Here is a 41,769-nt window from a genome sequence, read left to right as displayed (position 1 = left end):
AAAAGAAAGCACACCCTGCCTTGCGCCCTCCGCGCTGACGCGCTCCGGGTCCGCGTCCATCCCGGGGATTCGCGGAAGGGGCATCCTGCCCCTGCCGCGAACGGCGCACATCCATGTGCGCCGCCCCTGCTGGGGTTTTTCCCCGCGATGGCCGCCGCTGCGGAAGGGAATCCGTTCAATCAAAAGCCGGAGCAACATCAACAGCAAAGGCCGAAGCAACTGCGACTGCTGCACACGCCTGGATCATTGCCGTGTCCGCCAACAAATGCGCTGCGCTTGGTGGCGCTCATTGCCTGTTGATCCTGATGGACACACAACAACGCTGATTTCCGCAACAGCGAGCGCTATTCGCGCGTGACGGAACAGCTCCTGCCGAGACTTGCGACACGTTGGCTGGGTGCACTGTGGGAGGGACTTCAGTCCCGACGCCTCAAGGTCGGGTGCCTGGCGGGCGCTCTTCGGCGCGACTGCATGACAGTTGGCTCCTACAGTGCGGCGGCATCGGGAAGGCGATCGACCCTCGCAACGCCCCGCCCCGCCTCAGTCCTGCAACCCCAGCGCCGCCAGCACCTGCGCGGCCAGCGCTTCGACGTTGTCGCCATCGGCGTGCAGGTGCAGTTCCGGCCGCTCCGGCACCTCGTACGGGGAGTCGATGCCGGTGAAGTTGGGAATCAGGCCAGCGCGCGCCTTGGCGTACAGGCCCTTGACGTCGCGCGCCTCGGCCACCGGCAGCGGCACGTCGACGAACACTTCGAGGAACTCGCCCTCGCCGAAGCGCTCGCGCGCCAGTTGCCGCTCGGCGCGGAACGGCGAGATGAAGCTGACCAGCACGATCAGGCCGGCATCGGTCATCAGCCTGGCCACCTCGGCGACGCGGCGGATGTTCTCCACGCGGTCCTCGTCGGTGAAGCCCAGATCGCGGTTCAGGCCATGGCGCACGTTGTCGCCATCGAGGATGAAGGTGTGGTAGCCCAGTGCGTGCAGGCGCTTGTCGACCAGGTTGGCGATGGTCGACTTGCCGGCGCCGGACAGGCCGGTGAACCACAGCACCTTCGGTGTCTGTCCCTTGATCCGCGCGCGCGCGGCCTTGTCCACGTCCAGGTGCTGCCAGTGCACGTTGCCGGCGCGGCGCAGCGCGAAATCCAGGGTCCCGGCGGCGACGGTGGCGTTGCTGTGGCGGTCGATCAGGATGAAGCCGCCGAGCGTGCGGTCCTGCGCGTACGGGGCGAAGGCGATGGGCTGGTCCAGCGCCAGGTTGCAGTAGCCGACCTCGTTGAGTTCCAGGCGCTTGGCCGCCAGCCGCTCCTGCGTATTGACGTCGATGCGGTGCTTGATCTCGGTGACGCTGGCGGCCACGGTGCGCGCGCCGATCTTCAGCCAGTACGGGCGACCGGGCAGCAGCGCGGCATCGTCCATCCACAGCAGGTGCGCGGCGAACTGGTCGGCCACCTCCGGCGGATCGCCGGCAGCGGCGATGACGTCGCCGCGGCTGACGTCGATCTCCTCGGTCAGGGTCAGGGTCACCGCCTGCCCGGCCACCGCGCGCGGCACCGCATCGGCGCCGATCAGCACCTGCGCCACCTGCGCGCGCCGCGCCGACGGCAGCACCACCACCGCATCGCCGGGCTGCACCGCGCCGGCCGCCACGGTGCCGGCGAAGCCGCGGAACTGCGCGTGCGGGCGGTTGACCCACTGCACCGGCAGGCGCAGACCGCCGTCGCCGCCGCGCGCGTCCAACTGCACCCCTTCCAGGTGTTCGAGCAGCGCCGGGCCGGCATACCAGGGCATGCGCGCCGAACGCTGCGACAGGTTGTCGCCCTCCAGCGCCGACAGCGGAATGCACTGCACGTCGGCGATGCCCAACTGCGCGGCGAGCGCGCGGTACTCGGCGGCGATCGCGTCGAACGTCGCCTGCGCGAAGCCGACCAGGTCCATCTTGTTGACCGCCAGCACCACGTGGCGGATGCCCAGCAGCGCGACGATGTAACTGTGCCGGCGGGTCTGGGTCAGCACGCCCTTGGACGCATCGACCAGCACCACCGCCACATCGGCGGTGGAGGCGCCGGTGGCCATGTTGCGGGTGTACTGCGCATGCCCGGGGCAGTCGGCGACGATGAACTTGCGCCGGTCGGTATCGAAATAGCGGTAGGCCACATCGATGGTGATGCCCTGCTCGCGCTCGGCGGCCAGGCCGTCCAGCAGCAGCGCATAGTCGATGGCTCCGCCGCGGGTGCCGTGGCGCTTGCTGTCGGCACCGAGCACGGCCAGTTGGTCGTCGAACAGCCGCTTGCTGTCGTACAGCAAGCGACCGATCAGCGTGCTCTTGCCGTCGTCGACGCTGCCGCAGGTGATGAAGCGCAGCAGCGGCTTGTGTTCGTGTTGCTGTAGGTAGGCGGCGACTGCGTCGCCGCCTACGGGAATAGGGAATGGGGAATGGGGAATGGAAACAGCGGTCTCCTGCGACGCGCCAGATGGCGGCGATGCTTGCTTTTGCACTTGCGATTCCCGATTCCCTGTTCCCGATTCCCAGCCCATCAGAAATACCCCTCCACCTTCTTCTGCTCCATCGAGGCGCCCGGGTCCTGGTCGATGATCCGGCCCTGGCGTTCGGAGGTGGTGGCCTGCAGCATCTCGGCGATGATCTTCTCCAGGGTGTCGGCCTGCGACTCGATCGCGCCGGTCAACGGGTAGCAGCCGAGGGTGCGGAAGCGCACGCGGCGCAGTTGCGGGGTTTCGCCGGGACGCAACGGCAGGCGTGCGTCGTCGACCATGATCAGCGCGCCGTCGCGTTCCACCACCGGGCGCTCGGCGGCGAAGTACAGCGGCACTACCGGAATCGCTTCGCGGTAGATGTACAGCCAGATGTCCAGCTCGGTCCAGTTGGACAGCGGGAAGACGCGCACGCTCTCGCCGGGATGGATGCGCGGGTTGTACAGATTCCACAGTTCCGGACGCTGCTGCTTGGGATCCCAGCGATGGTGCGCATTGCGGAACGAGAACACGCGCTCCTTGGCGCGCGCCTTCTCCTCGTCGCGGCGCGCGCCGCCGATGGCGGCATCGAACTTCCACAGGTCCAGCGCCTGCTTGAGCGCCTGGGTCTTCATCACGTCGGTGTGCACGCTGGCGCCGTGGCTGAACGGGCCGACGTCCTGGGCGACGCCGTCGGGATTGATGTGCACGCGCAGCTCCACGCCGGTCTCGGCGGCGCGGCGGTCGCGGAAGGCGATCATCTCGCGGAACTTCCAGCGCGTGTCCACGTGCAGCAGCGGGATCGGCGGCGGCGCCGGCGCGAACGCCTTGAGCAGCAGGTGCAGCAGCACCGAGCTGTCCTTGCCCACCGAATACAGCAGCACCGGATTGCGGAACTCGGCAGCGACCTCGCGCAGGATGTGGATGCTCTCGGCCTCTAGGCGGTCGAGGTGGGACAGGGGGAACGCACTCATCGAGACGGCGGCGGCAGGCAGTGGGAGACCGGACCGAAGCGTAGCAGCGGTCGTGGCAGTCGGGGCGGCAGTGTGCGTCGCGCCGGCCGCACGGCAGAAATAAGCCCCGGGCATGAGTCGATAACCCCTGTTCCTTTCTGCACCGCGCAACGCTTCCCTAACATCGGTCATCCCTTCCCAACACCCGGACCGGCCATGACCGCCGCCTCGCCCGCGTTGCCGCCCAGCCCCTTGCCCGAGGAGCGCAAGGCACTGCTGGCGCGGACCGTGGAGGGCCTGGACGCGGCCGGCCTGTGGTGGCTGTCTGGCTACGCTGCCGGCCTGGCCCAGGCGCAGGGGCCGGCAACGTCGGCGCTGGCCGTGGTCGCCGGTGCCGCCGCGTCACCCTCGCCCGCGCCGCAGTTGAGCATCGTCTACGGTAGCCAGACCGGCAACGCGCGCCGCGCCGCCGAACAGGTCGCCACCGAGGCCGAAGCCGCCGGGCTGGCGGTGCGCCTGCTGCGCGCCGACGTCTATCCCACCCGCGAACTGGGCAACGAACGCCTGCTGTACGTGGTCATCAGCACCCAGGGCGAGGGCGACCCGCCGGACGATGCGATCGGCTTCGTCGAGTTCCTGCAGAGCCGGCGCGCGCCAAAGCTGCCGCAGCTGCAGTACGCCGTGCTCGGTCTGGGCGATTCCAGCTACGCCGATTTCTGCGGCATCGCCCGGCGCCTGGACGCGCGCCTGGCCGAACTCGGCGCGCAGCGGCTGCTGCCGCTGGGCGAGGCCGACCTGGAGATCGAGACGGTCGCGGCGCCATGGCGCGTGCAGGCGCTGGCGCAGGCACGCGACGTGCTGGGCCGCCACACGCCCGCCGCGCCGTCGGCCACGGTGACCCCGCTGCGCGGCACCGCGGCCACGGCTTGGAGCCGCACTCAGCCGTTCGCCGCCGAAGTGCTGGCCAACCAGCCGATCAGCGGCCGCGACTTCAAGGGACCGCGCTACGCCGCGCACGGCCCAGCCGACAAGGACGTACGCCACCTGGAGCTGTCGCTGGCCGGCAGCGGCCTGCACTACGAACCCGGCGATGCCCTGGGCGTGCGCCATCGCAACCCGCCTGCGCTGGTCGAGGCGGTGTTGACCGCGACGCGACTGGACGGTCACGCCGAACTCACCGCCGATGGGCAGACACTGTCCCTGCACGAGTGGCTCAGCGGCCACCGCGAACTGACCCGGGCCTCGCGCCCGTTGCTCAGCGCGGTTGCCGAACGCGCCGGCGCGACCGCGCTGACCGAGCTGCTCGACCCCACCCAGACCGCCGGCCTGGCGGCGCTGCTCGCCGATCACCAAGTGATCGACGTGCTGCGGCGCTGGCCGGCGGATTGGGACCACGCCGCGCTGCTGCAGGCGCTGCGGCCGATGGTCCCGCGCCTGTACTCGATCGCCTCCAGCCGCAAGCGGGTCGGCGACGAAGCCCACCTCACCGTCGACGTGCTGGCCTACGACGCGCACGGCCATGCCCACGGCGGCGCCGCCAGCGGCTATTTGGCCGCCCTGGCCGAAGGCGACAGCGCCCCGATCTACATCGAGCCCAACGAACGCTTCCGGGTGCCGGCCGACGCCAGCCGCGACATCCTGATGATCGGCCCCGGCACCGGCGTGGCGCCGTTCCGCGGCTTCGTGCAGGAGCGCGCCGAAAGCGGCGCCAGCGGCCGCAACTGGCTGTTCTTCGGCGCCCGCCACTTCAACCGCGACTTCCTCTACCAGGCCGAATGGCAACAGGCGCTGCGCAGCGGCGAACTGCACCGGCTGGACCTGGCGTTCTCGCGCGACGTGCAACCGCTGCGCGGGAACACTGCTCCTTCCAAGGTCTACGTACAGCAGCGCCTGCGCGAACACGGCCGTGCCGTCTACGACTGGCTGCAGAACGGCGCGCACCTGTACGTATGCGGCGCCATCGCCATGGGCAAGGACGTGCACGCCACCTTGCTGGAACTCGTCGCCGAACACGGCGCCCACAGCCCCGAGGACGCCGCCGCCTACCTCAGCCAACTGCAGCGGGAGGGGCGGTATGCGCGTGATGTCTATTGAGGTGGGGAATCGGGAAACGGGAATGGGGAATGGGCAACAGCCGGCCTCGACGGGCTTTCCGTAATCCGACGCACCCGCTCTTGCCATTCCCTATTCCCTATTCTCGATTCCCTGCCCAATGTCCCACTCCGTCGAAGACATCAAGCACCACAGCCAGCGGTTGCGCGGGTCGCTGCTGCAGAGCCTGGCCGATCCGGTCACCGGGGCGCTGCGCGAGGACGATCAGACGCTGATCAAGTACCACGGCAGCTACCAGCAGGACGACCGTGACCTGCGCGAGGAGCGGCGCCGGCAGAAGCTTGAGCCGGCCTACCAGTTCATGATCCGTACGCGCACCCCGGGCGGGGTGGTGGATCCGGCGCAGTGGCTCAAGCTCGACGCCATCGCCACCACCTACGGCAACCACTCGCTGCGCATCACCACGCGCCAGGCGTTCCAGTTCCACGGGGTGATCAAGCGCGAGCTGAAGGCGACCATGCAGGCGATCAACGCCGCGCTGATCGACACCCTGGCCGCCTGCGGCGACGTCAATCGCAACGTGCAGGTCGCCGCCAATCCGCTCGCCTCGCAGGCGCACGCCACGCTCTACGCCGACGCCGCGCGCGTGTCCGAACACCTGCTGCCCAACACCCGCGCCTACTACGAGATCTGGCTGGACGAGGAACAGGTCGCCGGCAGCGGGCAGGAGGAGGAGCCGATCTACGGCAACGCCTACCTGCCGCGCAAGTTCAAGATCGGCTTCGCGCTGCCGCCGATCAACGACGTCGACGTGTTCGCCAACGACCTCGGCTTCATCGGCGTGCTCGACGCCGACGGCACGCTGGCCGGCTACAACGTCAGTCTCGGCGGCGGCATGGGCGCCAGCCACGGCGATGCGGAGACCTACCCGCGCGTGGCCAACGTGGTCGGCTTCATCGACCGCGCGCAGTTGCTCGACGTCGCCACCGCGGTGGTGACCACCCAGCGCGACCTGGGCAACCGCACCGTGCGCAAGCGCGCGCGCTTCAAGTACACCATCGACGACCACGGCCTGGACACGGTGCTGGCGGAGATCGAGCGCCGTGCCGGCGTGCGCCTGCAGCCCACGCGCGACTTCGCCTTCGAGCACAACGGCGACCGCGCCGGCTGGCAGGCCGGCGAGGACGGCCGCTGGCACCTGACCCTGTCGCTGCCGGCCGGGCGCATCGCCGACCATGCCGACGGCGCGCAGCACCTCAGCGGCCTGCGCGCGATCGCCACGCAGCTGCGCGACGCCGGCGACGGCGCACACTTCCGCATGACCTCGAACCAGAACCTGGTGATCGCCGGCATCCCCGCGGCGCAACGCGAGGCGATCGACGCGCTGGTGCGCGCGCATGCGCTGGACGCCGGCAACCGCGCACCCACCGCGCTGGCGCGCGCGGCCATGGCCTGCGTGGCCCTGCCCACCTGCGGCCTGGCGATGGCCGAGGCCGAGCGCTACCTGCCGGCCTTCGCCGCGCAGTTGCAGCCATTGCTGGCGCGCCACGGCCTGCAGGACGCGCCGATCCTGCTGCGCATCTCCGGTTGCCCGAACGGCTGCTCGCGGCCGTACCTGGCCGAGATCGCCCTGGTCGGCAAGGCGCCGGGCCGCTACAACCTGATGCTCGGCGGCGACCACCGCGGCCAGCGCCTCAACACCCTTTACCGCGAGAACATCGCCGAGCCGGAGATCCTCGCCGCGCTGGAACCGCTGTTCGCGCGCTATGCCAACGAGCGGCATGAGGACGAGCGCTTCGGCGATTTCCTGCACCGCACTGGCGTGGTCGAGTTGCCCGCCTATCCCACCCACCGTCACCTGATTCCGTCGGAACTGCACGCATGAGCGCTCTGCCCGCCGCCTCCCAAGACGCCTCCGCCAACGCACCGGTGCCGGCCCTGGATCTCGATGCCGCCAATGCGCTGCTGGCGACGCTGTCCGCGCCCGAGCGTGTGGCCTGGGCGTTGCAGCACGGCCCGGCCGAAGCGGCGCTGTCGTCCAGCTTCGGCGCGCAATCGGCCGCCACCCTGCACCTGCTGACCCGGCAGCGCCCGGACATCCCGGTGATCCTGATCGACACCGGCTACCTGTTCGCCGAGACCTACCGCTTCGCCGACGCGCTGACCGAGCGGCTCAAGCTCAACCTCAAGATCTATCGCCCGCTGGTCAGCCGCGCCTGGATGGAAGCGCGCCACGGCCGCCTGTGGGAACAGGGCATGGTCGGCATCGAGCAGTACAACAATCTGCGCAAGGTCGAGCCGATGCGCCGCGCCCTGGACGAGCTGAAGGTCGGTACCTGGTTCACCGGCCTGCGTCGCAGCCAGTCCGACAGCCGCGCGCAGACCCCGTTCGTGCAGAAGCGCGGCGAGCGCTACAAGATCAATCCGATCGCCGACTGGAGCGATCGCGACCTGTGGCAATACATGCAGCAGCACGACCTGCCCTATCACCCGCTGTGGGAACAGGGCTACGTCTCCATCGGCGATTTCCACACCACCCGCCGCTGGGAACCGGGCATGCGCGAGGAAGACACCCGCTTCTTCGGCCTCAAGCGCGAGTGCGGGATCCACGAGGATCTGTGAGACGCGCCAGCACACGTTCGGGCTTTTTGTAGGCGCGGCGTCAACTGCGACAGGCGTTACCGGCCACACCGCGTCTTTTCCTTAGGAGCGGCTTCAGCCGCGACCGGGTTTCATGGGAACGCCCGGTCGCGGCTGAAGCCGCTTCTACGGCTCAGAATCCCGGTCTCCTGCGGGTGCCGACAGCACTGGCTACGCCTTGTGGGAGGGACTTCAGTCCCGACTGCAACAAGTCGGATGCACCGATGGATCGGCTTATCGCGGCAGCATCACAGCACATTCCGAAATCGACCCGCTAAGCCCCCACCACCGGCTCCCGCCGCAGCACCAGCAGCCAGTCCAGCGCCAGCATCAGCAGCAAGGACACACCCACCAGCGGAAACAGCATCCCGCCCAGCACCAGCAGCGCAACCACGCCGCGCAGCGTGCGCCGGTCGGCCGGCAGCGGCGGCACCCCGAGTCCGCCCTGCGGGCGCCGCTTCCACCACATCACCGCTGCGCTCACGCACAGCAGCACGATGCCCAGGCAGGCCACGATCAGCACGATCTGGTTGAGCGCACCGTACTCCTGGCCCAGATGCACATTGATGCCCCACTCCAGCGTCTTGGCCAGCGGGCCGTAGTCTGCATAGCGCATATCCAGCAGCACCTGGCCGCTGTACTGGTCCAGATGGATCACCCGCTGCTGCGCCAGGTCCGGCGGATACACCGAAGCGGTATAGACCCCACGTGCGCCGCGCGGCAGCGCGACGCTGTAGCCGGGCGCGATGCCACGCGCCTGGAACCGCGCCACCGCCGCATCCAGGCCGATCGCGCCCGCCGCCGGCATGGCGTCCGGCATGTCGGCCATGCCGCCATGTTCGCCATGCTCCTCGTGTCCGCCATGCTCGCCGTGCGCCGCGTGCGGGTCCGCGGCCGGCGGCGACGACTGCGGCAGGCGCGCCTGGCGTAGCGACCACGCCGGCACCTCGCTGTCGCTCAGCCGCTGCGTCGACATCGGCAGGTCCACCCGCAGCCCGGACGGATAGCCGTAGTGATGACCATTGGCCAGGCGGTTGACCTGCGCGCCCCAGAACCACGACCACGGCATCCCGGTCAGCGCCAGGAACAGCAGCAGCACCCCGACCACGCTACCGGTAAGCGCATGCAGGTCACGCCAGAACAGCCGCTGCGCCGGCCGCCCGCGCACCGTGGTCACGCCGCCGCGGCGCCCGCGCGGCCACCACAGGTACACGCCGGTGAACACCAGCAGGATCGCCCAGCCGGCCGCCACCTCGATCAGCGCATTGGCGAACCAGCCGACATAGTCGAGGCTGTGCAGGCGGCGGATCGTCCAGGCCACGGTGCCGTGCTCGGGCAACTGCCCCAGCACCCGCGCCCGGTACGGGTCCACGTACACGACCTCGCGGCGGCCATCGGCGGTGGCGATGGTCACTTCCGCCGAGGCATCGCGCCGCGGCGGCGTGGTGTAGCGCAGTGCCTGGCCGGGTTGCGCGGCCAGCGCCGCGTCCAGCAGCCGCTGCGGCGCCAGTGTCTGCGCGTGGGCGGGTACCGGCACGGTCTTCAGCGCGCGGTGGAAGTAGCCGTCGATCGGCTGCTGATAGACGAAGGCAGCGCCCGTCAGCGCCAGCCAGACCAACAGCGGCAGCACCAGCAGGCCAGCATAGAAATGCCAGCGCCACACGGCGCGGTAGAAGCGTGCCGGCACCACAGCGGACGCGGGAGAGTGCGTCGCCATCACCAGCCCCAGCTCAGCGTGGCGTACAGCGCGCGGCCGTCGCCGGGCGAGTAGCCGGAGGACCCGCTGTCGTACCAGGCGTACACGTAGTGCCGATCGGTCAGGTTCTTCAGTTGCAGCGAGACCTCGCGCTGCGCACGCCAGCGCCAGGTCGCGCCGAGATTGGCCAGTGCGTAGCCGCCGTAGCGGCCGAGGGTGTTGCTGCGCTCCACGTAGTAATCGCCCTGTGCGTTGCCCCAGGCCGACAGTGTCAGCCGCGGCGTGGCCTGCCAGTCAATGCCGGCGTTGGCCAGGTAGTGCGGCACGTTCTCGATTTCCTTGCCGCGTGTGGCCGGCGCGCTCGGGTCGGGGGTGACGATGACCGCGCGCTGCCGCGAATACGCCAGCCACAGCGTCCAGTGCTCGTCCGGACGCAGGTTCAGTTGCGCATCCCAGCCGCGGCGCAGGGTCTTGCCGACGTTGCCGACCTCGCCGGTGCCGACGCTGCCGTTCACGCCCAGGATCGTGGCCACTTCGTCGGACGCACGCTGCTCCCAGTAAGCCACGCGTGCGTCCCAGCGCTGCTGCGCACCGGCGAACTTCAGGCCGGTCTCCCAGCCATCGTTGTAGGACGGTGCCAGGTTGCGCGCCTGGGTACGGTAGGCGCCGTTGCCGCTGCCGATCTGGAACGTGCGGCCGATGTTGGCGTAAAGACTGGCCTGCGCAGTCAGGGCGTACACCGCGCTGAACTTGGGTTGGCGGATCGTCCCATAGGCGTAGGTCGGATAGCGCGCGCCGCTGGCGAGGTCGCGGAACTGCCCGCCGACGCGATCCACCCGATAGCCCGGCACCAGTTGCAGGCGCGCGGTCGGCCGCAGCACCGCCTGCACGTAGGCGCCTTCGGTGTGCAGATCGAAATCCCAGTCGCGCAGCGGCGCGGTGCGCACGCGCGCCACCGTGCGGTAGCGCTGCGAGATATTGTCCTGCCACTGCGCGTCGATCCCACCCTCCAGCGCAAAGGCGTCGGCACGCGCCAGCGCCGGGCGCCAGCTGAACCTGGCCAGCATGCCGCGCTGGCGCTCGTCGGTGTCGCGCTCCTGCTGCGCACCGGCCGCGGTGAAGCGCACCCAGCGCTGGTTGTCGTAGCGGTTCCAGTACGCCTTGGCGCTGCCCTGCACGGTCTCGGCCAGGCGCGCATCCAGGTGCAGCGACACCTGCGTGGTGTGGCGCTGGCTGCGGTCGTCGCGCGCGTAGTCGGGGGAACTGCGTGGCGCACGCTGCGCGGTGGCGTAGTCCAGATACCCCGCCTCCAGCGCCGTGTTGCGGTAGTCGCGCGCGCTGAGTCCGGCACGCCAGCGCCCGTCCGGATCGGTGTAGAACCACTTGCCGGCGAACGCATGCTTGCGCGCGTCGGCATGGTCGCGATAGCCGTCGCTGTCGCGCCAGGCGGCGAAGTAGTTCTGGCTCCAGGCGCCGCGCTCGATGCCCTGCGTCGCCTGCACCTCGCGGGTGCCGAAGCTGCCGACGGTGACGCTGGCGCGGCCGTCGTTGCCGCCGCTGCGGGTCAGCACGTCGACGCTGCCGGCGATCGCGTTCAGGCCGTAGCGCGGGTCGTTGGTACCGCGCACGATCTCGATCGCGGCGATGTCCAGCGGGAACACCGCATCCAGGTACGGCATGGCGCCGGCATTGTCGTTGCTGGGCACGCCGTCGATCAGCAGCTTGACCGCATTGATCCGGCCTTCGCCGTTGAAGCCGCGGAAGGAGAAGCGCCCGGCGTCGGTGCCCATCTTGAACTGGGTCACCTGCACGCCGGGCGCGCGCATCAGCAACTCCCAGCTGTAGTCCACATGCTGGTCCTGCAGCAGATCGCCGCCGAGGATGTCGACGGAACTGAACACGCTGCGCGCGCTGGATCCAGCGGCGAGCGGCGAGGTGGCCTGGACCTTGCCCAGGGTCAGCACGGAATCGCCGGCGGCGCCGGGCGGCGCGTCGGCGGCATGGGCGGGCACGGCCGCGGCGAGACACACACAACAGCACGCCACCACCGGTGGCATGGCAGGAAAACGGAACATGGCGAAAACTCCATCGGCACGAGGGCGTGCCGCAGCGATGCCGCGGCACGGAAACGGCAACCCGTGGATCAGGAGAACAGCGGTGGCCCGCGCGGCGGGTGTGCGCGGCGCGCGGTGAACGTGACGACATGGCTGCGCAGCACCGCGCCCGGGGCCGGCGGGCAGCGCCAGGGCAGCAACGCCAGCAACAGGACTACCCAGGGCAGCAGCCGCGCGGCAAGCAGGCAGTAATCGCAGGCTGGCGCGTGCGCCAGGCCGGCATCGTCGTGGTGGCCGCCATGCGCCGCCGAGACGGCTCCCGCCAGCGCGGCCAGACGCAGGCCGCTACTGGTGCACAGCGCCTGGTCCTGCAACGCCGCCGCCTCGGCCTGCGCCTGCCGCCACTGGCTGATCGGCGGCGCCAGCAGCAGCAGGCCGAGCGCCAGCGCGGCGAGCGCGGCCCAACACGACGGCAGCTGGCGGAGACGGACCATCGGCGCATTCTAGAGGGTGCGACGGCCATTGAAACGCGTGCGATGCCGTGTGCGGCGAAGTGACGCATGCACGTCGTGGCGGTGCCGGACGGGCAGCGTCCTCGGTCGGTAGACCGAAGCCCCAGCGGCCGCTACCGCCCCCGGAGCACGGCCGCATCGCCATCGTCCTTCCGCCGCCCAGGCGCCCGGCAAGGTGGTCCATCCGCTGCCTGGCCGGACCATGCGCTCTGTGCAGATCGAGGACGGGCCGGCGTTTCCGACGCGGCGGCGACCATCGCGGGCGCCGCGCACCGCCGTGTCCGGCGAGCGCGGCGCTTGCATGGCGCCCCGATTGCGGCACCATCGGCCGCGGCCGCGTGCAGGATTCCGGCACGGCCGCCCTTGTTCCGTCCCACTCAGCGAGCCGCCCCATGCCCACCATCACGATCTACCACAACCCCGCCTGCGGCACCTCGCGCAACGTGCTCGGGCTGATCCGCAACAGCGGCGTCGAGCCGACCGTGATCGAATACCTGAAGACCCCGCCCGACCGCGCCACCCTGCAGACGCTGGCGGCGGCCAGCGGGCTGCCGCTGCGCGACCTGATCCGGCAGAAGGGCACGCCCTATGCCGAGCTGGGACTGGACGACCCGACGCTGGACGATGCCGCGCTGCTGGAGGCCATGCTGCAGCACCCGATCCTGCTCAACCGGCCGATCGTGGTCAGCCCACTGGGCACGCGCCTGTGCCGGCCATCGGAGACGGTGCTGGAAATCCTGCCGACGCCGCAGCGCGGCGCCTTCGCCAAGGAGGACGGGACGCCGCTGGTCGACGCGCAGGGCCGCTGGGTGGGCTGACCAGGCGACACCGCCGGCGCAGCCGATTCGCTAAGCGCAGGTGCAGCGCACGCGAGCACCATGTGAACGCCGCGTCGGCAAAAACCGTGACAGGTACCATAGACTGCGTGCCTTTCCGCCCGAGTCGCGCCGCATGTCTCCCGTCGAACCCGCCGCCGACCCGGTCTATTGCGCGGCCAAGCCCCGCAACGAAGCGCTGCGGCTGGACGCCTTGCACAGCTACGCGATCCTGGACACCCCGCGCGAGCCGGCGTTCGACGACATCACCCGGCTGGCCGGGCTGATCTGCCAGGCACCGATCGCGGTGGTCAACCTGATCGACAGCGAGCGCCAGTGGTTCAAGAGCGAGATCGGGCTGGGCACGCGCGAAACGCCGCTGGCGACCTCGCTGTGCGCGCACGCTCTGCTCGAGGACGACCTGCTTCTGGTGCCGGATACCCGCGAGGACCCGCGCTTCGCCTGCAATCCGCTGGTCACCGGCGAGATGCGCCTGCACTTCTATGCCGGCGCGCTGCTGAAGACCTCCGACGGTCTGGCCCTTGGCACCGTCTGCGTGCTGGACCGGCGCCCGCGCCAACTCAGCTACGAGCAGATCGAAGCGCTGCGCGCGCTGGCGCGGCAGGCGATGGGCCAACTGGAACTGCGCAAGGCGCTGCATCTGGCGCAGGAATCCGACCATTACCGCAGTCGCCTGATGGCCATCGCCGGCCACGACCTGAAGACCCCGCTGCGTACCGCGTCCTATGCGCTGAGCAAGCTGCAGCGCCAGCAGGACGCGGCGCAGGATGGGTCGCTGGAGACCGCACGTACCGCCTTGAACCAGGTCGCCAGCGGGCTCGACCAGCTCGCCACCAACGCCGCCGCCGGCGAGCTGCGCCTGCCGGCGCTGCAGACCCTGGCCCTGGCCGACGTGCTGGCACCGATCCTGGCCACCTGGCAGCCGCAGGCCGCGGCCAAGGGCGTGCAGCTGCGCAGCGTGCCGACGTCCTTGCGCGTGCTCAGCAGCGCGGCCTTGCTGTCCACGTTGCTCGGCAACCTGCTCGGTAACGCGGTCAAGTACACCGCGCAGGGCAAGGTGCTGATCGGCTGCCGGCGCCGCGGCGACCAGGTGGCGGTGGAGATCATCGACCGCGGCATCGGCATGGACGAAGAGGGCCTGCGCACCTTGTTCCAGGCCTTCCGCCAGGCCGACCCGCGCAGCGACGGCCTCGGCCTGGGCCTGTGGATCGTGCGCCGCGCCGCCGAGACCCTGGGTTGCACCGTGGAAGTGCGCAGCCAGCCGGGCCACGGCAGCCACTTCACCGTGCTGCTGCCGGCGGCGAGCACGGACGCCTGACGCCCGAGCCACGCTGGCGCAGGTGTACTTGCGCTGGCGACCGTCCCCTCATCCGCCCCTTCGGGTCACCTTCTCCCCGGGGGGGAGAAGGAAGATGTCAAGCGCAGCCGCGCAGCGTTGAGTCGCTAAGGCTTGGCAGGGAACAGTGAGGTTGAGGTCTTCCGGCAGCCTGCAGTCGGGACTGAAGTCCCTCCCACAATGGCCACGGCCACTCAGTGTGAGGGGCCTGAACTGCGCTGCGCTGAGCGCGGGTACTGGCACTGGCGACCGTACCCTCATCCGCCCCTTCGGGGCACCTTCTCCCGGGGGGAGAAGGAAGATGTCAAGCGCAGCCGCGCAGCGTTGAGTCGCTAAGGCTTGGCAGGGAACAGTGAGGTACTGAGGTCTTCCGGCAGCCTGCAGTCGGGACTGAAGTCCCTCCCACAATGGCCCCGGCCGCTCAGTGTGAGCGGCCGGGGAGCCGCCGCCGCGGGAATCCCGCTTTTGCGATTCCCCACTCCCGATTCCCCATTACCGGCTTCACCGCGATTCCCCAATCCCGGCCTCAAAGTCACTCCTTCAACACCATATCGATGCACAGCACCGCCGCCATGATCAGGATCCGCCGCGGATCCTCGGCCGGCAGGCTCTCGGCGATCGACAGCATGTAGTTGTCGGCGCTGGTGAACAGTTCCTTGCCCAGCCCGGCCCACTTCTTCGAGACCTGCGCCAGTTCGCGCTCGCCCTGCACGAAGCGGAAATCCCAACTGGTCCACTTGCCGCGCAGCGTGCACACCGGCGCGCCCTGGGCATCGAGCACATCGAACTTGCCGCCGATGGAGAAGAACTTCTGGCTGAAGGAACCGACCAGCCGATCGTGCTCGTCCAGCACCTCGACCTTGGACAGGAAAAGCGAGAAGCCACGCTTCACCGTCAGCACCTTCTGCCCTTCGGGAGTCCGCACTTCCACCTGGAACGGGGTCATGCGCTTGTAGTCGGAGAACCGGAAGATCTTGGTGAACAGGCCCAGGTTCGGCTCGCGGCATTCCAGCAGCTTGCGGTTGCTGTGCGGATCGAACACGTCGTAGTTGTTGGCGGCCTTGAACATGCCGACCTGTTCCTTGACGAAGAACAGGTTGTGCTGAAGAACAGGATGCATCGGGCGTCCTTGCGTTGGGAAAGTCGACGCGCCCTGGGCGGCGGCCGCACAGCGGCGGCGCGGTGCCGACAGCCGCCGGCACGTCCAGGGTCGCGGTCTGCCGGGCGGCAGCGCGGGCCGCATGATAGGGGGCGACTGCGGCCGCGGCAACGCGCACGGCAGGCAACCACGCCAGTGCGGGGTCTTCATTCCAGTGCAGGCCGCGACACCGTTGCCCTTACTTCTTTTGCCAGACGTCTGTCCGAAGCCAATCGACGTATCGATCAAAGGACGCCGCTGTCGCGATTCCCCAATCCCGACTCCCCATTCCCGGCTTCAACATTCCCGGCTTCAACTGGTAATGGTCTGGGTCAGATCTTCCCAGCTCGGCGGCGCTGGCCAATCCGGCTGCTGGTTGCCTTCCATCACCCGACGCAGGTCGCGGGTGTCGATCTGCGGCGCCAGGACATGCACCAGTTCCAGCGCGTAATCGCGCAGCACCCGGTCGCGCGGCAGCACCGCCCAGGCGATGCAGTCGGGAATCTCCGGCGGCGCCGGCCACGCGCGCAGGTCGGTGTCGTTGGCGCTCACCGCCATTTCCGCCAGCAGGCCCACGCCGAGTCCGGTGCGCACGTAGGTCTTGATCAGGTCCGCGTCGAGCGCGGTCAACGCGATCCGCGGCTCCAGTCCGAGCCGGCCGAAGGCGCGCTGCAGCGAGGAGCCGGCGCGCGTGGAGGATTCGTAGCTGATCAACGGCTGCGCCGCCAGCGCGGCCATGTCCGGCACCCGCTTGGGCACGTCCAGCGCATGCCCGCGCGGCACCAGCACCAGCCGCCGCCAGCGGTACAGCGGCACGGCGATGCCCGCCGCCGGCGCGCTACCGGCGGTGCTGACGATGGCGATGTCGGCGTCGCCCTGGCTGAGCAGGTCCAGCGCCGCGCTCTCGGCGGCCTGCTGCAGATGCACGCTGACCTGCGGATAGGCCTGTTTGATCTGCGCCACCGCCGGCGGCAGCACGAAGCGCGCCTGGGTGTGGGTGGTGGTGAGGGTCAGCTGGCCCTGGCTCTCGCGGCGCTGGTTGGCCGCGTAGGTGCGGATGTTGTTGGCCTCGGCCAGCACAGCGCGCGCGCGCTCGATCACCTCGCGCCCGGCCGGGGTCACCGTTTCCAGGCTGCGGCCCTTGCGCACGAACAACAGGAATCCCAGTTCGTCCTCCAGTTGCTTGAGCTGCTTGGACAGCCCGGGCTGGGTGGCGTGCACGCGCGCCGCCGCCAGGGTGATGTTCAGATCGGCATCGGCAATGGCGACGAGGTAGCGGAGTTGGGTCAGCGTCATCGGGACGAGGGCGAGGCGCCGCCAGGCGGGACGCTCGACTGTAGTGGAATTCGGCCTTTCACCTTATAACCGAAAGCTATCTGCCTTGGGCATGAAGTCATTTCCTGGGGCTATGAGCCGGCGCTACGGTCGTCGCTCCCTCCTGCCCTGCGTCGCGAGCCGTCCTTGTGAGTCCAGCCCCGATTGCCCTGTATCCGGACCTGCGCGACCGGGCCGTGCTGGTGATCGGCGGCGGCGCGGCCGCCGAGCGCCAGCTGCAGGCACTGCTCGCCGCCGGCGCCCTGCCACGGGTAGCCGCGCCGACCCTGACCCCGGGCTTGCATGCGCTGGCCGCGCAGGGACGGCTGGTCTGGCTGCCAGGCACCTTCAACAGCGCCTGGCTGGACAGCGTCTGGTACCTGATCGCCGCGAGCGAGGACGCCATGGCCAACCGCCAGGCGCTGCAGGCCGCGGCCGCGCGGCGGGTGCTGGCGCAAGCCGTGCCGGCCGAGCCGGCGTCCGCAGCCAATGCCGCTGCCGCCGAGACCGCCGCACAGCATGCGCTGCCGCTGCGCCCAGGCAGCGTGACCCTGGTCGGCGCCGGGCCCGGCGATCCCGGCCTGCTCACCGGCAACGCGCTGCACGCCCTGCGCCAGGCCGACGTGGTCCTGCACGACCGCCTGGTCAGCGCCGCGATCCTGCAGCTCATACCGACAGGTACCGAACGCATCGCCGTCGGCAAATCGGCCGATGGCCACAGCGTCGCACAAGAGCAGATCCACGCCCTGCTGCTGGAACACGCGCGGCGCGGACGCCGGGTGGTGCGGCTGAAGGGCGGCGACCCGTTCGTGTTCGGCCGCGGCGGCGAGGAACTGGAATACCTGCGCGCGCACGGCGTGGACTACGCGGTGGTGCCCGGCATCACCGCCGCGCTGGCCTGCGCCGCCTACGCAGGCATCCCGCTGACCCATCGCGACCACGCGCAATCGCTGCGCCTGGTCACCGCGCACTGCAAGGCCTCGCTGGACACCCTGGACTGGACCGCACTGGCACAGGAACGGCAGACCCTGGCGGTGTACATGGGCGTGGCCGGCCTGGACACGGTGCGCACGCGCCTGCTCGCCGCCGGCCGCGCCGCCGGCACGCCGTTTGCGCTGGTGGAAAACGGCTCGCGTGCCGAGCAGCGGGTGGTGCGCGGCACCCTCGCCGACCTGCCCGACGCCGCCCGCGCGCATGCGGTGCGTGCGCCGGCGCTGCTGATCCTGGGCGAGGTGGCCGCACTGGCCGACACCCTGCACTGGTTCGGCGCCGCACCGCTGCACGCACTGCCCTCACCTTCCCCGAAGCAGGCGGCGCCTACCCTGGCCCACGCCGCCTGACCCGCCCCCCATTCCCGGAGACCTTGCCCATGGCCATCTACGACAACATCCTCGACACCATCGGCCACACCCCGATCGTCAAGCTGCAGCGGCTGGCGCCGGCGCACGTGGACCTGTACGTCAAGGTCGAGGCCTTCAATCCCGGCGGCTCGGTCAAGGACCGCCTGGCGCTGGCGATCGTGCTCGATGCCGAGGCGCGCGGCCTGCTCAAGCCCGGCGACACCATCGTCGAGGCGACCTCCGGCAATACCGGCGTGGCGCTGGCGATGGTCGCCGCCGCACGCGGCTACAAGTTCGTGGCGACGATGGTGGAAACCTTCTCGATCGAGCGCCGCAAGCTGATGCGCGCCTACGGCGCCAAGGTGATCCTGACCCCCGCCGCCGAGCGCGGCAGCGGCATGGTGCGCAAGGCCGAGGAACTGGCCAGGCAGCACGGCTGGTTCCTGGCCCGGCAGTTCGCCAACCCGGCCAATCCGGCCTACCACCGCAGCACCACCGCCGCGGAGATCCTGCGCGACTTCGCCGGCCGCCGGCTCGACCATTTCGTCAGCGGCTGGGGCACTGGCGGCACCCTCACCGGCGTCGGCGAAGTGCTGCGGCTCGCGCGTCCGGAAGTGCACATCACCGCCACCGAACCGGCCGGCGCGGCCCTGCTGCAGGGCCAGGAGTGGAAGCCGCACAAGATCCAGGGCTGGACGCCGGATTTCGTGCCCGAGGTGCTCAATCGCGAGGTCTACGACGAGGTGCTGAGCGTCGAAGACACCGACGCCATCACGGTGTCGCGCCGCCTCGCCGCCGAGGAAGGCATCTTCACCGGCATCTCCGGCGGCGGCACGGTGGCCACCGCGCTGCGCGTGGCCGAGACCGCGGCGCCCGGCGCGGTGATCCTGGCGATGCTGCCGGATACCGGCGAACGCTACTTCTCCACGCCGCTGTTCGCCGACATCAACGAAGGCAGCGACGACGACTGGCTGGCCGGCCTGCCGTAAACGCGCAGCGGCAGGCATGCGCCCTGGCGCTGCCGCATCGGCGCGGCATCGCTACTGTGCGTGCGGATCGAAGTACGCCGTCCACGATATCGGCGCGGCGCGCAGGCTGGCCGCGTGCCGGAACGCGGCCATGGCTTCGGCCTGCTGGCCCACGTTGAGCAAGGCCACGCCCAGATTGAAGTAGGTACTGCGATCGTCGGACTGCAGGCGCACGGCGCGGCGCAGTGCCGCCGCTGCCCGCCGGTAGTGCCCGCGATCGCACAGCACCGCGCCCAGACAGGTGAGCGGGCGTGGATCGGCGGGTGCCGCTCTGGCCGCGGCGCGCACAAGTGCCTCGGCCTCGGCCAGCAGCGCATCGGCACGCTGCGGCTCCCGGAACGCTGCCATGACCAAGGCCTTCGCCTGCGCGAGGCGGTCGTCGGGCACGGATGCGCTCATGCCGGCACACCGCAGGCCGGCGTCCCGCCTGCCCCGCACGCGAGCGGCAGGACGACGTGGCGTGCACCGGACTGCAAATCCGCGTGCGCCATGCCTCAGACCGGCAGCGGCGCGCCCAGCGCCGGCGGCTGCGGCGCGGTCAGGCGCTCGATCAGCAACTGTTCGATCGCTTCCACGTCGACCTCGCGCACCACCTGTTGCGCCTGCTCGCCCAGGCCCGGCTGATAGCCCGGCGCCCACGACAGGATGTCGCCATAGCCGGCGCCGAACTCGGTGTTGGTGTCCACGTACAGCGTCTCGCTGACGGTGGCCAGCTCCGGGCGCAGCCACACCGCGGTGGCCAGTTCGTCCCACATCGGGAAGCCAGGCTCGCGCCGGCGCAGCGCATGGCCGATCGGCGTGTCGGCGGCGCCCATCCGCGCCAGCAGCTGCGGGGTCAGTTCGGTGGCGGTGGACGGATCCACCGGCACCATCACCATGCGCCGCCACGGCGCGCGCATCACGATGCTGGCCGCTTCCGGGTCCCAGCGGATGTTGAATTCGCGCCGCGGCGAATTGACGAACTCGCGCGCGAACTGCGCCGCCGACACGCTGTCGCGGCGCTGCCGCGGATTGAGGCTGCCGCCCATGTAGACCAACTCCTTGGCCAGCGTGGCGAAGTCGGGATCGAGCCGCTGCGCCAAGGCCAGATTGGTCAACGGCCCGGTGGCGACGATGCTGACCTCGCCGGGGAACTCGCGCACCTTGCGGATCATGAACAGCGCCGCCGGCTCGCTGGCCGCCTGCACCACGGTGGGATTGCCCAGCGGCAGGTCCGGGACCACGTCGTGGGCGTGGTAGCGCGGCGCGCTCTGCACGGTGTCGTGCTCGACCCACTGCCGGGTCCAGGCGCCCTTCCACAGCAACTTGCCGTACAGCGCTTCCCAGCGTTCGGTGGCCACCTCGCTGTTGAGCAGCGGGAACACCGGGCCGGGCAGCACCGGCACTTCGCCACGCCCGGCGATCTCGAGCAGGCGCCGGGTATGCGCCAGCGCTTCGTCGCGCCAGATGTTGCCGCTGACCACCGAGATGCCCAGCACCTCCACCTCGGGCGATTGCAGCAGCAACAGCTGCGCAGGAGTGAAGCCGTCGATGTCGTCTTCGAGGATGACCCGGCGGCGCGGGGCGGCGGTGCTGCTGGCGGAAGCGATTGGCATGAGGCGGGACAATGGTGGCGGAAGGGGAACGACCGGCGCGTCGGGTGCGATCGACGCGGAACGACGCGACACGTCGAACGCAAGCGTCTGCGACGTGCCGCACGGGCGCTAGGGTAATCGGGTTTGCGCGCACTGCCACGCACGACGAGGCACTGCCGGGTCGCGCCCGTGCCCATTCGTGACGCGCGCGCGCGCGGACGCCGTGGGCAGCCGCGTAAACTTGCGCGGCCGCAACCGAACCAGGGAAGGACTGCATGCACGACCGAACCGACCGCACCGATCCACCGCCCGCACGCGCGCAGGCGCGCGTGCCGTTGCTGGTGCGCACGACCTCGCCGGCGCATTTCCTGCTGGCGCTGCTGCTCGGCGCCAGCCTGCAGCACGCGCTGCCGTTGCCGTTGCCGCAGGGCGCTGCACTGGCCTGGCTGCAACTGGGCGGCGGCGCCGTCGCGCTCGCCGGCCTGCTGCTGGCGTGCTGGTGCTTCGTGCTGTTCGCACGCGACCGCACCACCCTGCTGCCCGAGCGCGCGCCCTCGCACCTGGTCTGCCACGGGCCCTACCGGCTGACCCGCAACCCGATGTACGTCAGCCTGACCCTGAGTTACCTCGGCCTGAGCGTGCAGATCGGCTGGCCGTGGTCGGCGCTGTTGCTGCCCTTGCCGCTGCTGGCCTTGCAGCGGGTGGTCATCCCCTACGAGGAAGCGCGCCTGCGCGAACGCTTCGGCAGTGCCTATGCGCGCTACTGCGCGCAGGTCGCGCGCTGGCTGTAGCCACTGGCCGCGTCGGCATGCCTCAGCGCGCCAGCCACCAGGCCGCCGCCGCAGCCAGCAACAGCACCAGCAGCACCCAACGCCAGGCCCCGCCGCGGTCGCCGGCGGCCACGGTCGAGGCAGCCCCCAGCGTCGGCGCCGAGCGCAGATGCCGCTGTACCATCTCCAGCGCCTCGCGCAGCGACATGTCCGGATAGTGCTCGAACACCAGCTTGGCGGCCGTGCGCCGCTCGCCGCGGCGCAGCGCCAGTTCCGCCGCCGGCGGCAGGCGCCGTTCCTCGGCCGCCACCGGCGCCTGCGCCCCGGTCGCCGACGTCGCCCCCGCTGCCGCACCGGAGGCGTGGCGGTCTAGCATCTCCGTCACCGTGCGCGCCGCGCCGGCCAGCAGCCAGGCATCGACCTGTTCCTTCGCACTGCGCAGGTCCATGCCGCTGTGCGCGCGCAGCAGCTTGATCGCCTTGATGATCTGGCCCTGCGCGAGGGCATCGGCGACCTGTGGCGGCGGCGGGTTCGGGTTCATGTCGCAAGTGCTGAGATGGGGGCGCGTCAGTCTTGCCGCTGGCCGGTTAAGCGGCCGTGGCAGCGCGCGGCGGCGGGTGGCGACACCCTCACGCATCCATCATTCGGCTCCCCTAAAGATCGGCGCATGAAGATCGAAATCTGGCAAGGCGACATCACCCAGCTCGACGTGGACGCGATCGTCAACGCCGCCAACGAGTCCCTGCTCGGTGGTGGCGGCGTGGACGGCGCCATCCACCGTGCCGCCGGCCCGGAATTGCTGGAAGAATGCCGGCGCCTGCCGGAACTCAAGCCGGGCGTACGCTGCCCGGTCGGCGAGGTGCGCGCCACCGCGGGCCACCAGCTCAAGGCGCGGCATGTGCTGCATACCGTCGGTCCGGTGTGGCGCGACGGCGCCCACAACGAACCGGCCCTGTTGGCCAACTGCTACTGGCGCGCCCTGCGCATGGCCGAACAGATGGGCCTGCACTCGGTGGCGTTCCCGGCGATCAGCTGCGGCGTCTACGGCTACCCGCTGCACCAGGCCGCGCGTATCGCGGTGGCCGAGACCGACGCCTGGCAGCGCGCGCATGCGGTGCCCAAGCGGATCATCCTGGTGGCCTACAACGACGCCACCGCCAAGGCGTACCGGCAGGCGTTGCGCGACGCGCAGTGCGCCACTGCAGCCTGAGCGGTCGACCCGGACGCTCTCAGAGATCCGGCGACTACCCGCGAATCACCACAGGGCCTGCGTTCCACCCGGGCGCAGGCACGCCCTGATTCACTGAGATGGCGGCCGCCCAGCGCCCGGCGCTGGCACAGCGTGCTGTGGGGATTATCCCGACACCGTGTCGGGGGACCGTGCAAAGAGTGATCGCGCGCTCAGATTCGCTCAGATTGATCGGCGGTGGGAAGGCTACATTGCGCGAGCCTCAACCCTAACGCCACCTTAACATCATGACGATTTCTTGCCGTCCGCGTCCGAGTACGCTGGCGAATGCCCTGTTCGTGCTTCCGTGGGCCGCCGGCCTGGCCTTGACGCTGACCTGTGCGACGGCACTGGCCCAGGAGGCCGCCCCGGCCACCGGCACCAGCACCAGCACCACCGACGCCGCGGCCCCGATCGCGGTACAGGCGATCCGCGTCACCGGGGTCGGCGACCATCCGCGCGAGCAGATCGATCCGGCGCGCCTGCAGGCGCTGGCCGACGCGCGCCTGCGCGCACTCGGCGGCGGCACGCTGCCGGCCCAGCTCAGCTTCGCGCAACTGCAGCAGATCGCCGACACGCTGACCCAGGCCTACCGCCAGGCCGGCTTCCTGGTCGCCCGGGCATATCTGCCGGTGCAGACCCTGGGGCCGGACCAGGTGGTCGAGATCCGCGTGGTCGAGGGCCGGGTCGGCAAGATCACCGTCGAGGGCACGCGCCGCTACGACGACCGCCTGATCGCCAGCCCTGCCCTGGCCCTGCAGGGCCAGATCCTGCGCCAGCAGGATCTGCAGTCGGCGCTGCTGTACACCCGCGACCTGCCGGGCGTGTCCGCCACCTCCGTGCTCAAGCCCGGCGCCAACCCCGGCGAGACCGACGTGGTGATCCAGGCCAGCGAGGAGCGCCCGCTGCAGGTCAGCGTCGGCGCCAGCAACTACGGCACCCCGAGCATCGGCCGCTACCGCGCGCAGCTCGGCGTGGACTGGAACAACCCGCTCGGTCTGGGCGACCACCTGTCGGCCAGCTATGCCTATGCGCTGGATCCGGCCAATACCTGGCAGGGCAGCCTCGCCTACCAGGTGCCGATCGCCGGCGTCGACGGCCTCAGCGCCAGCGCGTCCTACACGCGCAGCGTGGTCAACCTCGACAACGGCGCGTTCGCCGCGCTCGACATCCAGGGCCCGACCCAGCAGAGCGCGCTGGGCCTGGACTGGAAGTTCGTCAATTCCGATGCCTGGCGCGTGCAGAGCTGGCTGCACCTGGTCAAGGAAAGCTCGCGCCTGCAGGGCCTGGGCGTGCTGCTGTCCAAGCAGAAATTCGACGTGGCCGAACTCGGCACCAGCGTGCGCCACGACGACCGCCGGCTCCACGCCATCGACCTGCTGCAGCTCAGCGTGCGCGGCGCGCTCGACGACGATTCGCCGCAGACCGATTACCTGTACGCCCGCCACGACCGCCACTTCACCGTCGCGCGCCTGAGCTACACCCGGCTGCAGGGGCTGACCGCCACGCAGCGCCTGCAGTTGCGGGTCAACGGCCAGTACAGCGACGACACCCTGACCCCGCTGGAGCAGTTCTCGCTGGGCGGACCGACCAGCGTGCGCGCCTTCCCGCTCGGCGCCGCGCTCGGCGACCGCGGCTTCGACTCCGGCCTGGAGTACCAGGTGGACGCACCAGGCTTCGCCAGCGCCGCCTCGCCGTTCGGCGGCCGCGCCTGGGGTCAGCTGCTGACCGCCAGCGTGTTCTACGACTACGGCCGGGTCTACCCGAACGGCGCCAACCGCGCGGTGTACGACAGCGTCACCACCTTCGAGGGCGCCGGCGTCGGCCTCAGCTTCCGGCTGCCCGACTGGCACGGACTCTCGTTCGATCTGGCCGCGGCCAAGCCCACCGGCACCACCAAGCCGAGCGACGGCAAGGATGTGCGCTACTGGGCCCGCTTCGGCCTGACCTTCTGACCTGGGGATCTCCATGAACCGCATCTACCGCCTCGTCTTCAACCGCCACCTCGGCGTGCTCCAGGTCGCCTCCGAAGTCGCCACCGGCCACGCCGGCGCCACCGGCAACGGCGCGGCGCGCCTGGCCGCGCCGCTGCTGCCCTTCGCCCTGGCCTGTGCGCTGGCCGCGCCGGCTCACGCCAGCGGCGTGCCGTCGCTGTCCAGCGCCACCGGCGCCACCGTGTCGCAGAACGGCGGCACCCTGCAGATCGACCAGAACGCGGCCAAGGCGGTGCTGAACTGGAACAGCTTCAACGTCGGCAAGGACGCCAGCGTGGTGTTCGTGCAGCCGTCCAGCTCGGCGGTGGCGCTCAACCTGATCGATGCCAGCCGCGGCGCCAGCGTCATCGACGGCAGCCTGCGCGCCAACGGCAATGTGTTCCTGATCAACTCCGCCGGCATCCTGTTCGGCAACCACGCGCAGGTGAACGTCGGCGGCCTGGTCGCCAGTTCGCTGGGCCTGGCCGGCGACGACGACAACGGCTACCTGCTCGGGCGGGGCGACCATGGCGCCGCCAGCGTGGTCAACCAGGGCAGCATCCGCGCCGGCAACGGCGGCTCGGTCAATCTCGTCGGCAACCATGTCGCCAACCGCGGCAGCATCAGCGCCGACGGCGGCGCCATCCGCCTGCTCTCCGCCGATCAGGTCAAGGTGACCATGGACGCGGCCGGCGCGATCGGCATGCAGATGGTCGCGGCGGCCAGCCAGTCGATGGACGGCGCGGCGGCGGCGGTGGAGAACAGCGGCACGCTGCGCGCCAATGGCGGGCAGATCCTGCTGCAGGCAGGCAGCACCGGGCTGTCGCAGTTGCTGGTCAACAACACCGGCGCGCTCGAAGCCACCGGCATCGACACCTCCGGCGGCAGCGTGCGCCTGGTCGGCAGCGGCGGCGACGTGGCCAGCAGCGGCCGCATCGATGTCTCCGGCACCCACGGCGGCAGCGTGCAGGTGCTGTCCGATGGCGCGGTGAACGTCGCTGGCCGCATCGACGCCAGCGGCACCGCGGCCGGCGGCAGCGTGCGCATCGGCGGCGGCTACCAGGGCGGCGAACAGTTGCAACACGCCAGTGCGGCCACGGTCGCCGACGGCGCGCTGCTCGATGCCAGCGCGACCGGCCAGGGCAACGGCGGCTCCATCGTGGTCTGGTCCGATGGCCACACCGCGGTGCATGGCGCGCTGCGCGCCAACGCGGCCGGCAGCGGCAGCGGCGGCCTGCTCGAAACCAGCGGCCACACCGTCGACTTCTCCGGCATCGCCGTCGGCGCCAAGGGCGCCGGCCCCGGCAGCGCCGGCACCTGGCTGGTCGACCCGGAAGACCTGACCGTGGACAGCGCGGCCGCCAGCACCATCAGCGGCGCGTTGAACGGCGGCACCAACGTCACCCTGCTCACCTCCAGCACCAACGCCAGCGGCCCGGGCACCGTGAGCAACGGCAGCGGCGACATCAACGTCAATGCGGCGATCGGCTGGAGCGGCAACTCCACGCTGACCCTGGACGCCTACCACAGCATCTATCTCAATGCCGCCGTCACCGCCACCGGCAACACGGCCGGCCTGGTGCTGAACTACGGCGGCTACACCGACAACGGCACCGTCGGCGGCACGGGCGACTACTACGTCAACACCCCCGTCTCGCTCGGCGGCGCGCACGCCAGCCTGGCGATCAACGGGCAGGCGTACACGCTGATCCACTCGCTGGCCGACGCGGCTACCTATTTCAACAGCCCCGGCGCCTATGCGTTGGCCCAGGACATCGACCTGGCCGGCGTCACCCGCAGCAGCGCCCTGGTGTCCTCCTTCCAGAGCAAGCTGGCCGGCCTGGGCCACAGCATCAACAACCTGACCATCTCCGGCGCCAGCGGCTACGTCGGCCTGTTCGGCACCACCAGCAGCAACAGCCTCATCCGCGATGTGCACCTGGGCAACGTCTCCATCTCCGGCGGCTATTACGTCGGCGGCCTGGTCGGCTACAACCAGGGCGCGATCAAGAACGTCACCGTCGACGGCGTGGTGAGCGGCACCTCGGGCGGCATCGGCGGATTGGCCGGCTACAACCTGGGTTTGATCGACAACGGCGTGTTCAACGGCAGCGTCAACGGGCAAAACACCGTCGGCGGCGTGGCGGGCAACAACGTCGGCGCCACGATCCGCAATTCCCACAGCACCGGCAGCGTGACCGGCAGCTCCAGCAACACCGGCGGCCTGGTCGGCTACAACGACGGCGGCAGCCTGACCAACACGTATTCCACCAGCACCGTGAGCGGCACCAGTTCCGTCGGCGGCCTGGTCGGAACCAACCAGAACGCCGGCTCGATCAAGAACAGCTACGCCACCGGCAGCGTGATCGGCAGCAGCTCCATGGTCGGCGGGCTGGTCGGCATGAACTACCAGAGCACCATCGCCAACACCTACGCCACCGGCAGCGTCACCGCAACGGCCTCGGTGGGCGGGCTCGTGGGCGTCAATAACGCGGGTGGTGCCAGCGTCAGCTCCAGCAGCGTCAGCAACAGCTACGCCACGGGTGCCGTCATCAGCACCAACAACAACAACGTGGGCGGACTGATCGGCGCCAATTCGGGCAGCGTCAGCAATGCGTCGTGGGACGTCGACAGCACCGGCCAGGCCAATGCCATCAGCAGCGGGGGCGGCGGCAGCGCCACCAATCTGACCAGCTTCGGCAGCAACAACCGTTACAGCCACAGCACCTACGGCAATCTCGGCACCTGGGCGTTGCTCGCCGGCACCAGCAACGTCTACGTCGCCAGCGATGGCGTCGGCAGTCCGGCCTGGATCATGATCGAGGGGCAGACGCGCCCGTTCCTGGCCAGCGAGTACAGCACCACCATCGGCAACGCGCACCAGTTGCAACTGATGGCGTACAACATGGCGGCCAACTACAGCCTGTCGGCCGACATCGACGCCAGCCAGACCGCCGGCAGCAACGCCAGCGGCATGTGGAGCAGCGCCGGCTTCAGTCCGGTCGGCGACAGCAACAACGCCTTCACCGGCAGCCTCGACGGCGCGAACCGCGCGATCTCCGCGCTGACCATCGCCCGCGGCGGCACGTCCTACGTCGGCCTGTTCGGCAACACCGGCGCCGCCAGCCGGATCCTCAACCTCGCCCTGACCGGCGCCACCGTCACCGGCACTGCCTACGTGGGCGGCGTCGCCGGCTTCAATGCCGGCACGCTCAGCGGCATCCGCGTCACCGGCACCATGAGCGGCACCGGCAACTTCATCGGCGGCCTCACCGGCTACAACAACGCCGGGACGATCACCGGCGCGCAGACCAGCGGCAGCGTGGTCGGCAGCGGCGGCCCCTACAGCGGCAACTACGTCGGCGGACTGATCGGCAGCAACGCCAGCGGCACGATCAACGCGTCGTCCTCGTCGAGCACGGTCTCCGGCGGCAGCAGTGTCGGCGGCCTGGTCGGCAACGACTACCAGGGCAACTACAGCAACGTGCAGGCCAGCGGCAGCGCGACCAGCACCAGCACCGCCAGCGGCGACCATGTCGGCGGGCTGATCGGCAACGCCAATCAGAGCCAGATCCAGAACGCCTCGGCCAGCGGCAACGTCACCGCGACCACCACGCATGCGGGCGGTCTGCTAGGCCAGGCGTCCACCGCTACCCTCACCAATGTGCAGGCCAGCGGGAGCGTCTCCGGCTCGAACTACGTCGGCGGGCTGATCGGAGTGGCGAACAGGGGGACCATCACGAACGCGCACGCGACCGGTGGCGCATCGGGAGTCAGCTATGTCGGCGGACTGGTCGGTAACCTCTTCAGCACAAGCCTCAGCGACGCTTACGCCGTCGGCGATGTTTCCGGCACGTGGTACATCGGCGGGCTGGTCGGGTACAACTCTCGAGGCAGTCTGGCCCGTGTCTATGCCACTGGTTTCATCGCCGCCACCGAGTATGCGGGCGGCCTGGTCGGTTACAACCTGACCGGCACCATCAACGCGGCCTATGCCGGCGGCCGTGGCGTGATCGGCACCCAGTATCTCGGCGGTCTGGTCGGCTATAACGATGGCGGCATCATCAACGCCAGCTACGCCATCGGCGACATAGGCGGCAGCAACGCCGTCGGCGGCCTGGTCGGCACCAACAGTGGCACGATCAACGCCAGCTTCTTCGCCACCGACATCGGCGGTAATCCGATCAACGCCGGCCTGCGCTTGGCGGGCAGCAACACCGGCAGCATCGATGCGATCAGCGGCGGCAGGTCCTGGAGCGCGTTGAACACGCTGTCCACCTTCACCGATGCCGGCTGGGCGATCGACAACCGCGGCGGCACCGGCCAGACCTGGCGCCTGTACGAACACATGGGCACGCCGCTGCTGCGCAGCTTCCTGACCCCGTTGACGATCAGCACCAGCCTCTCCGGGCTCGACAAGACCTACGACGGCAACGGTGTCAGCGGCACGATCTCGTCCTATACGGCCGGCGGCGCCTTCAACCCCAGCCTGCTGTTCGGATCGTCGCTGCGCTACGCGACCGCAGGCAATGGCGTCGGCAGCTATACCACCGGCAACGGCATGCTGCAGATCGGTGGCCTGGCGTCCTCGCAGCAGGGCTACGACATCGGCTACGTGGTCTCCGGCGGCATCGCCATCACCCCGGCGACGCTGACAGTGACGGCGACCTCGGGCTCCAAGACCTACGGCGACACCCTCAACCTCAGCGGCTACCGCGTTTCCGGTCTGATCGGCAGCGACAGCGTCTCCGGGGTCGCGCTGAGCAGCGCGGGCGCCGGTAGCGGCGCCGCAGTGGGCAACTATGCCGTCACCGCCTCCGGCGCGACCGGCGCCGGGCTGTCCAACTACGTCGTCAACTACGTCGACGGCAGCCTGCGCGTCGATCCGGCGACGCTGCGCATCGTCGCCAACGACGCCAACAAGACCTACGGCGGCACCGTCACCCTCAGCGGCTACAGCGTTTCGGGCCTGCTCAACGGCGACACCGTCTCCGGCGTCGCCCTGAGCAGCGCCGGCGCCGGTGCCGGCGGCGCGGTCGGCAACTACGCCATCACCGCCTCCGGCGCGACCGGCGCAGGGCTGTCCAATTACGTCGTGACCTATGTCGATGGCAGCCTACGCGTCGATCCGGCCACCCTGCGCATCGTCGCCAACGATGCCAACAAGACCTATGGCGGCACCGTCAACCTCAGTGGCTACAGCGTTTCGGGCCTGCTCAACGGCGACACCGTCTCCGGCGTCGCCCTGGGCAGCGCCGGCGCCGGTGCCGGCGCCGCGGTCGGCAACTACGCCATCACCGCCTCCGGCGCGACCGGCGCCGGACTGTCCAACTACGTCGTCAGCTACGTCGACGGCAGCCTGCGCGTCGATCCGGCCACCTTGCGCATCGTCGCCAGCGATGCCAGCAAGACCGTCGGCAGCACCGCCACCCTCACCGGCTACCGTGTCTCCGGCCTGCTCAACCGCGACACCGTCTCCGGCGTCGCCCTGAACAGTGCCGGTGCCGGCAGCGGCGCTGCGGTCGGCAACTACGCCATCACCGCCTCCGGCGCCACCGGCGCAGGGCTGTCCAACTACACCATCAGCTACGTCGATGGCTTGTTGAACGTGGTCGCCGGCAGCGGCGATGGCGGCGGCGCCGCTGTCCAGTTGCCCACCACCACCGTGCAGGCGATCAACACCTCGGTCGCCGCCGCCACGGTGACCAGCGATGCCGGCAGCACGACAGAGACCAGTCCGCAAAAGGCTGAGGAGACGGCCAGGCAACTGGCGGCCGCGGCACATGGCGGCAGCAGCGGCACCGTGACGGCCGCCACCGACTCGATCCTGATCGTCGACGGCGGCATCCGCGCCCCGGCAGTCGCGTGCAGCCCGGGCGCGTCCAACGCCTCCGCGGACAGCTGCATCATCCGGCAGTAGCCGGGAATGACCTGACGACACCGCGCGGCGGTGTCGTCGGGTCATGGCACCGCTTTCGTCACGGCCCTCGCCGGCACACGAATCGGCACCGGGCTCTCTGCACGAACGCGCGGCGATCGATCGCCGCGCGCCCGATTGTTTTTGCTGTTGGCGCAGAGCGTGCGTCGGGATACGCACGGCCGCCTGCGATCAGGCATCCGTCGCCGGCGACACGCGCGACACTGCGAGCTGTGCATCCGGGCGGCGCGGCAGCAGCAATACGAAGCAGACCGACTCGTCGGGTGCCTGCCTGGCCAGGCCGACCCATCCCCCAAGACGCTCGGCGATGCGCCGCACCAAGTACAGACCGAGCCCCGCGCCCGGCGCATGCCGCGCGCTTTCGCCGCGGTAGTACTTCTGGAACAGCCGCTCGCGTTCGGCAGGCGCGATGCGTTCGCCCGGATTGGCGACCTCCAGCCGCAGCCCTCCGGCACTGCCGCGGACGCGCACGCGGATGGCCATGCCCGCCGGGCAATGGCGGTCGGCATTGGCGAGCAGGTTACGCACGGCCACCCGCAGCAGTCCGGTGTCGGTGAGCAGACCGTCGTCGTCGGTGAGAATCTCGCAGACCACGCGCTGCGGCGGGAAGTCACCGCACAGGTCGTCGAGCAGGACGCGCAGGGCGCACGGCTGCAGCCGCAGTTCCGAGGCCGCCTCGCCCATGCGGTCGTCGGCGAGATACTCGTCCACCAGCGCCAGCAGCCGTTGCGCCGCGTCGCGGATGTTGCCGCAGCGCACGCGATTGCGTTCCGGCGGCGCATCCAGCTTGCGCGCCAGCTGTTGCGCCGAGGTCATGATGACGGCCAGCGGCGTGCGGAACTCGTGCGACACCATCGCCACGAAATCGCGTTGCTCCTGCATGACCTTGCGCTCGGTCTGCAGCAAGCCGCGCAGGTCGTTCTCCAGCGCCTGCCGCCTGCCGATTTCGTTGCGCAGCTCTGCGGTGCGCAAGGCCACGTCACGCTCCAGCGCCAGACCGTGCCTGCGCGCGAGTGCCACCGCGGCCTCGGCATGCCGCCGTTCGCGCAATCGGCGCTGCCGCTCGTAACGACCGATGAGGAACACGCTCAGCAGCGTCATGTGCAGCATGGTGCCGAACGTGGTGGCGTACTGGGTCCACGCATTGACCGGGACGAATCCGAGGTTGCGCAGGAAGCCCAGCATCACCCCCAGATAGAACGGAAAGAACGCAAGCACGAAGAACAGCGCCGGCCGATAGCGGCGCCACAGCAGGTGCAGCCCCAGCCCCGCCAGCAGCAGGATCTCCAGCAGACCCAGCGACTGCACCGGCTGCATGCCCCAGGCGTAGTGGCCGGCGAGCACGAACACGGCGCACCCCAACGCGACCGCCCACAGCAGACGTGTGCCCCAGCGCACCAGCCGCGGATGAAAGGCGCGCAGGTTCAGTTGCCGGCTGGCGACCTGGAATCCCACCGGCAGACTGCAGGCGATGCTGATGCCCAACAGCGTGTCGCTCCACGCCATCGGCATGCCGGTGACCTGCTGCACCAGGCCGATGGACATCGCTTCGTTGAACACGCAGCCGCCGAGATAGGCCACGAACAGGCCACTCATGCGCGCGCGCGTGGCGAGCCAGAACAACACGTGCAGGCACAGCAGCAACAGGTAGAAGCCGAAATACAGGCCGAACTGCAGCCCCTCGCGCCGCGAGTGGTTATCGAAGGGCAGCCGTTGCCAGACGTCCAGACGGGTGACCAACGCGTTCTTGCTGCGCAACCGCAGCAGCACCTCGTAATCGCCCGCATGCGTTGGCGCGAACTGGAAGACCGGGCTGCGGTAGTCCACCGGCCAATCGCGCCGCGGCACGCGTTCGCCGCTGTCCCCCAGTGCGCGCCAGGCGCCGCCCTCGGGCCGCACGTAGGCCTGCACGTCGTCGAGCAAGGCATTGCTCAATCGCATCATCCAGCCGCCGGGCGGTACACTCTGGACATGAACAGGCAGGCGCAGCCACACGGCACCGTCGGCGAATCCCGCGTTGAGGCCGTCGGGCAGCCGGGTCCAGCCGGTCGCGGCGGCGGCCTGCACCACGTCCAGTCGGCCGTGCGGATCGTCCAGGCGCTGCAGATACCCGCTCGCATCCTGGTGCGCGCTGGTCAACGGCAGCGCCGCGACCGGGGATGGCGCCGCGTCGGCGGCCACGGCCACGCCCACCACAAGCCATGCGCCCACCAGCCAGCGCCACCATTGCGCCATCATTCGCCATACCGCACCCTTGCCAGCCGATGACGTTACAGCAAACCGCACTGCGCGAGGACGCGACTCCATGTCCGAGGTGATCCTGCTCGAGGACGAGCCGGTGCTGTGCGAAGAACTCGGCGAGTTCCTGCAGGATCTGGGCTACGTCGTCCTCTGCGTGGACAGCATCGCCGGCTTCCGGACGCGGTTCGATCCGGCGCGCCACACCATGGCCGTGATCGACGTCGGTCTTCCCGACGGCAGTGGCCTGGAACTGGTCAGTGAACTGCGGCGTGCCGGCCATCGGCTGGGCATCGTGGTGTTCAGTGCACGCAACACCGCCAGCGACCGCATCGCGGGACTGGAACTCGGCGTGGACCACTACCTGGGCAAGGGCGTCGATCTGGACGAACTCGCCGCCACCCTGGCGTCGCTGGGCCGGCGCCTGGCCCTGCCGCCGCCGGCGGCGCGCTGGGTTCTGGAACTGGCCGCCGCACGCCTGAACGTTCCCAACGCGCCGCCGGTGCCGCTGTCGCGCCAGGATCTGCTGGTGCTGGCCTGCCTGATGCGCCATGCCGGCGAGAGCGTGGGCCACCGCGAGATCGCCGACGCGCTGGGGGTGAACTTCCTCGAGTACGACCGGCGGCGGCTGGACACGCAGATGTACCGCCTGCGGCGCCGCGTGGAGGAAATCAGCGGACGCCCGCTGCCGGTGAAGACCTTGCGCAACAGCGGCTATCGCTTCCACGCGCCGGCGGCGTTGGCGCCCTGAGCGCCGCGGCGTGCCTCGCCGACGCGCCCTGCGGCCTGGCCACCAGTGCGCAAGCTCCGCTGCCGGCTCCCGCAACACGATGGCCCCGAAACGAAAAACGCCGGCGATGCCGGCGTTTTTCTTTCCTCGTAGGCGTTGCGGGGGTGATCAGCCCTGCCACTTGCCCAGCGCGGCCAGGCCGTTTTCCTTGGCGCGCTCGTACACCACCTGCTGCGCCTTGGCGAAATTGCCCTTCATGTCCTGCGCCCACAGCTTCAGCGCGGCCTGCTGCATGGCGCGGCCGTAGGAGAAGCTCAGCGGCCACGGCAGGTTGCCGAGCTGGTTCATCGCGTTGAGGTGCGCGGTGGACTGCTCGTCGGTCTGACCGCCGGACAGGAACACGATGCCCGGCAGGATCGCCGGCACAGTGCTCTTGAGGCACATCACGGTGGACTCGGCCACTTCCTCGACACTGGCCTGCTCGTCGCAGTCCTTGCCGGCGATGACCATCGAGGCCTTGAGGATGGTGCCTTCCAGGACCACGTTCTGCTCGTACAGCGCGCCGAACAGCGAACGCAGCGTGGCTTCGGTGACCTCGTAGCAGGTCTCGATGTCGTGGTCGCCGTCCATCAGCACTTCCGGCTCCACCATCGGCACCAGGCCCTGCTCCTGGCACAGCGCCGCGTAGCGGGCCAGCGCATGCGCGTTGGTCTCGATGCACACGCCCGACGGGATGTCCTCGCCGATGGTGATGACCGCACGCCACTTGGCGAAGCGCGCGCCGAGCTTGTAGTACTCCTCCAGGCGCGCGCGCAGACCGTCCAGGCCTTCGGTGATCAGTTCGCCCGGCATGCCGGCCAGCGGATGCGTGCCCTTGTCGACCTTGATGCCGGGGATGATGCCGTGCTCGGCCATGTACTTGGCGAACGGCACGCCGTCCTTGGTCTTCTGGCGGATCGTCTCGTCGTACAGGATCGCGCCAGAGATGTGGTCGCTCAGCTTGGGCGTGGTCAGCAGCAGCTCGCGGTAGGCACGGCGATTCTCTTCGACATTCTCGATGCCCACGCCGGCGAAGCGCTTGGCGATGGTGCTGGTGGATTCGTCGATCGCGATGATGCCCTTGCCCGGGGCGACCATTGCCTGTGCGGTTTCGGCAAGCTGTTCGATGCTCATACGGTTCCTGATGGCTGCAGCGGGGGAACGCCCATTATACCGGGCCGGCCTGCATGCATTCCGTTACCGCGGGAATTGCAAGCGGTTACAGGCGTAGACCGTGCATGTTCCCGGCACGTCAGCCAAGTGCATCCGTCATTGCGTCACACTGCGCCTCTTGTTCGGCCTGCGCGGTCTGCAGCGGCGCAGTGTCCAGGGCCGGCACCGGCGCAGGCGCGCCCTGCGCTGTCGGCAAGGCGATGTCGAGCGCATCGAGCAAGGGCTGCCAGTCGTCGGCACTGCGCGCGCGGCGGTGCGCCAGCAACGCGGCGTGGCGGCGCAGCCCCGGCAGCTGCCAGCGCAGCTCGCAGCAGACGCGATCGACTTCCTCGGCCGCTTCCGGCGCGGCGATCAGCCACGGCAGTTGCTCGACCATCTTGCCGGCGCCGGAATCGTGGATGGCCATGATGTAGCCCACGATCAACAGCAGCAGATGCTGCAAGGCCGCGCGCTCGTCCTCGCGCAGGTCGCCGCCGCGCTGCAGCCGCAACGCCTCGTCGCGCGCCCGCTCCAGGCCGTCGAGCAGGGCCGCCACCACCTCCCGCAGGTGCTGCGGATCGTGCGCCGGCGCCTGTTCCAGCGCGCAGTCGCGCAGGCGCTCGGTCAGCAGGTCGACCACGTCGCGCGGGAACTGTCCGGGCACCACGCGCAGCGCGATGCGCATCCGCGCCAGCGCCTGCGCCTGGCCCTGCTCGCGTTCGAACAACCCATCCAGCGCTTCGGCACAGGAGATCAACCGGCCCAACGGCGACAGCGCCGACGCGCCGACCGGATAGCCGGAGCCGTCGATGCGTTCGTGGTGCTCGCGTGCGGCCGCGGCCTGCTGCGCCGAGTACACGCCGGATTCGCCCAGCAGCGCGGCGCTGATCACCGGGTGCACGCAGCGCATGCGCCACTGCGCGAAGTCCTGCTGCGCCTCCGGAATCTCCAGCACCACCGGATCCACGTACATCTCGCCGAGATCGTGCAGCAGGCCGACTTCCGCGGCCTCGCGCATCGCCGCATCCGAGCGCGACAGCAGCGCCGCCAGCCAGGACACCAGCATCGCCACCCGCACCGCGTGCGAGAACGCGGCCGGCCGGGTCTGGCCGAGGGTGGTCAGCAAGGTGCCCGGCGCGCCCAGCGTGCGGGCGCGGGCCAGCATGGCCATCACCGGCTGCGCCTGCTCGCCCAGCAACTGCCGCAGATGCGGGTGTTCGTCCAGTTCGCGCTGCGCGGCCAGCTGCACTTCGCTCGGGCGCAGTTCCTCGCAGAACGCCAGCGAGGATTCCAGCGGACGCAGCAGGCGCCGCGCGATCAGGCGCTCGCGCAGGCCGGCGTTGATGCGCTGGCCCTTGGCGACGAGCAGGATGCCGCGGCGGTCGCGGATATCCTCGGTGACCACCAGCTCGCGCGTGGCCGAGGCCTGGATCAGGTGTTCAAGGCAATGCGTGCCGGGGCGCTCGGGCAGGTCCAGCCCGAGTTCGGCGTGCGCGCTTGGGGACGTCATGGGGGTGTCGCACGATCAGGGAACGGGAGGGCGCCGCGCCGTTCCATGCGCGATCGAACAGGTGTTGCCGACGGCGCGGCGGCCGGGGCCGCCGCGCCGCGTCCTTCAGAGTTCGCCCAGGCCGCTGGCACGGCCGTCCGGGCCGACCTCGAGCAGGCGCAGGGTGTTGGTCGCGCCGTGGGTTTCCATGTGCTCGCCGCTGGTGAACACCACGCGGTCGCCCGGCGCCAGCAGGCCGGCTTCGACCAGCACGCGGATCGCGCCGCGCGCGGCCTCGCGCGGAGTCAGGCCGCGGCTGTCGAAGTTGATCGGGAACACGTCGCGCATCATCGCCATGTGCCGGCGCGCGCCGTCGTGGCGGGTCACCGCGAAGATCGGCGCCTTGGCGCGGAAGCGCGACAGGTAGCGCGGGGTGCCGCCGGATTCGGTCATCGCCACGATCGCGCGCACGCCCACGTGCTGGGACAGGAACATCGTGGCCATGGCGATGGCCTGGTCGGCGCGCTCGAGGTTGCGCGGGGCCATGCCGAAGTCGGTTTCGGTCTCGAACTGGCGCTCGGCGCCCAGGCAGATGCGCGCCATCGCCTCGACCGCACGGATCGGATAGGCGCCGGCGGCGCTCTCGGCCGACAGCATCACCGCGTCGGTGCCGTCGATCACCGAGTTGGCCACGTCCAGCACTTCGGCGCGGGTCGGGATCGGGCTTTCCACCATCGACTGCAGCATCTGCGTGGCGGTGATCACCACTTTGTTCTGCGCCAGCGATTCCTTGATGATCTTCTTCTGCAGGCCGGGCAGCTCGGCGTCGCCGATTTCCACGCCCAGGTCGCCACGCGCGACCATCACCACGTCCGAGGCCTCGACGATCTCGCTCAGGTTCTCGATCGCCTCGGTGCGCTCGATCTTGGACACCAGCGCCGCATCGCAGCCGTGCGCGCGGGCGATGCGCCGCGCCTCGTTCATGTCCTCGGCGTTGCGGCAGAACGACACCGCGATGAAGTCGACGCCGATCTTGGCGACGATGCCGATCAGTTCCTTGTCGCGCTCGGTCAGCGCGCCCAGCGACAGGCCGCCGCCCTGCTTGTTGAGCCCCTTGCGATCGGACAACACGCCGTCGTTGAGCACGCTGGTGACGATGCGCTCGCCCTGCACCTCGACCACCTTCAGCTGCATCAGGCCATCGTCCAGCAGCAGCACGTCGCCCGGCGCCACGTCCTGCGGCAGGCCCAGGTAGCTGACGCCGACCTGGCTGGCGTCGCCCGGCGCGGCATTGGGGTCGGCGATGAGGTCGAAGCGGTCGCCGAGCTTGAGCGAGACCTTGCCCTGGGCAAAGCGCTCGATGCGGATCTTCGGACCGGGCAGGTCGGCGAGGATGCCGATCTCGGCACCGACGCGGGCCGCGGCGGCGCGCACTTCGGCGGCACGCTTGGCCTGGCCGGACGGATCGCCGTGACTGAAGTTCAACCGCACCACGTTGACGCCGGCGCGGAACAGATCCTCGAGCACGCCGGGCGGGTCGGTGGCCGGACCGAGGGTGGCGAGAATCTTGGTGCGGCGCTGGCGTTCGATCATGATGGCATCCTTGGAAAAAGCGCTCAAAGCTAGCACACGCGTCCATCACACAGCATGGCATTTCGGCATAGACGCACGCGCGGTCCGGCATAGCGAGCGGACAATGCGGGACAGTATGTGGTCATGCAACGCCAACAGCCGCCGGCCTGCGGACACCGCGCGGGCAGGCTCACGCCAGGCGACGCAGCATGCGCAGCCAGCGCCCTGTGCGCCGGACGCACCGGCGCAAGTGCCCATTCAGGCCGCGACGAGCGCCGGCAACTGCGCCGGCGACTGCGCCAGCACATCGGCACCGGCCTGGCGCAGTTCCTCGACATCGCCGAAGCCCCACAGCACGCCGATGCTGCGCATGCCGTGATGGCGCGCGCCGTCGATGTCCATGCGCCGGTCGCCGATCATGCGGCACTGCGCCGGCACGACAGAGAGCCGCCGCAGCGCCTCGGCGATCAGGTCCGGCTTGGCCCGGCGCGCGCCGTCGTCGCTGGCACCGACGATCTCCTCGAAGCGAGCGCCGAACGGCAACTGCTCGACGATGCGCCGCGCGAAGCGTTCGTTCTTCGAGGTCACCACCGCCAAGCGGTGACCGGCCGCAGCCACCGCCTCCACCGCCGCGCCGATGTCCGGGAACACCGTGTGCTCGCGCCAGCCATGGCTGTCGTAGCGGCTGCGGTACAGCGTCAACGCCTGCTCCACCAACGCCGCATCGCCGCCGAAGTGCTGCTGGAAGCTGTCGCGCAGCGGCGGGCCGATCCAGGCGCGCAACTGCGCCGGGGTCGGCAGCGGCTGGCCCAGTTCGGCGAAGGCATGGCGCAGGCTGCCGACGATGCCGGCCTCCGAATCGACCAGGGTGCCGTCCAGGTCGAAGAACAGGACGTCGGCGGCGCTCACGCGCCGCGCGCCTGCAGTGCGGCCACCGCCGGCAGGGTCTTGCCTTCCAGGAACTCCAGGAACGCACCGCCGCCGGTGGAGATGTAGCTGACCTGCTCGGCGATGCCGTACTTGTCGACCGCGGCCAGGGTGTCGCCGCCGCCGGCGATGGAGAACGCCGACGAGGCGGCGATCGCCCGCGCCAGGGTCTCGGTACCCTTGCCGAAGGCATCGAACTCGAACACGCCGACCGGGCCGTTCCAGACCACGGTACCGGCCTTGGCGATCAGCTCGGCGTAGTGCGCGGCGGTCTGCGGGCCGATGTCAAGGATCAGGTCGTCGTCGGCGACGTCGGTGACCGCCTTCACCGTGGCCTCGGCGTCGGGCATGAACTGCTTGGCCACCACCACGTCGCTGGGCAGCGGGATCGCCGCGCCGCGCGCATTGGCGTCGGCCACGATCTTGCGCGCGGTGTCGAGCAGGTCCGGCTCGCACAGCGACTTGCCGACCGCATGCCCGGCCGCGGCGATGAAGGTGTTGGCGATGCCGCCGCCGACGATCAGCTGATCGACCTTGTCCACCAGGTTGGACAGCAGTTCCAGCTTGGTCGAGACCTTGCTGCCGGCGACGATCGCCAGCAGCGGCTTGGCCGGCTGTTCCAGCGCCTTGGCCAGCGCGTCCAGCTCCGCCATCAGCAGCGGGCCGCCGGCGGCGACCGGGGCGAACCTGATCACGCCATGGGTGGACGCCTGCGCACGGTGCGCGGTACCGAACGCGTCCATCACGAACACGTCGCACAGCGCCGCGTACTTCTTCGCCAGGGCCTCGTCGTCCTTGCCCTCGCCGACGTTCATGCGGCAGTTCTCCAGCAGCACGATCTGCCCGGGCTGCACGTCCACGCCATCGACCCAGTCGCGGATCAGCGGCACGTCGACGCCGAGCAGCGCAGCCAGGCGGATGGCCACCGGCTCCAGCGAATCCTCCTGGGTCCACACGCCTTCCTTGGGCCGGCCCAGATGCGAGGTCACCATCACCGCCGCGCCCTGTTCCAGCGCGTGCTTGAGCGTCGGCACCGAGGCCAGGATGCGCTGCTCGGAGGTGATCAGGCCATTGTCGATCGGCACATTCAGATCTTGCCGGATCAGCACGCGCTTGCCGGACAGGTCGAGATCGGTCATTCGCAGGATGGACATGTGATTGCTCGCTTTCGTGGGGTTGCAAAGGGAAAACCGCGCCATCGGTGCAGTATCGGCGTCGGCATCGGAACGTCGGGTGCACGCCGTTCGGCCGATCGCCGCGCAGCGGCGAAACCGCCATTGTCCGGCGTCGGCCGCACAGCGGCAAATCGGTGGGGGACGGTGCGCTGCCCCGCGCGCGCGCGGCGCGGCGTGCGCGCCGTCGCCGCGGGATCGATCAGCCCGTGCCCTCGCCGGCGCCGGGTTTGCGCAGCAGGCTGAGCGCGAAACCGACCACCAGCAGCGCACCGCCGACCAGCAGCGCCCACAGCAGCCAGGTCTTCCAGTCGCGCGGCGGCGGTGGCGCCTGCAGCGCCGCGGCACCGGCCAGCGGCTGCGCCGCGCCGAGGCTGGCAGTGGCCGGCGCCCATTGCGGCCCACGCTGGGTGTGCAAGGCCTGCAACGCGGCGGCCAGCGGCGCCTGTGCACGCTGGGTGCGCGCACTGCCGGCGGCCAGCGCATAAGGCGGCGCGCCCTGCGCCAGGAACACCAGCGTCTCCGGCTGGTAGCCCAGGCGCAGCGCCGGCCGCTGCCGGCCCGGGTCCTGCGCCGCCAGCAACCGCCAGTAGCGGTCGCGCACCGGCGCAGTCAGCGCCTGCGGCGGCGAGCGGCTGCCGCCGCCCACCTGGTAGGCCAGCCATGGACCGGCGCGGTCCTGCCATGGCGCCTCGGCGCTGTCGCGGCTCTGCACGCGCCATTCGATGGCGTTGTTGCCGGGCAAGGCGATGTCGACGCGCGTCACCGGGTAGCGCCCCGGCGACACGAAGGCATAGCCGTGCTGCGCGGGATCGGTGCTCGCCGCGTCCAGTTGTTGCCAATGCCAGTCGGCGACGACCGGCGTCGGTGCCAGTTCGGCCTCCACCCCGGTCAGCGGCGGCGCGCCGGCACCGGCCAGCGGCAGCAGGCGCAGATAGCGCACTTCGCGGCCGATGGGGATGCGCAGTTGCTGCAGCCGGTGCCCCTGGTTGCTGAGGTCGACCAGGGTCGCATCGGCCACCAGCACCTCCCAGTCGCGCAGATCGTCGCTGCCCTCGACGCGGTAGCGCGCCTGCTGTGGCTGCGCAGCGGCGGCCCATTGCAGCGACAGTGCGCGCAGCGGCGCATGCAACGCGCTGGCATCGACCAGCCAGCCGGCAGCGCCCGCGTCGGGGCCAGCGCCGGCCACGCGGGTCTGGATGCGGCGCACACTGCCGTCGCTGTCGCGCTCGGCGATCAGCTCCAGATCCGGGGTCCGCCCGTCGGGCGCCGCCGGCAGCGGAAACCACGGCAACGGCTGCCGGCGCGGCGCCGTCTCGGCCTGCTCGGCGGCGAACAGGGCCGCCGGCAGCGGGTCGCCGGCCGCGTTGAACACCTCCACGTCGCCCAGCGAGGCGCGCTGCGCACTGCGGTAGACCGCATCGTCGAGCTGCACGCGATAGGCGCCGGCATCGGCGTCCTGCAGGGTCAGCGGCCACTGCTGGGCGTAGTCGTCGCGCTGGCTGGTCGCGAACGCGCACAGCGGCAACCCGGCCAGCAACAATGGAAACAGCGCACGTCGGATCATGGGATGGCCTCCTCGGCCGGTTCGGCAGCGCG

At 70.2% G+C, this 41,769-nt stretch carries 30 protein-coding genes (1 of these 30 running past the window's edge); 12 read left to right on the top strand and 18 right to left on the bottom strand.

The window, feature by feature from the left end; translation table 11 throughout:
• Nucleotides 1-540: 540 nt before the first annotated feature.
• Both cysN and cysD read right to left on the bottom strand, forming a co-directional pair.
• A complete protein-coding gene (gene cysN / locus CEK65_RS05845) occupies nucleotides 541-2,535 on the bottom strand; it encodes a sulfate adenylyltransferase subunit CysN (protein ID WP_152181069.1) in 1,995 nt (664 codons plus the stop codon).
• Nucleotides 2,535-3,443, bottom strand: a complete 909-nt coding sequence (gene cysD, locus CEK65_RS05840) for a sulfate adenylyltransferase subunit CysD (protein ID WP_017910600.1) — start codon at nucleotides 3,441-3,443, stop codon at nucleotides 2,535-2,537. The genes cysN and cysD overlap by 1 nt, the downstream gene beginning before the upstream one ends.
• Nucleotides 3,444-3,638: 195 nt before the next feature.
• Here cysD and CEK65_RS05835 point away from each other — a divergent pair, with 195 nt between their 5' ends.
• The 3 genes from CEK65_RS05835 (at nucleotide 3,639) to CEK65_RS05825 (ending at nucleotide 8,096) form a co-directional block, all read left to right on the top strand.
• A complete protein-coding gene (locus tag CEK65_RS05835; protein WP_152181068.1) occupies nucleotides 3,639-5,516 on the top strand; it encodes an assimilatory sulfite reductase (NADPH) flavoprotein subunit in 1,878 nt (625 codons plus the stop codon).
• Between the two features lie 118 nt (nucleotides 5,517-5,634).
• Nucleotides 5,635-7,359: an assimilatory sulfite reductase (NADPH) hemoprotein subunit gene (gene cysI, locus CEK65_RS05830; RefSeq protein ID WP_152181067.1), complete on the top strand. Its 1,725-nt coding sequence runs from the start codon at nucleotides 5,635-5,637 to the stop codon at nucleotides 7,357-7,359.
• A complete protein-coding gene (locus CEK65_RS05825) occupies nucleotides 7,356-8,096 on the top strand; it encodes a phosphoadenylyl-sulfate reductase (protein ID WP_010341781.1) in 741 nt (246 codons plus the stop codon). Before cysI ends, CEK65_RS05825 begins: the two co-directional genes overlap by 4 nt.
• Nucleotides 8,097-8,388: 292 nt before the next feature.
• Here the strand turns inward: CEK65_RS05825 and CEK65_RS05820 are convergent, their stop codons facing one another.
• The 3 genes from CEK65_RS05820 to CEK65_RS05810 all read right to left on the bottom strand — a co-directional run bounded on the left by CEK65_RS05820 (nucleotide 8,389) and on the right by CEK65_RS05810 (nucleotide 12,358).
• Nucleotides 8,389-9,831 (bottom strand): PepSY domain-containing protein, encoded by a 1,443-nt coding sequence (locus CEK65_RS05820; RefSeq protein ID WP_152181066.1) that lies wholly within the window; start codon nucleotides 9,829-9,831, stop codon nucleotides 8,389-8,391.
• Nucleotides 9,831-11,885: a TonB-dependent receptor gene (locus CEK65_RS05815; protein WP_152181065.1), complete on the bottom strand. Its 2,055-nt coding sequence runs from the start codon at nucleotides 11,883-11,885 to the stop codon at nucleotides 9,831-9,833. The genes CEK65_RS05820 and CEK65_RS05815 overlap by 1 nt, the downstream gene beginning before the upstream one ends.
• A gap of 68 nt (nucleotides 11,886-11,953) precedes the next feature.
• Complete coding sequence (locus CEK65_RS05810; protein WP_152181064.1) at nucleotides 11,954-12,358, bottom strand: DUF2946 family protein; 405 nt, start codon at nucleotides 12,356-12,358, stop codon at nucleotides 11,954-11,956.
• A 410-nt stretch (nucleotides 12,359-12,768) separates the two neighbouring features.
• Between CEK65_RS05810 and arsC the strand changes: the two genes are divergently transcribed.
• Both arsC and CEK65_RS05800 read left to right on the top strand, forming a co-directional pair.
• On the top strand, nucleotides 12,769-13,194 hold the full coding sequence (gene arsC, locus CEK65_RS05805) for an arsenate reductase (glutaredoxin) (protein ID WP_017917571.1): 426 nt from the start codon (nucleotides 12,769-12,771) through the stop codon (nucleotides 13,192-13,194).
• A gap of 133 nt (nucleotides 13,195-13,327) precedes the next feature.
• A complete protein-coding gene (locus CEK65_RS05800; RefSeq protein WP_017917572.1) occupies nucleotides 13,328-14,530 on the top strand; it encodes a GAF domain-containing sensor histidine kinase in 1,203 nt (400 codons plus the stop codon).
• A gap of 550 nt (nucleotides 14,531-15,080) precedes the next feature.
• Here the strand turns inward: CEK65_RS05800 and CEK65_RS05795 are convergent.
• Nucleotides 15,081-15,668 carry a phospholipid scramblase-related protein gene (locus tag CEK65_RS05795; RefSeq protein WP_152181063.1) on the bottom strand — a complete coding sequence of 196 codons (588 nt, stop codon included), beginning with the start codon at nucleotides 15,666-15,668 and terminating at the stop codon, nucleotides 15,081-15,083.
• 330 nt (nucleotides 15,669-15,998) lie between these two features.
• On the bottom strand, nucleotides 15,999-16,982 hold the full coding sequence (locus CEK65_RS05790; RefSeq protein ID WP_152181062.1) for a LysR family transcriptional regulator: 984 nt from the start codon (nucleotides 16,980-16,982) through the stop codon (nucleotides 15,999-16,001).
• A gap of 167 nt (nucleotides 16,983-17,149) precedes the next feature.
• On the opposite strand from CEK65_RS05790, the gene cobA reads away from it, so the two are divergent.
• Nucleotides 17,150-18,340, top strand: a complete 1,191-nt coding sequence (gene cobA, locus CEK65_RS05785) for a uroporphyrinogen-III C-methyltransferase (RefSeq protein WP_152181061.1) — start codon at nucleotides 17,150-17,152, stop codon at nucleotides 18,338-18,340.
• A gap of 29 nt (nucleotides 18,341-18,369) precedes the next feature.
• Nucleotides 18,370-19,329, top strand: a complete 960-nt coding sequence (gene cysK, locus CEK65_RS05780; RefSeq protein ID WP_017908608.1) for a cysteine synthase A — start codon at nucleotides 18,370-18,372, stop codon at nucleotides 19,327-19,329.
• Nucleotides 19,330-19,380: 51 nt separating this feature from the next.
• Here cysK and CEK65_RS05775 read toward each other — a convergent pair whose 3' ends face one another.
• Nucleotides 19,381-19,767, bottom strand: coding sequence for a tetratricopeptide repeat protein (locus CEK65_RS05775; RefSeq protein ID WP_152181060.1), 387 nt, complete (start codon nucleotides 19,765-19,767; stop codon nucleotides 19,381-19,383).
• Between the two features lie 95 nt (nucleotides 19,768-19,862).
• The gene (locus CEK65_RS05770; protein WP_152181059.1) at nucleotides 19,863-20,963 is read right to left on the bottom strand and encodes a nucleoside hydrolase; all 1,101 of its coding nucleotides are present in this window, start codon (nucleotides 20,961-20,963) and stop codon (nucleotides 19,863-19,865) included.
• A 254-nt stretch (nucleotides 20,964-21,217) separates the two neighbouring features.
• On the opposite strand from CEK65_RS05770, the gene CEK65_RS05765 reads away from it, so the two are divergent.
• Nucleotides 21,218-21,733 carry an isoprenylcysteine carboxylmethyltransferase family protein gene (locus CEK65_RS05765; RefSeq protein WP_017908605.1) on the top strand — a complete coding sequence of 172 codons (516 nt, stop codon included), beginning with the start codon at nucleotides 21,218-21,220 and terminating at the stop codon, nucleotides 21,731-21,733.
• A 22-nt stretch (nucleotides 21,734-21,755) separates the two neighbouring features.
• Here the strand turns inward: CEK65_RS05765 and CEK65_RS05760 are convergent, their stop codons facing one another.
• Entirely contained in the window at nucleotides 21,756-22,253 is a 498-nt protein-coding gene (locus tag CEK65_RS05760; protein ID WP_152181058.1) for a hypothetical protein, read from the bottom strand.
• 126 nt (nucleotides 22,254-22,379) lie between these two features.
• On the opposite strand from CEK65_RS05760, the gene CEK65_RS05755 reads away from it, so the two are divergent.
• From CEK65_RS05755 to CEK65_RS05745, 3 genes are all read left to right on the top strand, one after another.
• The gene (locus CEK65_RS05755) at nucleotides 22,380-22,922 is read left to right on the top strand and encodes an O-acetyl-ADP-ribose deacetylase (protein ID WP_152181057.1); all 543 of its coding nucleotides are present in this window, start codon (nucleotides 22,380-22,382) and stop codon (nucleotides 22,920-22,922) included.
• 266 nt (nucleotides 22,923-23,188) lie between these two features.
• Complete coding sequence (locus CEK65_RS05750) at nucleotides 23,189-24,895, top strand: ShlB/FhaC/HecB family hemolysin secretion/activation protein (protein ID WP_152181056.1); 1,707 nt, start codon at nucleotides 23,189-23,191, stop codon at nucleotides 24,893-24,895.
• Nucleotides 24,896-24,908: 13 nt separating this feature from the next.
• Nucleotides 24,909-30,833, top strand: a complete 5,925-nt coding sequence (locus CEK65_RS05745; protein ID WP_152181055.1) for an MBG domain-containing protein — start codon at nucleotides 24,909-24,911, stop codon at nucleotides 30,831-30,833.
• A 189-nt stretch (nucleotides 30,834-31,022) separates the two neighbouring features.
• On the opposite strand, the gene CEK65_RS05740 is transcribed toward CEK65_RS05745, so the two are convergent.
• Entirely contained in the window at nucleotides 31,023-33,062 is a 2,040-nt protein-coding gene (locus tag CEK65_RS05740; RefSeq protein ID WP_226980479.1) for a sensor histidine kinase, read from the bottom strand.
• Between the two features lie 94 nt (nucleotides 33,063-33,156).
• Between CEK65_RS05740 and CEK65_RS05735 the strand changes: the two genes are divergently transcribed.
• Nucleotides 33,157-33,840, top strand: coding sequence for a response regulator transcription factor (locus CEK65_RS05735; protein WP_152181053.1), 684 nt, complete (start codon nucleotides 33,157-33,159; stop codon nucleotides 33,838-33,840).
• Between the two features lie 147 nt (nucleotides 33,841-33,987).
• Here the strand turns inward: CEK65_RS05735 and CEK65_RS05730 are convergent, their stop codons facing one another.
• The 7 genes from CEK65_RS05730 to CEK65_RS05700 form a co-directional block, all read right to left on the bottom strand.
• A complete protein-coding gene (locus tag CEK65_RS05730) occupies nucleotides 33,988-34,992 on the bottom strand; it encodes a class I fructose-bisphosphate aldolase (protein WP_010341500.1) in 1,005 nt (334 codons plus the stop codon).
• A 118-nt stretch (nucleotides 34,993-35,110) separates the two neighbouring features.
• Nucleotides 35,111-36,520 carry an HD domain-containing phosphohydrolase gene (locus tag CEK65_RS05725; RefSeq protein ID WP_152181052.1) on the bottom strand — a complete coding sequence of 470 codons (1,410 nt, stop codon included), beginning with the start codon at nucleotides 36,518-36,520 and terminating at the stop codon, nucleotides 35,111-35,113.
• 105 nt (nucleotides 36,521-36,625) lie between these two features.
• Nucleotides 36,626-38,092: a pyruvate kinase gene (gene pyk, locus CEK65_RS05720; RefSeq protein WP_010341498.1), complete on the bottom strand. Its 1,467-nt coding sequence runs from the start codon at nucleotides 38,090-38,092 to the stop codon at nucleotides 36,626-36,628.
• A 237-nt stretch (nucleotides 38,093-38,329) separates the two neighbouring features.
• Nucleotides 38,330-38,980, bottom strand: a complete 651-nt coding sequence (locus CEK65_RS05715; RefSeq protein WP_017917711.1) for an HAD-IA family hydrolase — start codon at nucleotides 38,978-38,980, stop codon at nucleotides 38,330-38,332.
• Nucleotides 38,977-40,152 carry a phosphoglycerate kinase gene (locus CEK65_RS05710; RefSeq protein ID WP_026144302.1) on the bottom strand — a complete coding sequence of 392 codons (1,176 nt, stop codon included), beginning with the start codon at nucleotides 40,150-40,152 and terminating at the stop codon, nucleotides 38,977-38,979. Before CEK65_RS05710 ends, CEK65_RS05715 begins: the two co-directional genes overlap by 4 nt.
• A 220-nt stretch (nucleotides 40,153-40,372) precedes the next feature.
• A complete protein-coding gene (locus CEK65_RS05705; RefSeq protein WP_152181051.1) occupies nucleotides 40,373-41,737 on the bottom strand; it encodes a DUF3999 domain-containing protein in 1,365 nt (454 codons plus the stop codon).
• On the bottom strand, nucleotides 41,734-41,769 hold the 3' end of the coding sequence (locus CEK65_RS05700; RefSeq protein WP_152181050.1) for a DUF2339 domain-containing protein. The gene runs 2,712 nt beyond the window's last position; only the last 36 of its 2,748 coding nucleotides appear in the window; its start codon lies off the right edge, out of view — the gene reads right to left on this strand; the stop codon is at nucleotides 41,734-41,736. Before CEK65_RS05700 ends, CEK65_RS05705 begins: the two co-directional genes overlap by 4 nt.

The sequence above is a fragment of the Xanthomonas sp. LMG 12459 genome, from assembly GCF_009192905.1.
Classification (GTDB): domain Bacteria; phylum Pseudomonadota; class Gammaproteobacteria; order Xanthomonadales; family Xanthomonadaceae; genus Xanthomonas_A; species Xanthomonas_A sontii.
This window is presented reverse-complemented; position numbering and strand designations above follow the sequence as displayed.

What these genes read in the sequence shown, in the direction of transcription:
- cysN (WP_152181069.1), bottom strand. Translation starts at nt 2,535, where the DNA reads ATGGGCTGGGAATCGGGAACAGGGAATCGGGAATCGCAAGTGCAAAAG.
- cysD (WP_017910600.1), bottom strand. Translation starts at nt 3,443, where the DNA reads ATGAGTGCGTTCCCCCTGTCCCACCTCGACCGCCTAGAGGCCGAGAGC.
- CEK65_RS05835 (WP_152181068.1), top strand. Translation starts at nt 3,639, where the DNA reads ATGACCGCCGCCTCGCCCGCGTTGCCGCCCAGCCCCTTGCCCGAGGAG.
- cysI (WP_152181067.1), top strand. Translation starts at nt 5,635, where the DNA reads ATGTCCCACTCCGTCGAAGACATCAAGCACCACAGCCAGCGGTTGCGC.
- CEK65_RS05825 (WP_010341781.1), top strand. Translation starts at nt 7,356, where the DNA reads ATGAGCGCTCTGCCCGCCGCCTCCCAAGACGCCTCCGCCAACGCACCG.
- CEK65_RS05820 (WP_152181066.1), bottom strand. Translation starts at nt 9,831, where the DNA reads ATGGCGACGCACTCTCCCGCGTCCGCTGTGGTGCCGGCACGCTTCTAC.
- CEK65_RS05815 (WP_152181065.1), bottom strand. Translation starts at nt 11,885, where the DNA reads ATGTTCCGTTTTCCTGCCATGCCACCGGTGGTGGCGTGCTGTTGTGTG.
- CEK65_RS05810 (WP_152181064.1), bottom strand. Translation starts at nt 12,358, where the DNA reads ATGGTCCGTCTCCGCCAGCTGCCGTCGTGTTGGGCCGCGCTCGCCGCG.
- arsC (WP_017917571.1), top strand. Translation starts at nt 12,769, where the DNA reads ATGCCCACCATCACGATCTACCACAACCCCGCCTGCGGCACCTCGCGC.
- CEK65_RS05800 (WP_017917572.1), top strand. Translation starts at nt 13,328, where the DNA reads ATGTCTCCCGTCGAACCCGCCGCCGACCCGGTCTATTGCGCGGCCAAG.
- CEK65_RS05795 (WP_152181063.1), bottom strand. Translation starts at nt 15,668, where the DNA reads ATGCATCCTGTTCTTCAGCACAACCTGTTCTTCGTCAAGGAACAGGTC.
- CEK65_RS05790 (WP_152181062.1), bottom strand. Translation starts at nt 16,982, where the DNA reads ATGACGCTGACCCAACTCCGCTACCTCGTCGCCATTGCCGATGCCGAT.
- cysK (WP_017908608.1), top strand. Translation starts at nt 18,370, where the DNA reads ATGGCCATCTACGACAACATCCTCGACACCATCGGCCACACCCCGATC.
- CEK65_RS05775 (WP_152181060.1), bottom strand. Translation starts at nt 19,767, where the DNA reads ATGAGCGCATCCGTGCCCGACGACCGCCTCGCGCAGGCGAAGGCCTTG.
- CEK65_RS05770 (WP_152181059.1), bottom strand. Translation starts at nt 20,963, where the DNA reads ATGCCAATCGCTTCCGCCAGCAGCACCGCCGCCCCGCGCCGCCGGGTC.
- CEK65_RS05765 (WP_017908605.1), top strand. Translation starts at nt 21,218, where the DNA reads ATGCACGACCGAACCGACCGCACCGATCCACCGCCCGCACGCGCGCAG.
- CEK65_RS05760 (WP_152181058.1), bottom strand. Translation starts at nt 22,253, where the DNA reads ATGAACCCGAACCCGCCGCCGCCACAGGTCGCCGATGCCCTCGCGCAG.
- CEK65_RS05755 (WP_152181057.1), top strand. Translation starts at nt 22,380, where the DNA reads ATGAAGATCGAAATCTGGCAAGGCGACATCACCCAGCTCGACGTGGAC.
- CEK65_RS05750 (WP_152181056.1), top strand. Translation starts at nt 23,189, where the DNA reads ATGACGATTTCTTGCCGTCCGCGTCCGAGTACGCTGGCGAATGCCCTG.
- CEK65_RS05745 (WP_152181055.1), top strand. Translation starts at nt 24,909, where the DNA reads ATGAACCGCATCTACCGCCTCGTCTTCAACCGCCACCTCGGCGTGCTC.
- CEK65_RS05735 (WP_152181053.1), top strand. Translation starts at nt 33,157, where the DNA reads ATGTCCGAGGTGATCCTGCTCGAGGACGAGCCGGTGCTGTGCGAAGAA.
- CEK65_RS05730 (WP_010341500.1), bottom strand. Translation starts at nt 34,992, where the DNA reads ATGAGCATCGAACAGCTTGCCGAAACCGCACAGGCAATGGTCGCCCCG.
- CEK65_RS05725 (WP_152181052.1), bottom strand. Translation starts at nt 36,520, where the DNA reads ATGACGTCCCCAAGCGCGCACGCCGAACTCGGGCTGGACCTGCCCGAG.
- pyk (WP_010341498.1), bottom strand. Translation starts at nt 38,092, where the DNA reads ATGATCGAACGCCAGCGCCGCACCAAGATTCTCGCCACCCTCGGTCCG.
- CEK65_RS05710 (WP_026144302.1), bottom strand. Translation starts at nt 40,152, where the DNA reads ATGTCCATCCTGCGAATGACCGATCTCGACCTGTCCGGCAAGCGCGTG.
- CEK65_RS05705 (WP_152181051.1), bottom strand. Translation starts at nt 41,737, where the DNA reads ATGATCCGACGTGCGCTGTTTCCATTGTTGCTGGCCGGGTTGCCGCTG.